Consider the following 53,869-nt stretch of genomic DNA (forward strand, 5'->3'; position numbering starts at 1 on the left):
TGCCCGGCCTGGTGGACGCCAACATCGTGCTGACGCAGCTGCAAAGCCAGATCGGCCGCAGCGAGCCGGGTAAAGTCACCCTTTCCGGCGACGCCAAGGTCAACATCACGTCGATTCTCGGCCCGCAGGCGGCGGACCTGAAGCTGACGCTGAAAGCACAGCCGGTTTACGACCGTGCACAGGGCGCCATTTACCTGAAGGATATGGAGTTGACCGATTACAGCGTGCAGCCGGAAAAAATGCAGACGGTAATGAAAGCGCTGACGCCATACCTGAACCAGTCGCTGAAATCTTACTTCGACCAAAAGCCGGCTTATGTGCTGAATCCTGACAACAGCAAAACCGAAGCGCTGGCGAAAAAACTGGCGAAGGGATTGGAAGTGAAACCGGGTGAGTTGGTGATCCCGTTTAGCGACTGACCGCGTCTTGATGTATCAAGCCCGCCGAGCGGCGGGCTTTTATTGCGGGAAAGTATTACTGCGGCGCGCTGTAGGCAATCTCGCCGGTGTTGCAGTTGAGCGTCACGTTGTAGGTTTTATCCATCTTGGTACCCCGCACCGTCAGCGGCACCTGCCACACCTGATCCTTGCCGGTGATGGCATCCGGGCTGACCCAGGCGATCGGGGTTGCGGTGCCCAGCAGCTTTTTGTCCGCCTCCCAGCGCGTGATGCGGTTCTGCAAGAAATCACGCTTGACCTGAGCGGCAATATCCGCCGGCTGCAGACCGGCACACTGCCCCACCTTGGCGGTGCGTTGCTCTTGATCCTGCGCCCACACCGCAGTCGATGCTCCCATCATGGCCAACAAGGCGATAGCCAAACCCGTTTTTTTCATATGTCCTCCCGTTGTGATTAGCGCTATCCGGGCGCCCATCCCTGGCTCACAACAGGGTTTCGGCAAAGAGTTACCGTTTGACGAACTCGATGACAAACAGCGCATCCAGGCCCGGATAGATTTCCTTGATCACCTGCTTCAGCTCGCTCAGCGACATGTTCTCCTGCTGTGCGTGGCGTTCGGTCAGCGCATCCAGGCGCACCGGCGTTACCGACAGCACTTCGATAAAGCAGAAAAATACGCCGTCTTCATTGCGGCTTACGCGCAATACCTCGCCCGGTTCGAAGTGCGACTCACTGGCATCCCGAATGGTGATGGTTTTGCGCCCGGCCAGAATGTCTTGCTCAAAGCGGCTGAAGAAAGTTATTTCACGGCTCATTTTAGATCCTTTTTCATCACAACACCGCAACATAAGTCATTATGCCGCTTGCTTTTCTGACGCAGATCCCTCTTTTGAGTTAGAGACCGTTTTTTTCGCTTTCGCTTCCGTCGGTTTTTTGCCGGTTTCCGCCGGTGATGCGCCGCGCAGAATCAGACCCAGTGCGTCCTTATTCTCTGCCAGGAAGAAGCTCAGCCCTTCGCGCTGTTCGTCGTCCAGGTTCAGCGGCGCCTGTTGCAGCCACTCTCCGAGGTTATCCGCCAAATCCAGCATTTTGTCGTAGGCGTCGGCTTCTTTCTTGCTCGCGAAAGTCATTTTTTCCTCACCGTTTCTCACCACCACATATTTAACTTCAACCGCCATGCGTGCGTCCTCAAATACTCAAATAACTGTAATTATATACAGTATAAATAGATAGCGGCGGGAAGGCAAACCGCCACCCGCCTTCGGCTTATTTCAGCAGCCGCACCTTGCAGCTCTTGCCTTTGATTTTTCCCTGTTGCAGCTGCTGCAGCGCCTTGCGCGCGCTGGCTTTACGGATCGCGACGTAGGCATGCACCGGGAACATGTCGATCTTGCCCACTTCCGCCGCCGTCAGTCCGGCATCGCCGGTCAGCGCGCCAAGGATATCGCCGGGGCGGATCTTCGCCTTACGGCCGCCATCGATGCACAGCGTCACCATCTCCGCCTCCAGCGAACCGTTGGCGGCCCCGCTCAGCTCGGACACCGGCGCCCAGGCAATGGTCATCTGCAGGTAGTCTTCAATCGCGTGCGCCCGCGCCATTTCCTGCGGCGTGCACAGGCTGATCGCCAGCCCGCTCATGCCGGCGCGGCCGGTACGACCGATACGGTGCACATGCACTTCAGGATCGAACGCCAGTTCGTAGTTAACCACCAGCTCCAGCTCTTTGATATCCAGCCCGCGAGCGGCGACGTCGGTCGCTACCAACACCCGGCAACTGCGGTTGGCAAAACGCACCAACACCTGGTCGCGGTCGCGCTGCTCCAGATCGCCATGCAGCGCCAGTGCGCTGATACCACGGGCCTCCAGGGCCTCAAGCACCGTTTGGCAATCGCGTTTGGTATTGCAGAACACCACGCAGGACGCGGGTTGATGATAACGAATGGCCGACACCAGCAGCGCCGGCCGCTGATCGCGCGTGGTCTCATAGAAACGTTGTTCGATGGCGGTCTGCGCTTCGTCATCGTCCACTTCGACGCTCAGCGGCTGACGCTGAACGCGCTCGCTGATGCGTTCGATACCCGCCGGGTAGGTAGCGGAAAACAGCAGCGTCTGACGCTGCGGCGGCGTGTAGCTGATCACATCGTCGATGTCGTCGGCGAAGCCCATGTCCAGCATACGGTCGGCCTCATCCAGCACCAGCACCTTCAGCTCGTCCAGCAGCAGCGTTTTCTTGCGCAGGTGTTCCTGGATGCGGCCCGGCGTTCCCACCACGATATGCGGCGCGTGCACCAGCGAATCGAGCTGTGGCCCCATCGGTTGGCCGCCGCACAGCGTCAGGATTTTGATGTTCTGCGTGAAGCGCGCCAGGCGGCGCAGTTCTTTGCTCACCTGATCGGCCAGCTCGCGGGTAGGACAGAGCACCAGCGCCTGCGTGGCAACCTGAGCAACGACGATGTTATTCAGCAAACCAATGCCGAACGCCGCCGTTTTACCGCTACCGGTTTTCGCCTTGGCGCGCACGTCTCGCCCTTGCAGGATGGCGGGCAACGCGGCGGCCTGCACCGGCGTCATTTTGGCGTACCCCAGTTCGTTGAGGTTGGCCAACTGTTCGGCTGGCAGCGGCAGGGAAGAAAAAGAAACTGTGCTCACGGCGATAACTCTTATATGACGAATGGAATGGCGGCGCGCCCGCAGGCTGGCGCCGAATCAGCGGTAAATGATAACAGAGATGGGCGGCGTTACGGGCAGCGGGCATAAAAAAACCCGCCGGCGGCGGGTTTCTTGGCGGCTCAGTCGTTAAATAGCAACGACGTTGGCTGCGGCTGGGCCACGTTGGCTGTCCTGGATGGAGAACTCAACCTGCTGGCCTTCAGCCAGGGTCTTGAAACCATCGCTAACGATAGCGGAAAAATGAACGAAAACGTCTTTAGAGCCGTCGGCAGGCGTGATGAAGCCGAAACCTTTGCTTTCGTTGAACCATTTAACGTGACCAGTGATCTTGCTCATTTGTGTTTCCTTTACTTGATAAACCTGCCTTGACGGCACGAGACGCGAAAACCTTGCTATATGTAGGCCTTCTTTCGCCGTCGCTTATTAACGCACAATCGCCCATGCAGGGCAAATATTTCTGCTTGTTATAAAAACAGTCAGTTAGCAACAAACTTGGCGCGGCGGCTGCGCACGCAATCGTTTTCGTATATACTGCCCGCCGATCATCAATCCGCTTACTTTCACCGATCCAGGTACGAAACTATGTTAACGATTGGAACCGCCCTGCGCCCTTCCGCCACCCGCGTTATGTTGCTCGGCTCCGGGGAGCTGGGTAAAGAAGTCGCCATTGAATGCCAGCGCCTCGGTCTGGAAGTGATCGCCGTCGATCGCTATCCCGACGCCCCCGCCATGCATGTGGCGCACCGCAGCCACGTCATCAATATGCTGGACGGTGACGCGCTGAAAGCCGTTATCGAACAAGAGCGGCCGGACTATATCGTTCCCGAAATCGAAGCGATCGCCACCGCCATGCTGGTCGAACTTGAACGCCAGGGCCACCGCGTAGTGCCCTGCGCCGAAGCCACCCGCCTGACGATGAACCGTGAAGGCATCCGCCGCCTGGCGGCGGAAGAGCTTGGCCTGCCCACCTCCAGCTATCGCTTTGCCGACAGCGAGGCGACTTTCCGGCAGGCGGTCGAACACATCGGCTATCCGTGCATCGTCAAACCGGTAATGAGCTCTTCCGGCAAGGGGCAAAGCCTGATCCGCACGCCTGAACAACTGCAAAGCGCCTGGGATTACGCCCAACAGGGCGGCCGCGCCGGCGGCGGCCGGGTGATCGTCGAAGGGCTGGTAAGATTCGATTTTGAAATTACGTTGCTGACCATCAGCGCCGTGGACGGCGTGCACTTCTGCGAGCCGATCGGCCATCGTCAGGAGGATGGGGACTATCGCGAATCCTGGCAGCCGCAACTGATGTCGGCGACGGCGCTGAGCCGGGCCCAGGCTATCGCGGAGAAAGTGGTGAAAGCCTTGGGCGGCTTCGGGCTGTTCGGCGTGGAGCTGTTCGTCTGTGGCGACGAAGTGATCTTCAGCGAGGTGTCACCGCGCCCGCACGATACCGGCATGGTCACGTTGATTTCACAGGATCTGTCCGAGTTCGCCCTGCACGTTCGCGCTTTTCTCGGGTTGCCGATCGGCGCCATCCGCCAGTTCGGCCCTTCCGCTTCGGCAGTGATCCTGCCGCAGCTCACCAGCAGCGATGTGCGTTTCAGCGGATTGGAAAATGCGCTGTGCGGGCACAACCAGCTGCGCCTGTTCGGCAAACCGGAGATCGCCGGGCAACGTCGTCTGGGCGTAGCGCTGGCAACGGCGAGCACGACGGAACAGGCGGTGGAGCTGGCGAAACAAGCCGCCGCCGCCGTGGCGGTCAACGGCTGAAACTGACGGGGCCGCTTGCGCGGCCCCGATAACATCAATAGTCTTCGTCTTCTTCAGCATCGTCATCCCGCGACGCCTCCGGTGCGGCATCATGCTGCTCGTCTTCATCATCGTCATCGAACAGTACCGCAACCTGAGCGCCCTGATGCTTCTCACGAATTTCCTGCGCAACGCGAGCAATGGCTTCACCGCTGCTCATGCCCTGCTCCATCAGTTGATGGATGCGATCCGCCGCTTCCTGCTGCTCCGCGTGACTCAGTAATGGCATACCTGCATGCATGTGTCGTTCTCTCCGGCAAAAGGGAGAAGGAGTATACGCGCTAACGCGACGGATCCCAACGTCTTGTGCCTCAGGCCACTTGCGAGCAGCCGTTATCGCTGCGCCACTGCTTCAGGCGATGCCGCCACAGCATGACATGCCACCCCTGCTTCACGCCGCGCGCGTTGGCGAACATTGCTCTGTCGATGCCGCGCTGATAAAACTCTTCGGTAATCTGATTCTGGGCGACCGGATCCGGCTCACGGCGAATGCTGTGGCAAATGCCCAACGCTTCACGGGTGATTTGCCAATGAAAAGCCGGACGAATGGCAATGCTGCTTGCATAGCGCAGATTGAGCCGCTCCAGCATTTCGACGATTTTCATATAGTGGCGTTGATAATCCACGTTTGCTTTGCCGGTGCGGCGACGATTGCTGATCGACTTGTCGTGTACCCGTTGACGGTACAGCGGCGTACTTAAATATTTGACCCGTTGGGCATTAAACATGACCTCGGTCGTCCAGGGAATATCCTGATGATGTAATCCCGGTTCAAAATAAAGCCGATGCCGGCGGATAAAATCGAGGCGATATATTGCCAACCATACAACGTGAATAAATTTTCTCGATTTCAATGCACGTTCGAACCACTGTACGCCGGTGATAACGTCGGTGGTCTGTAAACGTGCCTCGGGAAAAATCGGCTGTAATTCGTCTTCACTGGCGAAATAGCGCTCGCCATTGCATTGCATCACGTCTAATTGGTGGAGCTCCGCCTGCTCCAGCAGCGTGGAATACATGTTCGGCGCCAGCAGATCGTCGGCATCGGGAAACGCCACGTATTTTCCCCGGGCCACGGCGAGCCCGGCATTACGCGCGTTAGAAACGCCGGCGTTGGCCTGATCGATGACCCGAATATGCGGATGCGCCGCCGCGTAACGGTGCGCGGTCTCTCCTGAACCGTCGGTAGAACCATCGTTGACGATGATCACCTCCAGGCGTTGTTCGCGTTGGGCCAGCAACGAAGCCAGGAAAGGCTCTAATAATTCTCCCGCATTGTGCATCGGGACGATGACGCTCAGCATTAACGACATAGGCGGCTCTTCAATGATAATGTAACAAAATAATAATTTTATTTTTTTAAAAATATCAATCCATTCAGCGCCAGAGGGGATAAATAGGCCTAAGGCGCTCAGATTTCCGCAACAGGCTAAATAAGATTTATCTTGTTTTGTCTTTTCATGCTTTCAGCAAGAAAAACAGTGTCGAATCAGGAATCCATTTCACAGAGTGGCCCGCGCGACAAAACACAGGCAAAACTTTCCCGCATCACCCAGTTAATAACCATGGGTAACAATAAATTAATAAAATTAACGAATCGTTTTTATATTTCTCGGGTCTTGCGCCCTCGATAAAGCAGGATTCCAGTTTATTTGACGTTAAATTTTTAACATACCGAAGTATAATGAATGGCGCAAAAAATGCCTTATTTCAGGTTTATTGAACTGGCGTTTATGTGAACTGTGCTGCATGTCTCGCATGGCAAAACATGCATGCCGTAGCCGTCTATGGCACACTAACGCCCAGACATTGCCGTCTTCACAGCCAGGTTTTTTGACGTTCATGAGCGTAACCGCCCCAAACATAAAGTCTTTGCCCTATAGCCGCAGTGCCCTGATGACGCTTTTCGCCCCGCTTTCAGCACAGCCCTGGGCGATGTTGCTGCATTCGGGCTTTGCCGATCACTCGCATAACCGCTTCGATATTCTGGTCGCACAGCCGCGCGTTACGCTCACCACGCGTGGCCCCGACACGGTAATTGAAAGTGACGGCGTCACTACTCAGTCGAAGGAAGATCCGTTTTCCCTGCTGCAGCAGCAGTTGGCAGAGCAAGGTTGGCAGCCGGCCTTTAACCCGGATCTGCCGTTTCAGGGCGGTGCCCTGGGACTGTTCGGCTACGATCTTGGGCGCCGGGTGGAAACCTTGCCGCAGTTGGCCGAAGCCGACCTCGCGTTGCCGGACATGGCGGTGGGCATTTACGACTGGGCAGCGATCGCCGACCACCAATTGCAAACCCTGACGCTGCTCAGCTATGGCGATGTGGAGCAGCGCTGGCGCTGGCTCACTCGCCAAACCGCGCCGGCGGAGCGCCCTTTCACGCTGCGTAGCGGCTGGCATGCCAATATGACGCGGCGGCAATACGGCGAGAAGTTCCAACGTGTTCAGCACTACCTGCGCAGCGGCGACTGTTACCAGATTAATCTGGCACAGCGATTCTCCGCCGACTACCAGGGGGACGAATGGCAGGCGTTTTGCCGACTGAGCGCCTGCAACCGTGCGCCGTTCTCAGCCTTCCTGCGGCTGCCGCACAACAGCGTGCTGAGCGTCTCTCCCGAGCGCTTCCTCTGGCTGGAGCAGCAGCGTATCCAAACCCGCCCGATCAAGGGCACGCTGCCGCGGCTGGCGGACGCAGAACAAGACGCCGCACAGGCTCGCCGTTTGGCCGATTCGCCCAAGGACCGCGCTGAAAATCTGATGATCGTCGATCTGCTGCGCAACGATATCGGCCGCGTCGCCCAGCCCGGCAGCGTACGGGTGCCGGAACTGTTCGTCGTGGAGCCGTTCCCGGCGGTACATCACCTGGTGAGCACCATTACCGCCACCCTGCCGGAGCAGACCTCGGCCACCGAGCTGCTGCGCGCCTGCTTCCCCGGCGGTTCGATCACCGGCGCGCCCAAGGTGCGAGCGATGGAAATCATCGAAGAGCTGGAGCCGCAGCGTCGCAACGCCTATTGCGGCAGCATCGGTTACCTTAGCGCCTGCGGCACCATGGACACCAACATCACCATCCGCACGCTCGTCACCGAAAACGGCCGCATCCACTGCTCCGCCGGCGGCGGCATCGTGGCAGACAGCCAGGAACAGGCGGAATACCAGGAAACCTTCGACAAGGTTGGTCGTATTCTGCCGCAGCTTGGGGAGTACTCCCTGTCGTGATCCCATCGAATTCACCGGCCTCACTGCACGCCTTTATCAGCCGTTTTCAACTGCAGTTACCGCAGGCGGCGCAGATCTCGCACAATGTGCGCCCGGCGGCGGTGCTGATCCCGATCGTTTGCCGCGCCGAGCCCACCTTGCTGTTGACCCGCCGTGCCGATTCGCTGCGTAAACATGCCGGCCAGGTGGCCTTCCCCGGCGGGAAAACCGATGCCGAAGACGGGTCGGCGATCGTCACGGCGCTGCGGGAAGCGCAGGAAGAAGTGGCGATACCGCCACACGCGGTAACCGTCCTCGGCCAAATGGCGCCGCTCGACAGCAGCACCGGATTTCAGGTCACGCCCATCGTCGGCCTCATCCCGCCGGACGTGCAGTTCCACGCCAACGAGGGCGAAGTGGCGGACGTGTTCGAGATGCCCCTGCGGGAAGCGCTGACCCTGTCGCGTTACTACCCGCTGGATATCCATCGCGCAGGCCACACGCACCGCATTTACCTCTCCTGGTATCACAGCCAGTTTATCTGGGGGCTGACCGCCGCCATTATTCGCCGCCTGGCGCAGCAGGTCAGTATTTGACCCGCATTGCGTGATCTGACTCGCAATCTGGCATGGCCGTCGACGTCCGCTGCAGGTAAAGCGATCGAAATCACTTCATTTGATCGCTTTTTCAACTACCGTTCCGATTGAATGGTTTTAAAAAAACTGTAAACCCTCTCTTAAACCTTACGAAATACCTGTAAAATACCACCGTCCGAGATAAACCACTGTAGAAACAGGGATTAAGCCGGCGGCGTTCAGCACGGAAAGCTGGCGCGATTACCGCTAATGGAGCTTAGGCGAAAGCGGATACCCCGCTTAAGGGTTCGCCCCGGGTAATCAGCAAAAAAAGCGACACCACGGATTATTTAATTTCATGCGAAAAAGGCAGCCGAACCCGCACGGCCCTTTTACAATATCGCTGTTCCCTGCGCGGTTTTTAACCGCCGCAGCCATAACAATACGTCTCTTTAAGGAGTTTTAGCGTGATTAGCGTTTTCGACATGTTTAAGATCGGCATCGGCCCGTCCAGCTCTCATACGGTTGGACCGATGAAAGCCGGCAAACAGTTTGTCGACGATCTGGTAAATAAAGGCCTGATGCCTTCTATCACGCGTGTTGCCGTAGACGTTTACGGCTCACTCTCATTGACCGGTAAAGGTCACCATACCGATATCGCCATCATTCTCGGCCTGGCCGGCAATATGCCGGACACCGTCGATATCGATAGCATTCCGGGTTTTATTCGCGATGTAGAACAACGTCAACGCCTGATGCTGGCCAACGGCCTGCATGAAGTCGATTTCCCGCGCGACGGCGGCATGGTCTTCCGCAGCGACAACCTGCCGCTGCATGAGAACGGCATGCAGATCCACGCCTTCGCCGGCGAGAAAGAAGTGTACAGCAAGACCTACTACTCCATCGGCGGCGGCTTCATCGTCGATGAGGAGAACTTCGGCAAGGCCGGCGAGCAAGAGCTGAAAATGCCTTATCCGTTCAACTCCGCGCGCGAAATGCTCGACCACTGCCGCGAGACCGGCCTGTCGCTGTCCGGCATGGTGATGCAGAACGAGCTGGCGCTGCACAGCAAGCAAGAGATCGACACCTACTTCGGTAACGTCTGGCAAACCATGCGTGCCTGTATCGATCGCGGTCTGAACACCGAAGGCGTGCTGCCGGGGCCGCTGCGCGTGCCGCGCCGTGCCTCCGCGCTGCGCCGCATGCTGGTGGCGTCGGACAAACTGTCCAACGATCCGATGAACGTAATCGACTGGGTCAACATGTTCGCGCTGGCGGTGAACGAAGAAAACGCCGCCGGCGGCCGCGTGGTCACCGCGCCGACCAACGGCGCCTGCGGCATCGTGCCTGCGGTGCTGGCTTACTACGATCACTTCATCGAATCCGTCAGCCCGGATATCTATATCCGCTACTTTATGGCGGCAGGCGCCATCGGCGCGCTGTACAAGATGAACGCTTCCATTTCCGGCGCCGAAGTTGGCTGCCAGGGTGAAGTCGGCGTGGCCTGCTCCATGGCGGCGGCCGGTCTGGCCGAGCTGCTGGGCGGCAGCCCTGAACAGGTGTGCGTGGCGGCGGAGATCGGCATGGAACACAACCTGGGTCTGACCTGCGACCCGGTCGCCGGCCAGGTACAGGTGCCGTGCATCGAGCGCAACGCCATCGCTTCGGTCAAGGCGATCAACGCCGCCCGCATGGCCCTGCGCCGCACCAGCGAGCCACGCGTTTCGCTGGATAAGGTGATCGAGACCATGTACGAAACCGGCAAAGACATGAACGCCAAGTACCGCGAAACGTCACGCGGCGGCCTGGCGATCAAGGTGCAATGCGACTGACAGACAACCCCGCCGCCTGGCGGGGTTTTTTATGGGTAATCAATTCATTGACCGCTTTTAGTGACAATGTCACCAGAAAATATCCTGCATTTTTCTCATCGATCGGGCGGTTAGCCTGCAAATTGGCCTTCTGTTTTACCATACTGAAATAATTTACTGAGTTACCATCAATCTTGTATAACCTCAGGCTAGAATTAGCCGAGCGCAACTTAAGGATCTATGGCCTGACTGTGACTCGGAGCTGGATTACCGAACAAGGATTTACCGGATGTTGATGACCCACCTCGCCGCGTCCCGATATCGTTACTACCGTTGGCTGCTGGCCGGAGCGGTGGGCGTGGCTATTCTGTTGGTATCGCTGTATACCCGTTACTATCAAGAGGTCAAAAGCATCGAGCAGAGCCAGCAGACGTTGGCTACCCGCACCGTCGGCAAGATCAACCAATTGCTGACGCCAGCGCAGATGCAGGCGGAACGCAGTATGGACATGCTGGACCAACCCTGCGAAAACGTTTCATCGACCCTGCGCTTTCGCGCCGCGCAAAATCAGGCGCTACGCGCGATGTTGCTGGTGAAAAACGGTGTTATTTACTGCTCCAGCCTGTTTGGCGCCCGTCATTATCAGCTGGCCGCGGTGATGCCCACCTTCGTCGACAGCAACGCCAGGCTGGCGCTGCGCCCCTCTCTGGCGGTCAGCAAAGGCCTGCCCACGCTGGTGATGTGGACGCCATCCCCCCGTGATAAAACCAGCGGCGTGCTGCACGTATTCAATATCGAGCTGCTGTCCAACTTTTTACTCGAACCGCAAGAGCCTTACGTTCAGCGAGTGGTCCTGAACGTGGACGACAGCAGCCTGGAATATGGCCGCCGCGAAATCCTGAGCCGCGACACCCTGACCAACGACCTGCGCTACACCGCCGGCTCCGCGCTGTACCCGTTCTCGATTTCACTGTTCGGCCCACAGATCGGCATGCTGGCGCTGTCCGCATTGCCGCGCCATATCCCGCTGGCGCTGTTGATCAGCCTGCTGGCGGCCTATGTGGTCTATCTGCTCACCGCCAACCGCATGAGCCTGTCTTACCACATCGGCCATGCCATCACTCATCGGGAGTTCCGCGTCTACTGTCAGCCTATCATCCACAGCGACACCGGGCGCTGCGCCGGCGTCGAGATGCTGCTGCGTTGGAAAAAGAAGCGACAAGGATGGATCTCGCCTGACGTGTTTATTCCGCTGGCCGAGCAGCATGAGCTCATCATTCCGCTCACTCGCTATCTGATGAACACCGTGACGGAAAATCTGCAGCTGTTCCCGCCACGACCGTCCTTCTACATCAGCATCAACGTCGCCGCCGAGCACTTTAAAACGCTCAACATCATCGACGATATCCGCCAGATTTGGCTGCCGGCGCACCCGATGCCCTCATTGATGCTGGAGCTGACCGAACGCACCGCGCTGTCGGCGATCCAGTATGACCAGATCCGCACGCTGAAAGACATGGGGATCATGCTGGCCATCGACGATTTCGGCACCGGCCACAGCTCGCTGAGCTACCTGAAAAACCTCAGTCCGGACGTCTTGAAGATCGATCGCGGGTTTACCGCCGCCATCGGCACCGATGCGGTCAACGCCACGGTGACCGACACCATCATTACGCTGGCGCAGCGCCTGAAGCTGAAACTGGTGGCAGAGGGGGTGGAAACGGAGGAACAGGCCGACTATCTGCGCTCACGCGAGGTCAATGCCCTGCAGGGGTATTATTTCGCCAAGCCGATGCCGATTCATGTTTTCCCGCTGTGGTTGCAGCAGTACGAATCGCGCGTCAGGAAAGCGGAAGAGGAACCGCCGGAGGCCTGAGCCCCCGGCGGGAGGGTTACGCGTGCGCCGGATCGTCCAGGGCGACGCGGGTAACGCGCACCAGTTCGATACGGTATTCGGACACCTCAACGATATCGAAACGCAGGTGGTTCAGCTCGATGGTATCTCCCGCCACCGGCATCTGCCCGTAGTGGGCCAACAGCAGCCCCGCCAGGGTGGCGTAGTCGGCGGTGGGGCTGACCAGATCATCGCAGGCCAGCGCCTGTTCCAGCGAGTGCAGATCGGTTCCGCCCTTCACCAGCCAGCCGTCGCCTTCCGCCACGATGTCCGGCGTTTCGTCCTCGTCCGGGAATTCACCGGCAATCGCTTCCAGCACGTCCAGCGGCGTCACCAGCCCCTGCACGACGCCGAACTCATTGGTGACCACCACCAGACGCCCTTTGGCGCGACGCAGCACCGCCAGCAGCTTGATGACGTCCACGGTTTCCGGCACCACGATCGGCGGCGTGCGGGCGGCGAACTCGGCGATGTCTTCACCCTGCTCCAGCGCCACCAGCAGATCCTTGGCGCGTACCACGCCGACGATCTCATCCACCGAATCACGACACACCGGGAACAGGCTGTGCGGCGTATCCAGCAGCTGTGCGCGTACCTCCTCGCGGGAGCGCTCGCAGTCGACCCAGGAAATGTCGGTGCGCGGCGTCATCACGCTGCGCAATGAACGCGAGGCCAGCGTCAACACGCCGCTGATCATATAGCGCTCTTCCGCCGCAAAGGTTTCATCCCTCGGCAAGGCAACCGCATCGTCCGTCTGCTGTGTACGCTGCTGCCCCATCAGGCGCATGATCGCTTCCGCGGTGCGCTCGCGCATCGGGCGACGCGCTTGATGCTTGATGAAGTTGCGACGCGCGATCTGGTTGAACAATTCAATCAGGATCGAGAAGCCGATAGCCGCATACAGGTAGCCTTTAGGAATGTGCAAGCCGAAGCCTTCGGCGATCAGGCTCAAACCGATCATCAACAGGAAGCTCAGGCACAGCACCACGATGGTCGGGTGCGCGTTGACGAAGTTGGTCAACGGCTTCGACGCCAACAGCATCACCGCCATCGCGATCACCACCGCCGCCATCATCACCGGCAGATCGTTCACCATACCCACGGCGGTAATCACCGCATCGAGCGAAAACACCGCGTCAAGGATCACGATCTGCACCACCACCGCCCAGAACTTGGCGTAACCGCGGTTGGCGCCGTCCTGGTGCGTCTGCCCTTCCAGCCGTTCGTGCAGCTCCATGGTCGCCTTGAACAGCAGGAACACCCCGCCGAACAGCAGGATCAAATCGCGGCCGGAGAAGCTGAAATCGCCGACGCTGAACAGCGGCGTAGTCAGGGTTACCATCCAGGAGATCACCGACAGCAGGCCCAAACGCATCAGCAACGCCAGCGACAGGCCGATGATGCGCGCCTTATCGCGCTGCTTCGGCGGCAGTTTGTCGGCCAAAATGGCGATGAACACCAGGTTGTCGATGCCCAGCACGATTTCCAGCACCACCAACGTAAGCAACCCCGCCCAAATAGAGGGGTCCATTAAAAATTCCATATCAGACTCCAGAGAAAAGTGGGAATGCGCGCACGCCGCTCAGACGTGACGATGCCGCCGCTGCATGGGCGCAGTCGACAATAGCAAAGTGACGGGATGGGGTTACCGGGAGATGGCCGAAGGGCCGAACAGCATATGCAACGCCAGCAGGTGGCGGGTGAAACCTGGAAAAACAGTAACTTCGGTGACAGTCCATAGGGAGGGCTGAGGCCCTTCACTCCTTAGTGATGAAAGAGGAAATTACTGTATCAGGATTTTTCTGGGGGACAAAGCGGCTTTTTCAACGGCGGTTTAGCATGGCGCCGCGCCGTATCATCTGCGACAGCTAAGATTTCTCCGAGCATTCAATAACGGAGCAGCGTCACAAAAAATATTTTTTCACTCACTAAAATAAATGTCGCGTTCGTGAAGTATCACGCACAGGCATTTGAAACTGCGTGAGAAATGTTAGGCGTGCGTTTCTTTTTTTCTACCATAATGTATCTGAACCGCGGAAGTGACTGCCAAGACGGCGCGGAGAAACGACACAAACCGCGCCTGGAGTTCAACGAGGAGGTAGCGAGTGGCAATAGCTATTATCATCGGCACACACGGGGCTGCAGCGGAACAACTGCTGAAAACGGCGGAGATGCTATTGGGCGAGCAGGACAACGTCGCCTTTATAGACTTCGTTCCCGGTGAGAATGCCGAAACGTTAATCGTCAAGTACAACGAAAAAATCAGTGGGTTGGATACCAGCGGCGGCGTGCTGTTCCTGGTGGATACCTGGGGCGGCAGCCCCTTCAACGCCGCCAGCCGCATTGCGGTCGACAAAGAAAACTATGAGGTCGTCACCGGGGTCAACATTCCGATGCTGGTGGAAACCTTCATGGCGCGGGACGACAACCCCGCCTTCGATGAACTGGTGGCGCTGGCGTTGGAAACCGGCCGCGAAGGCGTGAAAGCGCTGAAAAAACCGCAGGAAGAACCCGCAAAACCCGCAGCACCCGTCGCCAAAGCCGCTGCCCCTCAGGCGCCGCTGGGGCCGAACGACCACATGAAAATCGGCCTGGCGCGCATCGATGACCGTTTGATTCACGGCCAGGTCGCCACCCGCTGGACCAAAGAAACCAACGTCAGCCGCATTATCGTCGTCAGCGATGAAGTCGCCGCCGACCATGTGCGCAAAACCCTGCTGACCCAGGTCGCCCCGCCGGGCGTCACCGCTCACGTGGTGGACGTGGCGAAGGCGATCCGCGTTTGGAACAACCCGAAGTACGCCAACGACCGCGTAATGCTGCTGTTTACCAACCCGACCGACGTCTTGCGTCTGGTGGAAGGCGGCGTGGATATTCAATCCGTCAATATCGGCGGCATGGCGTTCCGCCAGGGGAAAACCCAGGTGAACAACGCCGTTTCCGTCGATGAAAAAGATATCGAAGCGTTTAAGAAACTGAACGATCGCGGTATCGAGCTGGAGGTGCGTAAGGTCTCGTCCGACAGCCGGCTAAAAATGATGGACCTGATTAACAAACTCAATTAGTGGCGCCAGCCGCTGATTATTTTACTCAGAGCTTTTTGGTCATAGGAGAAGTGCAATGGAGATCACCACTCTTCAGATTGTGCTGATATTTATCGTTGCCTGTATCGCCGGGATGGGTTCCGTCCTCGACGAGTTTCAGTTCCACCGTCCGCTGGTCGCCTGTACCCTGATCGGCTTCATTCTCGGCGATATGAAAACCGGCATCATTATCGGCGGTACGCTGGAAATGATCGCCCTGGGCTGGATGAACATCGGTGCGGCTGTCGCGCCGGATGCCGCCCTGGCGTCCATCATCTCGACCATTCTGGTCATCGCCGGCGGGCAAAGCGTCGGCGCCGGTATCGCCCTGGCCATTCCGCTGGCGGCGGCCGGCCAGGTGTTGACCATCATCGTACGTACCCTCACCGTGGCCTTCCAGCACGCGGCGGACAGCGCGGCGGAGCGCGGCAGCCTGCGGGCCATCACCTGGATCCACATCGGTGCCCTGCTGCTGCAGGCGATGCGTATCGCCATTCCGGCGGTCATCGTCGCCATCTCGGTTGGCACCGCCGGGGTACACGCCCTGCTCAACTCGATCCCGGAAGTGGTCACCAGCGGCCTGAACATCGCCGGCGGCATGATCGTGGTGGTCGGTTACGCGATGGTGATTAACATGATGCGCGCCGGCTACCTGATGCCATTCTTCTACCTTGGTTTCGTGACCGCCGCCTTCACCAACTTCAACCTGGTGGCGCTCGGCGTCATCGGCGTGGTGATGGCCGTGCTGTATATCCAGCTCAGCCCGAAATACAACAAGTCTCAGGTTGTCCAGGCCGGCCCGGCTAATGCAAACGATCTTGATAACGAACTCGACTAGGAATAGGTGAGAGAAATGGTTGATACAACTGCTCAAAAGAAACTCACGCCGGCCGATATTCGCGGCGTATTCCTGCGCTCCAACCTGTTCCAGGGGTCGTGGAACTTCGAGCGCATGCAGGCGCTGGGTTTTTGCTTCTCGATGGTACCGGTGATCCGTCGCCTGTATCCGGAAAACAATGACGATCGCAAACAGGCGATCAAGCGCCACCTCGAGTTCTTCAACACCCACCCTTACGTGGCGGCGCCGGTGCTCGGCGTGACCATGGCGATGGAAGAGCAACGCGCCAACGGCGCGCCGATCGACGACGGTGCGATCAACGGCATCAAGGTCGGTCTGATGGGGCCATTGGCGGGCGTCGGTGACCCGATTTTCTGGGGCACCGTGCGGCCGGTGTTCGCCGCGCTCGGCGCCGGCATCGCCATGAGTGGCAGCCTGCTCGGGCCGATCCTGTTCTTCGTGCTGTTCAACCTGGTGCGCCTGCTGACCCGCTACTACGGCGTGGCCTACGGTTACCGTAAAGGGGTGGATATCGTCAACGACATGGGCGGCGGCTTCCTGCAAAAACTGACGGAAGGGGCGTCCATTCTCGGCCTGTTTGTTATGGGCGCCTTGGTCAACAAGTGGACGCACGTGAATATCCCGCTGGTGGTGTCCAAGATCACCGACCAGACCGGGCATACCAACGTCACCACGGTGCAGACCATCCTCGACCAGCTGATGCCGGGCCTGGTGCCACTGCTGCTGACCTTCGCCTGTATGTGGTTGCTGCGCAAAAAAGTCAATGCGCTGTGGATCATCATCGGCTTCTTCGTCATCGGTATCTTTGGCTATTGGATTGGCCTGCTGGGCCTGTAATCGTTCGAATCGGCCGGGGGGCAACCCCCGGCTTTTTTATGTGTGGAGCAAGAGATGTCACTGACCGACGCCGTACTGATGCTGTTTATCGCCCTGCTGTTGCTGTATTCGCTGTACGACGAATTCGGCATGGACCTGCTGAAAGGTAAAACGCGGCTGAAAGTGGCGCTCAAACGCCGCCATCGCCTCGACAGCCTGATTTTCGTCGGCCTGATCGCCATTCTGATTTACCGCAACGTCACCACCAACGGTGCGGTATTAACCACCTATTTGCTTATTTCTTTGGCGCTGCTCGCTATCTATGTTTCTTATATTCGCGCTCCCAAGATGGTGTTTAAAGCGCACGGATTTTTCTTCGCGAACGTGTTTGTCGAATATAACCGCATTAAAGCCATGAATTTATCGGAGGATGGCATTCTGGCCGTCGACCTGGAACAGCGCCGGCTGTTGGTTCAGGTGACGCACCTGGATGACCTGGAGAAGATTTACCACTTTTTCATTGATAATCAATAGATAAAGAAAAACTCATTTTACTTTCGCTCAAACCTTGCGCTGCTTGTGGATAATTAATCGGCAGCGCCATTTTCACTCTGACTATTATTTCCGCAACATTGTTACCCACGTCTACATTATATTCCCGCATGAACTTAGATTAATGAAAACGAGTCTCAATTAAGAGCGAACATGACTCTAGAATAAAGTTGTCGATGGCAGAAATAATATGGTATGGTTGCGCCGTCATTGGGGAGTAGCCGGTTTCTGGAGAATAAAACGCCAGAAACGCCCGTATCAACATACTCGTTTCGCCGTATGAAACGTGGTGCGGGCAGCCAGGTAAGGTTGGCGAGACCATAGACACGTAACTCCGTCGTTTGGTTGGGGGTGGGTTACGTGTATATGGAGCCACCCGGCCGAGGCTATTTCACATGAACCTTTCAGCAACACTCATTCTCGCTTTTGGCATGTCCATGGATGCTTTCGCCGCTTCGATCGGCAAAGGTGCCAGCCTGCATCAACCCCGTTTCCGCGAAGCGATCCGCACCGGCCTGATCTTCGGCGTGGTCGAAGCGATCACCCCGCTCATCGGTTGGGCCATCGGTCTGTTCGCCAGCCAATACATCATGGAATGGGACCACTGGGTCGCCTTCTCCCTGCTGTTCATTCTCGGCATGCGCATGATCGTCGAAGGGGTGCGCAACAGGCCCGATGAAGAAGAGAAGGTCAAACGCCACGGCTTCTGGATCTTGGTGGCCACCGCTATCGCCACCAGCCTCGACGCGATGGCTATCGGCGTCGGCCTGGCCTTCCTGCAGGTGAATATCGTGCATACCGCCATGGCCATCGGCTGCGCCACCATGATCATGGCGACGCTGGGCATGATGATTGGCCGCTTTATCGGCCCGCTGCTGGGCAAACGCGCCGAGATCCTCGGCGGCGTGGTGCTGATCGGTATCGGCGTCAACATTCTGCTGGAGCACCTCGGCTACCTGGCCTGAGGCGCTCACTCTGCAAAAAAACCTGCCGCGGCAGGTTTTTTTGTTTCTGGGCTCACTGCGCCTGTTAAGCACGGCGTCGGTACAGCGCCAACGCGAAATCCGTTTCGCACACGAACTCGCCGCCATCCGCCAGCCGCTGCTGCACCTCCGGCGTAGCACGCCAGGCGAACGGTGTCATCTGCAGCAGGTTGGCGGCCTGCGCGCCCGGCAGGGTCATCGTATAGGCCAACGCCTCTTTACGCTCGCACTCGAAACCGTCGAACTGTTCGTCCTGTTCGGCATGCAGCTGCACCTGCTGGTAGACCTGCTCTTTCAACTGGTACAGATGACGCGGGCCCGGCGAGACCGTCACCACCACGCCACCCGGCTTCACCACCCGCGCCAGCTCCTCTGCCTTGCAAGGCGCATAAATGCGCAAGACCGCATCCAGCGCCCCATCGGCGAACGGCAGACGGTGGCTGGAGGCGACGCAGAACGAGACCGCAGGATAACGTTTGGCGGCGTAGCGGATCGCTACCTTGGCGACGTCCAGCCCATAGACCGCCATATTGCGCGCCTGCGCCAGCCGTGCGGCCACGGCGGCGGTGTAATACCCTTCCCCACAGCCTATGTCCAACAACGCGCCAGCATCGGCCGCCAGCGCCAAATCCAGCCACTCGGCCACCTGCTGCTGCAGCGGTTGATAATAACCGCCGTCGAGAAACGCGCGCCGTGCCTGCATCATTTCCGCGCTGTCTCCCGGCTGCTTCGATCGCTTGTGCTGCACCGGCAGCAGATTGACGTAGCCTTCTTTGGCTTGATCGAACTGATGATTGCCGTCGCAACGCCAGTATTGTGATGAAAAATGCAGCGGTTGATGACACAGAGGGCATTGATAAGACATGAATGGGCTTCCAGAAAGACAGGGCGCGGCTAGTCTAAAGAAGGCGTCGGCTCGATGCAAGGCGCATCCCCGCTCGCTTTCGCCGCCAACAACGCCTGGTCAAGCGGGGAAACAACTGGCTACACTGAGAGTCTGTTTTCTCACGCAGGTGAAAATAACTTATGAGCGATCGTTCCGCGCTGCTCGATGCGGTGCCCCACATTCAGCACGGCTTCGGCAGCAAACTCGCGCTGCTGCCCGGGCATCTGCTGCCCTACAGCGCCACGCTACCGGAAAAGAAGCAGGTGCACGGCATCCGTATCGTCGACGTGCTGCAACCGGCGCAGGCGTGCGGCGAGGCCGATGGTTTCTATACCCGCCAGCCCGGCATTCTGCTCAGCGTACTGACGGCGGACTGTCTGCCGGTGCTGTTCAGCCGCCGCGACGGGGGCGCCATCGCTGTGGCTCATGCCGGCTGGCGCGGTTTACTGGACGGCATTCTGGAACAGATGGCAGCGCGCATTCGCCAGGATGGCAACACCGCCGATTGGGTGGCCTCTATCGGCCCTGCCGCCGGCCCGTGCTGCTACGAAGTCGATGAAGCGCTGGTGGAAAATTTTAAACAGCGCCTGCCGCTGCCCGCCACGCTGATCAGCCCACATTACCGGCATCTGGATCTGGCCGCGATTGCCGAATACAAGCTGGCGGCGCTCGGCTTCGCCGCCGTTGACCGCGCAGGCAGCTGCACCATCTGCACGCCGGACGTCGACCCACAGCGGCCACAGCGCTTCAAATACACCAGCTATCGCCGCAACAGCCACCGGCGCGCGCAGGATCCGACGCATCCGGGGATCAAAGGCCGCAACCAGTACGCCGGCATCATCATCGCCGCCGGATGACGGAAACGAAAAAGCCCGCTCGAAGGCGGGCTTTTTGTACAGCTGACGCTGATTAGATAGCAGTAACGTTTACTGCAGATGGGCCTTTCTGGCCATCTTGGATTTCGAACTCAACGTTCTGGCCTTCAGCCAGGGTTTTGAAGCCGTTACCCTGGATTGCAGAGAAGTGTACGAACACGTCTTTGCTGCCGTCAGCCGGGGTGATGAAACCGAAACCTTTAGACTCGTTGAACCACTTAACTTGACCTTTGATCTTTGCCATCTTGAGTATTTCCTTTGGATTGTTTAAACCGCCCGAGGGCGTTACATAGACAAACTAGAGTCGTTACTGCTTGAGGCACTAAGATAAGGATCGGCAGAGAAGCGGTATTCAACGCTAACGTCTTTACTCAGAACTTCTTTACTGAAAATGCCACACATATACAGAACTGTACCTCGTTTTACCCAGATGCGTTATCACATACTCTGTATGCGATGGCAAGCCATTTTTAATCACTGAACGACATGTCGCACATATTTGAAACGGTCGAGAGCCACATTTGCTTAAATAGGCCAAAAGATGTTGAAGCATCGGCTATTTTCTGCTTGCCAAACTGGCTGCGCCAGACCCCGCATTCTGATAGCGTTTTAACAAAACTTTCATCGTTTTGACGCATCTCCTTCTCGACGTTTTCGCTTTTTCGTCGCTTATAGCGTTAAAAAATTTGAATCTTTATGGAATGTCATATGCAACATTTGAATATCGATGAACGGGGGCCAATTTATTCAATGCTCCTCCGACCTTTTACCGTCGGAAAGCGCATTCACCATCGGCCTTCAGCCCTGTCACCGCACGGCATGCGCCAGAGCGTGATGAGAGCCGGCAACCGCGCTGACACGCCGACCAACGGCTGCATAAGCATGCAACGTCCTGATGCCTCCCCCGCTGGCCGGTGGCTTCATCCTAAATAATCCGAAAACCCTAAATCTGAATAACCGGAATAACCTTATGAATAGCGAAAGTGCGGCATTGAATTAAATCCGGAAAATCGGGTGGTTATTTGGATCCCACCCCGCACTTATCAATTTTGCTAATTACTGCCACGCTTTCAAACCGTTGATCTTATTCTTTCCTCTCTACCACCGGGTGGATAGACAACGCTTGCTGCGAGTCCTGCAACGCGATGCGCTCGCCAATCTTCAGCGGATGGAATTGATGCTGTTCCAGCCCCGCCTCGCTCAGCGCCAGGTTCAGTTGCTGCGGCGGTTCGTCCAGCGATTCATCCGCCAGTTCGAATACCCCCCAATGGATGGGAATGGCTCGCGGCTGATTCAGCTCGCGATACAGCGCCACCGACTGCTGCGGATCCATATGTTGCTCCTGCATGAACCAGCGCGGCGCATAGGCGCCAATGGGCAGTGCCGCCACGTCGAACGGGCCCAACCGTTGACCGATTTCCGCCAACCGCGCCGAATAGCCGCTGTCGCCGGAAAAATAGAACCGCAGCGCCGGATGATGGATCACCCAACCGCACCACAGCGAGCGATTGCGATCCCACAACGTGCGCATGCTCCAGTGCCGCGCCGGCGTGGCGTAGACCGTCAGCTCACCTAACGACAGGCTCTGCCACCAGTCCAGCTCATGCACCTTCAGCCGATAACGGCGGAACCAACGCTTCAAGCCGAGCGGCACGATAAACTCGGCCTGTGGGAAGCGCCGCGCCAGCTGCCGCACCGTGCGCCTGTCGAGATGGTCATAATGATTATGGGAGATCAGCACCGCATCCACCGCCGGCAATTGCTCCACCGTCAGCGGCGCCGGCGTTCTGCGCTTCGGCCCGTAGAAGCTCAGCGGCGAGGCGCGTTCGGACAACACCGGATCGATCAAGATATAGCGGCCACCCAGCCGCAATAGCATGGATGCATGCCCCAGCCACCAGATGCTGTCATCGCTGCCGCTGAGATCGGCGGGTTGCCACCAGCGTTCGGTAAATTGCGCGTAGCCCTGCTGCGGCGGCCTGGGCAGCCCCTGCCGCTTGCGCTCATCCTGCCAACGCTGCAGGTCGCCCTCCTGGCGCTGCGAGGGTTCCGGATTGCGAAATCCCTCCGGCGTGTGATGCGCCTTGGCCGCGTCGTAATAACGATTGATTCTCTTCATCCAGCCCCTTCTCCTGACCGCTGCGCCCCCTGCATGGGCGTGACTTTCAGTGTAACAAACCCAACGAGACTCGCACTTCGTCAGCCGTGCGCTGCATTGCGGGACCTTTTGCCGTATGCTGTTGTCTCACTCCGGTGAGACAGCCAGGGCCGCCAAGAGCCCGTTAAGACTCTCTTAAGATCTTTGTGATTGACTTGTAGGGCATACAGAAAAGGAGAAGTTATGAGTCGTTCTACATCCCGCAAATCAGGCATCGGCCTGGGGCGCCGTATTCGCAGCGCGCTGCTGGCGCAGAAGCAATACTGGAAAATGTATTTCGCCATGAAGCTGCGCCGTCTGCGCGTACCGGCGCCACTGGTTCTGCTGGGCGGTTCGCTGCTCGGGTTTTTCATGCTGACCCTGCTGATGCTCAGCGTGGTCGCCATCGACGTGATCAGCACTCTGCTGCTGCTGTGCCGGAAACTGCTGGGGCGGGGTCACGGTGAGGGGCGCGCCTTTATGCCGCGCGGCTGACGTAGAAAAGAAGCGGAGGCGCAGACTACGCCTCCGCCGCATACCGATTAGCGCTTGGCGCCTTTACGGCGCGTCAGCATAAACCCGCACCACAGCACCGCAATCCACACCGGCATCAGCAACACCGAAATGCGGATCCCTTCGCTGAAATACATAATCACCAGAATCAGGCCGAGGAACGCCAGGCACAGGTAGTTGCCGAACGGATACCACAGCGCCTTAAAGCTGGGGATGACGCCCTGGCGATTCTTGGCGGCGCGGAATTTCAGGTGCGCCAGGCAAATCATCACCCAGTTTATCACCAACGTTGACACCACCAGCGCCATCAGCAGCTCAAACGCCTTGCCGGGCATCAGGTAGTTGATCAGCACGCCAATCGAGGTAATCAACGCCGACAGCGCGATGGACAATACCGGCACGCCGCGTTTATTCACGCGCGTCAGCGCCTGCGGCGCATTGCCCTGGCTGGCCAGCCCGAACAGCATGCGGCTGTTGGCGTAAACGCCGCTGTTGTAGACCGACAGCGCGGCGGTCAACACCACCACGTTGAGCACGGTCGCCACCAGATTGCTGTTCAGCGCATGGAAGATCAGTACGAACGGGCTACCGCCCTCCACCACTTGCCCCCATGGATAGAGCGACAGCAGCACGGTCAGCGAGCCGATATAGAAGATCAGAATGCGGTACACCACCTGATTGGTGGCTTTGGGAATGCTGCGGCGCGGATCGGCGGCTTCCGCCGCGGTGATGCCGACCATTTCCAGCCCGCCGAACGAGAACATGATGACCGCCATCGCCATCACCAGCCCGGAGAAGCCATGCGGCATAAAGCCGCCCTGCTGCCACAGGTTGGTGATGCTGGCCTGCGGGCCGCCGTTCCCGCTGACCAACAGCCAGGCGCCGAACACGATCATGCCGACAATCGCCACCACTTTGATGATGGCGAACCAGAACTCGGTTTCGCCGTACAGACGCACGTTCACCAGATTAATCAGGTTGATCAGCACGAAAAACAGCGCGGCAGAGGCCCAGGTGGGGATTTCCGGCCACCAGTACTGAATGTAGATGCCGACGGCGGTCAATTCCGCCATGCCGACCAGAATGAACATTGCCCAGTAGTTCCAGCCGGAAAGGAAGCCGGCGAAGTCGCCCCAATATTTATAGGCAAAGTGGCTGAAAGATCCGGCGACCGGCTCCTCCACCACCATTTCGCCCAGCTGGCGCATGATTAAAAACGCGATAAAACCGCCGATGGCGTAGCCCAACAGCACGGCGGGGCCGGCCATTTTAATGGTTTGCGCAATGCCGAGAAATAAACAGGTACCGATGGCGCCCCCGAGGGCAATAAGCTGTATGTGTCTGTTTTTTAAACCGCGTTTTAGCGGAGTGTCCTGATGCTGACCGCCCATCTTATCCTCATATGGCGTACACCCTTGCCGTTATCGGCCAAGATTTCACCAATCAATAAATGTATCTGCGGGCGGCTTTTTAACACTTAACCCCGTGAGCATCAAGGAGAAGCGCCCCGAGACGGCGGGCCGGAGCGCGATTTTTTTACCGTGAGAAAGCGAATAAGGGCGGCGTTTAGCCGGGCATTCCGCACAGTTTGGTCAGGTTGCGCGCGCCGATCATCAGCGTGGCGACATAAGATTGGCTACGCGTGACCACTTCCACCGCCACGCGATCGTTTTGATATTTTATCAGGTAGGTCGAGGGCAAGCCCTGACGGCGCTGGCCGAAGCTTTCGGCATGACGATCGATCGCCGCATGGGCAATCACCAGATGAGACAAGTTTTTATCACCTTTGATAATGCGCTTCATAAACAGCCTCCGCCAACGACAGCTCTGTTATTAGAAAAAGGAGAAACTCATACCAATCACCGGTATTGTTCGAATCAGTTAGCCTGCCGGCTCATCAGGAAGCAGATCATCGCCGCGCGCAGCGGGCTGACGCTGTCCGCCTGCCATTCACCGCCCTGGGTGCTCATGCGCGCCTGCCATTGCGGGCTGTCGCTTTGGTTATCGGGGTTCAGACTGATTTTGTTGGCGCAAATGATCGGCCAGGCATCGGAGGGATTCTTGCAGTAATCTTTACCTTTCACACCACCGTAGGGATACCACTTGTCCGGGTTCTCCCCGGTCAGCAGCGCGATGCTGCGGTTCACTTCGGCATCGCTTTCTTCGTACCATTTAATCATCGGCTTTATCCATCTTTCGTAAGGTTCGCGCTACATTACGATGTCTGTACGACAGTTTTATGACAGCGCCGCCGGTTTTCACATTATCTCTACTAATGCTTTGCCCCCTTTATCTTTCCTTAGCGCCTGCGTACACTTTTCCCTCTGTTCAGCGCCCAGGAAATGCATGCATGTTGACCGGCCTCAATCACCTGACGCTCGCCGTCAGCGATCTCGATCGCAGCTTCGAATTTTATCGTCATCTGTTGGGGTTTACCCCGCACGCCCGCTGGCAGGGCGGCGCTTATCTCTCGTTGGGGGCGTTGTGGCTGTGTCTGTCGCGGGATGAGGCCCGGGCGCAACAAAGCGCGCGCGATTACACCCATTACGCCTTCAGCGTAGCGCCGGAACACATTGAGCAGGTCAGCGAGCGGCTGCGCCAGAACGGCGTCAAAGAGTGGAAGAGCAATCGCAGCGAAGGCGAATCGCTCTATTTTCTCGATCCTGACGGGCACCAGTTGGAGATCCATGCCGGCGATCTGGCCAGCCGCCTGGCGGCATGCCGGGAAAAACCGTATCAGGGCATGGTGTTTTACTGAGGCGCCCCGGCGGCGCTGCCGCCGGCCGGAGCATCAAGCTTAACGTTCGGGGATAAAACCTTTGAAATCCAGCGCGGGGCTGAGATCGTCGTCGTCAGCAGCATCGCCGCCATCAGCGCGTGCACGGTGCGCCAGGCGTTTCAACAGCGCCGTTTGTTGGCGTTGTTGCTCGGCAATCTCCTGCAGCAGACGAATCTGCTCGTTGGCGCGCACGCTGGCGCGGTTCACCAGAAACCAAACCCACAGCCCAACCAGCAACGCCACGGCGGCGAGGGCCAGCGACAACAGGCCGTTCTGGCCAAAACCTAAATCGTACATGGACAACCCTATCTACTGCGACATTCAGGCCACCATCTTAACACTCGCGGCGGCCGTGCGAACATCCCTGCCAAAAATTGCTTACCAGGGCACGAAGCGCGTTACCGAGCAGATGCCCAGCGAAAAGTTTCCGCCATCGTCGCAATAACTGTCCAGCGCCAACAGGTAGAAAAACAGGCAGGCAGCGACGGCCGTCATTATCACGAGGATTTTTTTTCGCAACAAATTTAGCAGCCTCATTGTTATCTGGGTAATCTATCGCGCATGTTATCACAGCGAAGTTAAACGAAGTTTAACTTGTCGTTTAGATTTCTGGCTATCGCCCGGTTTTCAGACTGTTACCCTTGCCGTCATGCCGTTGTCGTGGCTAGATGGGCCCTCAGGGACAATGAGGAAGCACAATGAGCAGATTGATTAAGTGGGTACTGGTGTTGGCGGTCATTTACGGCGGCTTTTTGATCTCGGGTTACGGCGTGCTGATAGGCAGCAACAAGAACGTTGGCGGGTTGGGATTGCAGTGCAAATACCTGACGGCGCGCAACGTGGCGATCGCCCAGTACGTCAATGGCGACAACGGTTTCATCGGCGTAGCCGACTGCCCGCTGTTCAAGAAAATCGAAACGGTGGTGGATTAACCGCCACCGCCCGACGCCGCCGCCCTGCGGCGGCCCCGCCTCAGCTGCGGGTGAACTTCATCTCGATCAGCGCAATCGCCTTGTCAATCGCGCGGCGAGTCACCGGATCGGCGCCTGCAGGATGCGTGGAGAAATCGATGCTTTTAAGCTGACCCGCCATCTTGTCACGCACTTCGGTAGGCGCAATCACGTCGATAACGTCCAGAATCTGTTTGATGACCAGTTGGCAAGCGACCAGATCGGAAGCCAGTTCCTGCTCGTTGCTCAGCATGTCAGACATAATAATTTTCCTCTTGATTCAAACGCCGCACAGAATAGCACGCCGCCTGCACCATTGCCCGCTCTCCCCGCCTTTTTCCCCCTTCTGCGCACCACCGGGCAAAAGCCCGCGGCGGATTAGCCTATACTTGCAGCATGACGGTGGCAAAAACCACCCGTAAGCCACAACCAACAGGAGAAAGTTATGGCGAATCACAATGTGAAATCCTGGGCGACAGTGCGTGAAACTTCGGTGGAAATCGCCGAAGCTATTTTTGAACTGGCAGGGAACGACGAAGTGTTGGCACAGAAGATCTGGGAAGAAGGCAGCGACGAAGCGTTGGAGAAGGCCTTTGCCAAAACCACCGCCGATCAGCTTTATTGGGGAGAGGAAACCGTCGAGCGGAAAAACGTTTGAGCGGCTACGCAACAAAAAGCCCGGGTTTCTGACCCAGGCTTTCCCGATTCGCGATCGCCCCGCTCAGCGGCGTGCAATGTCTCTTGCTCTCACGGTTCTTCACCTCCCACACCTTCCGCATTTTTCATGCTCATCACCGGCATCGCCATAAAAGCACCGACGCCCACGATTACAACCAGAGTAATAATCACTGTCATTAACATGCGATCACCCCATCAACGTTGAGTTGTTACGGCTGACTCTGTTTTGGCGGTTACTTGCTGTGGCCTTTTCCGCGTAACCCACCGCGGCGGCGACAGTCTCAGATTAGCCGTTTTTCCTTTCTACTGACAAGCTGTGGTTGAACGGTTTTTCCGAATAATTGCCCCCCGTCACCGGCGGCGTTTTTGTCCGCGGCGGCAAGTTGTGTATACTTCACCGCTATGTAGATCTCACACTGACGCACTGATGATACAAGAACACCATCTCTCATTGGTCTGCGCCCTCAGCAAATGGGTCGAAACTCACCTTGGACGAGTGATCCATCTCGAAGAGCTGGCCGAGTACTCCGGCTACTCGCTGTGGCACATGCAGAAGCTGTTCAAAGAAGCGACAGGGATTTCGCTGGGCAAATACATTCGCGAACGCCGTCTGGCCGGCGCGGTTTACCAACTGCGCAGCAGTGAAGCGTCGATCTTCGATATCGCCCTGGACTTTGGCTTCGGCTCACAGTCCCACTTCACCTACATGTTCAGAAAGCGTTTTAATATCACGCCTTATGATTTCCGCCAGGATTTGAGCGTCGATCTGCACATCGACCCGCCGTTGCACGTCATTCACCAAAAATCCGCCTGACGCCCGCCGTAAACCGGCGGGTTAACGCGCCCCCCATACCGCCAGCATCGCGATCAAGGCCGGCAGCGCCTGCACCCACAGGATCTTGCGGCTGGCGGTCAGCCCGCCGAACCCCCCGGCCGCCAACACGCACCCGAGAAAGAACAGCTGCAGCGCCATGTCCTCACGCCAGTAGCCCCATACCAGCCCCAGCGCCAGAAAACCGTTGTACAGCCCCTGATTGGCGGCCAACACCCGCGTGGCCGCGGCAAACTCCGCCGTTGTACCGAAGGCGCGTCTGCCGAGCGGCGCACGCCACAGGAACATTTCCAGCACCAGGATATAAAGATGGAGCACCGCGATGAGCAACAGCAAAATATCGGCAAACAGCTTCATGATTGTCCCTATCGCTTATTGAAGATGTCATTAAGTATAATCGCGTAGCCTCTATCGCCAGACAACGGCGATAAAAAAACCCGCCGAAGCGGGTTTATGCAGGAGTCATTTTTTGAGGTTAGTTTAATACGGCGACCAACAATGCCGCGACAGAGACCCAAAACAGCGCCGTGGCAATCACGACATGGGACAGTCTTGCACGATAGAGTACCTGGCTCATAATGACCTCACTGACATCTGACTAACGGGAGACAACCTGACTTCCTGAGGATTATCCTAAACTTCTTCTCATTGTCATTATATGCGCCAGATCACTGTTCTGCCGATAAACCTTATTCTGTGGTAAAGCTGGAGCCGCGATCACAGTAATTTCGCCTTATTAGAGCGAAATAAGCCGAATAATCGCGGCGATTATATCCTAACGCTATCAAACATCGCCCCAGGGCAGGCGCGGCGCGGTCATCCGCTCGCCGGAATAACCGCTCACCGGCGGAAAACGCGGCGCCGCTTGTTCCCAATCATGCTGGGCCCGAGTAATTTCAGCCTTGGTATGACCAACGAAATTCCACCAGATAAGAATCTCTTCGTTTAACGGCGCGCCACCAATTAATAATCCCCGGCTGCCTTTCCGTGCATTTAACTCGATAGAGTTATTCTTCATGCCCAAATAGGCAAACTCGTCAGGTGAAAAGGTTTCACCATTAAGTTCGAATTCTCCCATCAGCGGCAAGAAGCCGATTTCATAGTCATCGCGCAGCGGCAATTGCACCGTCGCCGCTTCCTGCCATTCCATATCTATGGCGATCAATGGCGAAAGGGTAAATACCGGCGAACGATAAGCGTCAAATTCGCCGACCAGCAAACGGTGATTCACGCCGTTATTCTGCCACTGCGGCAAGTCGGGATAATGATCGAAACGCGGTGCCATGTCGGCATGTTCGGCCGGCAACGCTATCCATAATTGTGCGGCATGCAATCGCCGCGGTTCGCCCACCGACTGTTCAGTATGTGCGATCCCGTGCCCAGCGGTCATCAGATTGACCTGGCCCGGACGGATCACCTGCTCGCTGCCGAGGCTGTCGCGGTGCAGCACTTCGCCTTCGATCATCCAGGTGAACGTTTGCAGACCGATGTGCGGATGCGGCCCCACATCCATGCCGGGCGAGGTACCGTTGAATACCGTCGGCCCGGCGTGATCGAGAAAGCACCAGGCACCGACGGTACGCCTTTCCCGGGTTGGCAGCGCGCGGTTGATCGGAATGCCCCCCACTTCGGCGTTACGCACGGCAATACGCTGGATCTGGCGCACGCCGTCAACGACGGGGCACTCGCGTGAGGGTGAAGAGAGCGTAGGACGGGACTGACTCATCGCAAAGACCTCCTGAATGGCGCCGATTCGCCAAGGGATAACCGTCCCAGCTTAACACAGGACAGCTCACCTCACAGATCGGCGGCGCTCAGGCGCATTCGCGCGGATTAGGACGCTTTGATATAGCAGCTTTTGATGTCAACATCGTCGTGCGCGTGCCTGAGATCGGAGAAATAGGTCACGCCAAAGAGAATTGATACCACCAGCAGCACGGAAACCAACAGGCCGATAATCGCCAGCAGTTTGGTTTCATCATGGAGATTAGGCTCCATTTTATCTCCCCTAGTTAATCGCGTCAGGTCACCCACAGCGTGACCGCCAGCGTAAAGATAATCAGTGAGCAGGACGCCACCGCCAACACGACGATAGCAAATTGCGCATCACCCAAGGTTTCTCGATAGTTTTTATCCGTTGAGGCGTTACGCTGTTGTTTCACTAAATCGGTTTTCACTCGTTCAACTGCTGCATTGCTGTTTGGCGGGGCAAAAGGCCCCTCAGTATAAGGCGTTAACGTTGCCGCCTTGGGCATTCCGGCCTCAACCGGGGCATGACGCTATCAACTTTCCCCATCAGGGTCAACACCGCACCTGCCGGCGAGCGAGCGGGTACACAGGGTAGATGTAACCGACATTGATCTAGCAGGGGAATAAGAGACGGCGATTACAGAGGACAAAAAAAAGCCCGGTACGCAACCGGGCTCTGGCAGAGCGACAGATTATTGCGGGATACGCAATACCTGCCCCGGATAGATCTTGTCCGGGCTCGACAGCATCGGCTTGTTGGCTTCGAAAATCTTGTTGTACAGATTGGCGTTGCCGTACATCTCTTTGGAGATCGCGCTCAGCGTATCGCCCTTCTTCACGGTGTAGAAACGGCTCTCGGCGTCGGATTGCGCCACCGCCACCTTGTCTTCCACGCCGCTGATGCCGGCCACGTTGCCGATCGCCACCAGGATCTTCTCTTTCAGCTCCTGGCTGACGGCATCGCCGGTCACTACGGCTTTACCATCGACCACCTGCACATCGACTTTGTCGGTGCCTGGCAGGCCGCTCTTATCGAGATGCTCCTTGAGTTTGGCGCTTTGATCTTCGGCGGAGGCATTGCCGGTGACTGTGTCCCACAGTTTTTCGCCCGCTTCTTTGACGAAGTTAAACAAGCCCATATTCACTCCTTTTGATGGTTGCACTGATGCATTGAAGTAAGGCTTGTTAAGCTTAGCATCGTCAAAAGGATATGCCATCCGCTCCCGGCGTCAGAAATGGTTAGAGAATTCCGAAAGTGCCGTCAGCGGCGTCTCGATGGCGATTTATCACGCAATGATGCTGAAAAATCGCGCTTTTTTACCTACACTGTTGCCTACAGGGCGGTTCGACGAAGGAGGCATGCAACGATGTACGCATTGGTGATGTTTGTCTGTTATCTGGATGGCGGCTGCAGTGAAATGGTGGTCGATATATTGCGCGACGAACCGCAATGCTTGATCGCGATGAAGGAACAGAACCTGCGCCACGCCGGTTGTTATCCCATGGAAGAGTTTATCGACGGCTTTTGGTTACCGGCCAGCGAATATTCGGATTTTTAACGCCTTCCCCGTCCGGTGCTGAGGAATTTCTGATTTCATCGGAAACTTCGTCTGCCTCCGAGGCTTTAGGCCGCTGTTTTGCTAAATTGCGGCTCCCGAAGAAGAGAGACAGAGAAAGGTCATGTCAGCATCAGCTCATTCCAACGAGCATTATGAAATTCTGCTGCGCAACGTCAGCCTGGCGTTGGGCGATGCGGTGTTGCAGTTAATCAAAAACCATAAAAAGGTCTCCGGCAGCAATATTCTTTCACAGTTGGTCACGGAGATAGAACGCGAGCAGGATCAGCAACGTTTCGCCGCGCTGCGTTCTGCCATCGAACTGGTGGGATTGGCGCCAAAAGGCTGAGCACCTGAAAAAACGAAGGCAGGGCTTGCGCCCTGCCTGATTACCGATCCCGACACAGGATGAAGGTAATGATGGAAACTTAGAAGCGGTAGGTCAGGTTGACGGCAACAATGTCGTCGGTGCTCAGCTTCAGTTTGTTGTCGTCGTTCAACTGGTTGATCTTGTAGTCGACGTAGGTGTACATGTTTTTGTTGAAGTAGTAAGTCGCGCCCACTTCCACGTATTTCACCAGATCGACATCGCCAATCCCTTCAATGTCCTTGCCTTTGGACTGTACGTAGGCCACGGACGGACGCAGGCCGTTTTCGAACTGGTACTGAGCCACAACTTCGAAGTTTTGCGTTTTATTGGCGAAGCCTGAAACGCCGTTGCCGCTGATCGGCGTCATGTTGCGCGTATCGGCATACATGGCCGCCAGGTACACCTGGTTGGCGTCGTATTTGACCGCGGTGGTCCAGGCGGTGGCCTTGTCGCCTTTACCGTACTGCAGCGCTTTCTGAGCGCTGGTGCGGTTGGAGTCGGAGAACGCCGCCGCTACGCCGATGCCGCTGCCGCCGATGTCCTGATAGTCCAGAGACATGCCGTAGCCGTCGCCGTTTTGCTTGCTGACGCTGCGGCCGTCACCGTCGTTTTTACCCTGGTACTGCAACGCCAGGTTCAGGCCTTCCACCAAACCGAAGAAGTCACGGTTGCGGTAGGTTGCCAGGCCGTTGGAGCGCGCGGTCATGTAGTTGTCGGTGTAGCTGTAGGAGTCGCCGCCAAATTCCGGCAGCATGTCGGTGTAGGCTTCGGCATCGTACACCACGCCGTAGTTACGGCCGTAGTCGAACGAGCCATAGTTGGCGAACTTCAGGCCGGCGAAGCCCAGACGCGTTTTGGTGCCGGTGGTGCCCTGCGCTTCGTCGTGGTTGGAAGCAACCTGGTATTCCCACTGGCCGTAACCGGTCAACTGATCGTTGATTTGGGTTTCGCCTTTAAAGCCCAGACGAACGTAAGTTTTGTCGCCGTCTTCACCCTTGTCTTTACTGAAAACGTGTTTGGCAGCAACGCGGCCGTACAGGTCGAGTTTATTGCCATCCTTATTATAGATTTCAGCCGCGTTGGCGAAGGAGGTGACCGCCCCGAGGGCGACAGCTAAGGCTAATACACTGCGTTTCATCATTTATTTTCCTAGATATTATAATTAGAACCCTGCCCGTCACGCCCAATTTATATTTTGGGCTGTGATTTTATCTTTTGGTATTTTATGAGCTCCCCTAATGCGGGGGTGATGTGACATTAGCATCATGAATCAAAACTTAAAATCAAAAAGTTCATGAAACAACGAGGAGAAAGCATGTTTATTTGTAACCAAATATTACAACAAAGGAATTGCACAACTCATTGAATATAAGAATATTTTATCACATAAGTTATAACCAAAATGGTGCAATGCACCAATGTAGTGCATTTTGGTTTCGTTTTGTGTGCTTTCTGCACGATCCCAAAGTAACAACAAAATTAGCATGGTTATTAAAAACGTTACTTATTTCACATTTTTATCTTAACAAATTCACCAGGCAATTAAGACTTTCAGCTAATCATCTGACACCGCCTTTTATTCATTCACATAAGGGAATCTCTTCGGAACGAATAAAATTCGCCTTACGCCAATTAAAATAGCGGGAAATAGCAGAATAAAATAATCAAGGGAATAACGGCGGCGCGCTGACGGCGCCGCCGTGGATAAATCAATACAGCGTAGAGCGGGGCACTTCGTTCAACAACATACCGGCGCGCAGGCCCAACGCCACATTGGGGTTAGGGAACAGTATCCACGCGCCCTCCTGGCCCACGCGATAGTCCTCCTGCGGCTGCTCGCACAGCAACATGCCCGGTTTCAGTTCGGTGAAGTTGGCCGTGTCATCGCCCAGGTGCAGCTTGAAATCTTCGCTGTGCTTGATCAACGAGTGCATCACGCGGAAAACCCGAATCTCATCGGCCGCACGCACCGGCAGGGGCCCTTCACTGACCGCCGCCCGCAGAGCGAGATCGATGGCGGCGAACTGCTGCAGATCGTTGCTGCCGAACGGCCGCGCCTTGCCCAACTCGAGCGTACAGCTCGCCGCATTGAGATGTTCGCTGGAATAATGGCTAAACGTGCCGCCCGGCGCGCTGTGTACCACCAGCGCATCCAGATCGGCCGCATCCAGCAGCTTCAACATCGGCTCGCTGTACGGGCGTTTCTGGAAAGGCAGAATGCCAAAGCGCGGCAAACGCGATTCACGGATGGCGGTGTGCAAATCGTAATGGAAACGCGCCGCCTGTTCCCCATCGAAAAAGGCGGCGAGCGCACGCTCCAGCTGCTGCGCACGCACGGTTTCGCCGCTGGCGGCGAAGTTGCGGTAGCGGCCGCCGAACATGCGGTTCATATCGCTGTGCAGATAACGCTTGCCGGCCCGCATCGCCGCCGGGTTACCCAACACCACCAACAGCCGCACCCTCAGCGGCAACCGGCCGGCCAGCAGGTCGCCGACCAGCTGATTGAGCAGTTCGATCGGCGCAGTTTCGTTGCCGTGCACCCCCGCCGACATCACCATCGCCTGGCGGTAGGGCTGCCGCGGCGTGAGCTCCAGCACCCCTTCCCCCTGCCAGCGCCAGCGCAGCTGCGGTGTTTCACCTTGCCATTCGACGGGTTCGTTCCCTTCCAGCGTCAGGGGCAGTAGATCGATCATGCCGCCTCCCTTAGCGTTGGAATGGATAGATAGAGCCGAGACCGAGGATCGACGTCAGCGAATCCAGCGCCTCGCGCCCTTCGCGCAGCAGCAGCGGGTCGGCCAGGTCATCCTGCGTCAGGCGATCGCGATAATGGCGGTCGACCCATTCGTTCAGCGTCGCGAACAGCCGCTCGTTCATCATCACGCGCGGGTTAACCGCCCGCAGCTCCTGCTCGTTAAGCGCTACCCGCAGCCGCAGGCAGGCCGGGCCGCCGCCGTTGCGCATGCTTTCACGCAGGTCGAACACGCGAATTTCCTCGATCGGGCCGCCGCTGCCGACCATGTCGTTGAGATAACGCCACACGCCAGCGTGCTGACGCGACTCCTCCGGCACGACGATCATCATCTTGCCGTTCGGCTTGGTAAGAATTTGGCTGTTGAACAGGTAGGTCGCCACCGCGTCCGCCACCGAGACGCGCTCCGTCGGCACTTCGATCGCCACCAGCTCGCTGTCCAGCGTCGCCATCTTGCGGCGCACTTCATCCAGCGCCTGCTGCTGGCGGTAAAACGCCTGCTGGTGGTGGAACAGCACGTTCTGGTTGCTGACCGCAATCACGTCGTTATGGAACACGCCCTGATCGATCACCGCCGGGTTTTGCTGCACGAAGACCGTATGCTGTTCGTCCAGTTGGTGCAGGCGAGCGATCGCCTCGCCGGCTTCGCGCGTCTGGCGCGCCGGATAACGCGCCGGCGCCGTTTCGCCGCCGAACTCCTGCCGACCGTAGACGAACACCTGCACGCTGCGTTTGGCATAGTCGCCGCCCAAACGGTTGTGGTTGGCCGCCCCTTCGTCACCGAACAACGCCACCTGCGGCAGCGCTTCATGGTGGGCGAAATGCCGATCGTCGCTGAACATCGCCCGCAATACGGCGGTGGTGGTTTCCGCTTCGATGGCGCGGTGGAATTTGTTATTCAGGTTGGCAGCGGTGAAATGCACCTTGCCATCGGCGCTGTCCGCCGAGGGCGACACGGTGGCCGCATTGGCGGTCCACATGCACGACGCCGAACTGAGCGCCGACAGCAGGCGCGGCGACTGACGCATCGCCTGCGCCAGCACCGCCTCATCGCTGCCGCTGAAGCCCAGGCGACGCAGCATCGGCAAATGCGGGCGTTCCTGCGGCGGCAGTACCCCTTGCTGGAAACCGAGATCGGCCAACGCCTTCATTTTCAGCAAGCCTTGTTTCGCCGCCAGCTTCGGGTTCGATACGCTGTTTTGATGCTGCGTCGACGCCTCGTTGCCGAACGACAACCCGGCATAGTGGTGCGTCGGCCCCACCAAACCGTCGAAATTGACTTCATATCCTGACATGTTCATCCCCTGGGGATAGCGTGCGGCGACGCCGGCGCGCCGCCGCAGACGATTAACGGAACGCCAAGCCCGGCGAGAGCGTCGCCGGCAGCGACAGGCTTTCACTTTCCAGCGAAGCCATCGGCCAGGCGCAATAGTCCGCCGCATAGAAGGCGCTTGGGCGATGGTTGCCGGAGGCCCCCACGCCACCGAACGGCGCCGCGCTGGACGCCCCGGTCAGCGGCTTGTTCCAGTTGACGATGCCGGCGCGCGCTTCCAGCAGCAATCGCTCGAACAGCTCGCGCTGCGGCGATACCAGCCCCACCGACAGGCCGTAGCGCGTCCGGTTGGCCAGCTGCAGCGCCTCGTCGAAATCGCGGTAACGCACGATGGTGGTCAACGGCCCGAAATACTCTTCGTCCGGTACGCCGGCCACGCCGGTCAGATAGACGATGCCCGGGCTGAGCAGCGAGCTGCCCGGCTCCAGCAGGCGCATGGTCAGCAGCGATTTGCCGCCCAGCGTCAGCAAGTGCTGCTGCGCTTTCAGCATGTTTTCCGCCGCGGCTGCCGACACCACCCCGCCCATGAACGGCTGCGGTTCGGCATCCCAGCGGCCGACCCGCAGTTCGCCCGCCACCTGGACCAGACGCGCGATAAAGGCATCGCCTTCGGCACCCTGCTTCACCAGAATACGGCGTGAACAGGTGCAGCGTTGGCCGGCGGAGATAAATGCCGATTGGATAGCCAGGTTGACCGCCGCATCGCGATCGTCGAAACCGTCGACGATCAGCGCGTTGTTGCCGCCCATCTCCAGCGCCAGGATCTTCTCCGGCTGCCCCGCCAGTTGGCGATGCAGGTGATAGCCGGTGCCGGCGCTGCCGGTGAACAGCAGGCCGTCGATATCCGCGCTGGCCGCCAGCGCTTCGCCGGTCTCGCGGCCGCCTTGCACCAGGTTGATCACTCCGTCCGGTAGACCGGCCTGCAGCCACAGCTTGAGAGTCTCCTCGGCGGTCAGGGGCGTCAGCTCGCTCGGTTTGAATACCACGCAGTTACCGGCCAACAGCGCCGGCACGATATGGCCGTTCGGCAGATGGCCGGGGAAGTTGTAAGGCCCGAACACCGCCAGCACGCCGTGCGGACGATGGCGCAGCACCGAAGCGCCGTCGGCCATCGCCGTCTGGCTAAAGCCGGTGCGCGTCTGATAGGCCTGCAGCGAAATGCCCACCTTGCCGATCATCGCCTGAATTTCGGTCAGCGTTTCCCAGCGCGGTTTGCCGGTCTCGCGGCTGATGGTTTCCGCCAGCGACTGCTTGTGTTCTTCCAGCAAGGCGGCGAAGCGTTTTACCAGCTGTTCACGCTGCTCGAACGGCGTACGTGCCCAGGCCGGGAACGCGGCACGCGCGGCTTCGCAGGCGGCGGCAACGTCACCGGCATCGGCGGCGTTGGCTCGCCACAGCGGCTGGTTGCCGACCGGATCGGCTTTGCCGAACTCGGCGCCGCGGCCCTGCCGCCAGACGCCGTTAATCAACAGTGCTGGATGGGACATCATGCTTTCTCCTGTGCAATAAGGGGGAGCACCCGCACCGGGCTGCCCTGCTCGACGCCCAGCGCCGCGGCGGTGGCGGCGTTGATATGCAGGCGGTCGTCATACAGATCGGCATTGACCAACAGTGCGCGGTAGTTCTGATAGTTGTCGTTGGCCACCAGATGCACCGGCGCATCGGCGCGCATCGGCGTGTCATCCAGCACCACTTTCACCAGGCGGCTCTGCTTCACCGCGCGGATGTGATCGATCTCGGCTTCCAGCGTCGGGCCACCGTCGAAGATATCGACGTAGCCCTGATAGCTCAGGCCTTCCGCCTCCAGCAAGCGGCGCGCCGGCAGGGTTTGCGGGTGCACCTCGCCGATCACCTTCTGCGCATCTTCGGCCAGGAAATCGACATATAACGGGTGTTTCGGCATCAGCTCGGCGATATACGCCTTCTGCCCGGTGCCGCTCAGGTAGTCCGCCTTGGCGAACTCGATGGAGAAGAAATGGTGGCCGACGCTCTCCCAGAACGGCGAACGGCCGTTTTCATCGGAGAAACCGCGCATCTCGGCGATCAGGCGCCGTGAGAAACGCTCGCGGAACGCGGCAATAAACAGGAAACGTACCTTCGACAGCAGCTTGCCGTTCTCGCCGTGACGATAATCCGGATCGAGGAACAGCGTGCACAGCTCCGAATGGCCGGTATGGTCGTTGCTGAGGAACAGCGTCGGCACCGATTTATAGACGTTCAGCTGTTTGGAAGCATGCACCTGCGTGCCGACGCGGAAGCTGTACCAGGGTTCCGCCAGGCCGACGGCCACTTCGATCGCACAGACACCCACCGCCTGCCGGCGCTCACTGTCCTCCAACACGAACAAATAACACTGGTCACTTTGCGGAAGTTCGCCTTGCCAGGTTTTTAACGCCCGCTCAATGCGTGCCGACAGGGTATCTTCATTTTGCGGCAGTGAAGTGAGACCAATGCCGGATTTACCGGCAAGCGTCAGTAAATCCGCCAGATCGCGACGCTCTATAGGGCGAATAATCATCATAATGCGAACCTCTTCTGAATCAGGCTGCGCCGGTGAAGGCGCAGCCCGCTGATTAGCTGCAAATGCGCGCCACGGCGCGCGCGAATCGCGCCAGCCCCTCTTTCACATCCTGCTCAGGGATGATCAGCGACGGCGTGAAACGCACCACGTCCGGGCCGGCGATCAGCGCGATAACGCCTTCTTCATTGGCCAGCTGGGTGATCTGCTTCGCTTTGCCGGCATAGTCTTTCGTCAATTGGCAGCCGATCAGCAAACCGCCGCCGCGAATCTCGGCGAAAATCGGATACTGGCGGTTGATGTCGTTCAACCCGTCGATAAACCACTGGTGACGCTGTTTGACGCCTTCCAGCACTTCCGGGGTGTTGATGATGGAAAACACCGCCCCCGCCACCGCCGTCGCCAGCGGGTTGCCGCCGTAGGTCGTGCCGTGGGTGCCGACGCCCAGCGTTTTCGCCAGCGCATCGGTGGTCAGCATGGCGCCGATCGGGAAGCCGCCGCCCAGCGCTTTGGCCGTGGTCAGCACATCAGGCACCACGCCGTACTGCATGTAGGCATACAGGTGGCCGGTGCGGCCGACGCCGGTCTGCACTTCGTCGAAAATCAGCAGCGCATTATGGCGATCGCACAGTTCACGCAGCCCCTGCAGGAAACTGGCTTCCGCCGGCAGCACGCCGCCTTCGCCCTGGATAGGCTCGACGATCACCGCACAGGTGCGATCGTTGATAAGCTCGGCCGCCGCAGCCAGATCGTTATAAGGCGTATGGGTGATGCCGCCTGGCAGCGGTGCAAAGTCCTGCGAATATTTTGGCTGGCCACCGGCGGACACCGTAAACAGCGTACGGCCGTGGAACGCGTTGTTGAACGCCACAATCTGATCTTTACCGGCGCCGTGCTGGTCGTGCGCATGCTTGCGCGCCAGTTTCAGCGCCGCTTCGTTGGCTTCAGCGCCCGAGTTACAGAAGAACACCTTGTCGGCGAAGGTGGCGTCGATCAGCTTTTTGGCCAGGCGCAGCACCGGTTCGTTGGTATAGCCATTGCCCAGATGCCACAGTTTGCCCGCCTGCTCCACCAGCGCCGCCTTGACCGCCGGGTGCGCATGCCCCAACGCGTTAACCGCAATGCCGCCGGCGAAATCGATGTAAGACTTACCCTGCTGATCCCACACCTGCGATCCTTCTCCCCGCACCAGAATAAAATCGGCAGGGGCATAAACCGGGACCATCCAGTCATCGAAAGACTGGCGGGTAACTGCGATTGGCTGTTCCATAGTGACCTCATAATCTCAGCAAAGGCTGAATTTTGACTGTAAGGACCGCTCAAGCCCGGCTAGGCCGCCACAATGCAAATAAACCGTTGTTCAAAACCGACTTTCCCGGCGGAGAAAATGCTGTCCCTTACCGCTGATTTAGAAACAAATCTGTTACATAAAATCGGTTTTTCACTATTTATGGCGTATATCCGGTCCCTGAGCGGGGAGTAAATGTTAACGAGCAGTTAAAATACATGTCGTTTGATAAAGAGTGTAGAGCAGCTATCGTGCCAAAACGGGATTTTTGCCGTATTTTGCTATTTTTTACGTTAAAACAACGGCTTATAATGAATATTTATTCATTTTCTATGCATTGGTAATGCATAAATTAAAAAATAAGGCCTAAAATCATCATTGCGCGCGAAATCCTATTCAATTACGAAAAACTTCAGGATTTCTGATCGGGCTCGCAAAAATAATTTCCCCCCCTTTGCTCGCTATCACGCTTTTTGCCCCCATCGGGTGCAGCGGTGCGCCAAAATTGTGCAACGCGGCAGCGACGCAGAGATCTCCCCCGCCATGCTCCCGAAACAGGGCCGCGCTGACCGTGGCTCCTGCTTTGTGCGCCAGCGTCTACACTGTGATCCTGACCGCCCCTTCTCTTCTGCGCACAAGGAGTCACCATGCCCAAGAAAACCGTCGATCTCAGCCAGCCGCACGCCCAGCACGACATCCGCGCGTTTCTCGACGCGCTGAATGCCGGCGGCGGTAAACCCATGGAACAGATGAAGCCCAAAGAGGCGCGCAGAGTCTTGGAGGACGCGCAGCGCAGCGTCGAGGTGCCGCTGCGCGAGGTCGAGATCAGCGAGAAAACCATTCACGTAGAAGGTCAGGATATTCTGTTGCAGCTGGTGCGGCCGGCCAGGGTCAAAGAGGCGTTGCCGGTATTCATGTTCTTTCACGGCGGTGGCTGGGTGCTGGGCGATTTCCCCACCCATGAACGGCTGGTGCGCGATCTGGTGCACAGCTCAGGCGCGGCGGCGGTGTTCGTCAACTATCCCCGTTCACCGGAGGTGCGCTACCCTGAGGCGATCAACCTGGCTTACGCCGCCACCGAATGGGTGGCCGAGTACGGCGAGAAGATCAACGTCGACGGTTCGCGGCTGGCGGTGGTCGGCAACAGCGCCGGCGGCAATATGGCGACGGTGGTCAGCCTGATGGCCAAAGAGAAAGGCATACCGGCGCTGCGTTGCCAGATCCTGCTGTGGCCCGTCACCCGCGCCCAGTTTGATACCGACTCCTATCATCAGTTCGCCGAAGGCCATTTCCTGACTCGCAACATGATGAAGTGGTTTTGGGACAGTTACGCGCCCGATAAGGCGCAGCGCAAAGACATCTACGCCTCGCCGCTCAACGCTACGCCGGAACAGCTGCGGGGTTTGCCGCCGGCGCTGGTGCAAACCGCCGAGCTGGACGTGCTGCGCGATGAGGGCGAAGCCTACGCGCGTCTGCTCGATGCCGCCGGCGTCGAGGTCACCTCCACCCGCTATAACGGGCTGATCCACGACTACGGCCTGTTGAATCCGCTCGCCCACGTCCCGGCGGTGCATTCGGCGATCCATCAGGCCGGGCGCGCGTTGAAGCACTACCTGTCCTGACGCTAGCCGACCACATGGCACGCCACCTGATGACCGGGCGCCACGCTGCGCAGGCGCGGCGCCTGTTCACGGCACTGCGCCGTGGCCTGCGGGCAGCGCGGGTGGAAACGGCAGCCGTGCGGCGGGTTGGCGGGATTGGGCGGCTCGCCGCTTGCTGCCCGCGGCAGCGAGCGATGCACATCCAGCGTCGGCACCGCCGCCAGCAAGGCCTGCGTGTAGGGATGCAGCGGCCGGCGAAATAACGCATCGCGGTCGGCACTCTCGACGATCTGCCCCAGGTACATCACCGCCACGTCCTGACACAGGTGCTCTACCACGCCGAGATCGTGCGAAATAAACAGCAGCGTCACCCCCTGCCGTTCCTGCAAATCGGAAAACAGATTGATGATCTGCGCCTGAATCGACACGTCGAGCGCCGATATCGGTTCGTCGGCGACGATAAACTCCGGCTGCAGGATCAGCGCGCGCGCGATGCCGATGCGCTGGCGCTGGCCGCCGGAAAACTCATGCGGAAACCGCCCGTAATGCTGTGGAGACAGCCCGCAGATCGACAGGGTATCGAGCACTCGCTCGCGCAGTTCCGCCTTGCTCGCCAGGCCGTGCTGCAACAGCGCTTCGCCGATGGCGTCGCCCACGCGCAGGCGCGGATTCAGCGAGCTGTACGGATCCTGAAACACCAGCTGCATTTTCGGCCGCAGGGCGCGCAACGCCTCTTTGCTCAGGCTATCCAACGCCTGCCCTTTGAACATCACCTCGCCGGCGGTTTTGTCGTGCAGGCCGAGCAGCGTGCGGCCAACGGTGGTTTTGCCGCTGCCGGACTCGCCCACCAGCCCAAAAATGCGGCCCTTGCGAATGCTGAAGCTGACGTCGTCCACCGCCTTCAGCTGGCCGGTGGTTCGCCCGAACAGCCCGTCGCGCAGCGGGAAATATTTCTTTAATCCTTTCACTTCCACCAGAGGTTCAATCGACATGCGGGCGCCCTCCCGCGTTGAGGAAACAGGCGGACTGGCGCTGCGGTGTGCCGTACAGCGGCGGAATGCCATCGCGGCAGCGAGCGGAGGCCTGCGCACAGCGCTCGGCAAACGCACAGTGTTCAGGCAAGCGCGCCAGATCCGGCACCTGGCCGGGAATGGAATACAGACGGCGGAGCCGCTGGCCCGGCACCGGCCGCGAGGCGATCAGCCCCTGAGTATAAGGATGCCGCGGCTCGGCCAACACTTCCCGGGTCGTGCCCTGCTCGACGACGCGCCCGGCGTACATCACCGCCAGCCGGTCCGTCATCTGGGCGATCACCCCGAGATCGTGGGTGATCAAGATCATCGCCATGTTGTGTCGCCGGCTCTGCTCGCGCAGCAACGCCAGGATCTGCGCCTGTACCGTGACGTCGAGCGCCGTGGTCGGCTCATCGGCGATCAGCAGCGCCGGGCGGCATCCGATCGCCATGGCGATCATCACGCGCTGCAGCATGCCACCGGACAGTTGATGCGGGTAGCAGCGCATCAGCGCCTCCGCGCGCGCCAACCCCACTTCCGTCAAGAGTTGAATCGCCTGACCCCAGGCCGCTTTCGGCGACAGGGCCAGGTGGCGAATCAGCGGCTCCACCAGCTGTTCGCCGAGGGTCAACACCGGATTGAGCGCACTCATCGGCTCCTGAAAGATCATCGCCAGCCGGTTGCCGCGCAGATCGGCCATCTTTGATGCCCGTAGCGACAGCAGGTTCTGCCCTTCAAAGCGAATTTCACCGCCGTCTACCTGCGCCAACGGCTGCGGCAGCAGCCCCATCAGCGCCATGGCGGTCACGCTTTTGCCGCAGCCCGACTCGCCGACGATCCCCAGCGTTTGCCCGGCCTGCAGCTCAAGGCTGACCTGCTGCACCGCCCGCACCGGCCCTTGCTCTCCCTGAAACGACACCGACAGTCGATCGAACGCCACCAGCGGTTGGCTCATCGTGTTACCCCGTTCATTTTCGGATCGAGCGCGTCCCGCAGACCGTCGCCCAAGATATTGATCGCCACCACGGTGACGAAGATCGCCAGCCCCGGCGGCATCCACAGCCAGGGGCGGCGCTGAAAGTCGATCAGGCTGTTGGCGGCATCCATCATGTTGCCCCACGATGGCGTCGGCGGCACCACGCCCAGCCCGAGGTAGCTCAACGCCGATTCGCTGAGAATGGCGTTAGCCACCGCCATGGTGGCCACCACCACCAAAATCGGCACGGTGTTGGGCAGCAGATGGCCGAACAGACGCCGCCGGGTGGAGAGCCCCAGCACCTCGGTGGCCAGCATGAAATCCCGCTCGCGCAGCGACAGGATCTGGCCGCGCACCAGCCGCGCCAGCGACGGCCAGCCCAGCAGGCTCAGCATGATCATCACCATGTAGATGCGGTAGTCCGGCGAGACGTCGAGCTCGGTCAGCATCGCCCCCATGATGATCAGCAGCGGCAGGCCGGGAATGGTCATCAGCAGATCGGCGAAGCGCATGATCAGCCTGTCCGCCACGCCGCCCAAATAACCGGCGAGCGCCCCCAGCACATAGCCCAGCGTCACCGACAGCAGCATCGACACCAGGCCGATGGTCAGCGATATCCGCCCCGCCAGCAGCAGCCGGGTGCAGATATCGCGGCCGAGAAAGTCGGTGCCCAACCAGTGCGCGCCGCTCGGCGCCTGATTGATATTCAGCACATCGCCTGCGTCGTCGCGCCACGGCGACAGCGACGGCCCAATCAGGCACAGCAACGCCAACAGCACCAGCAACGCCAGCGAGATCATCGCCGGCCGGTGGCGACGCAGTCGTCGCCAGGCCTGCGCGGCGGGCGGCGGCGACAGTTGCGCCAGCGCGGGCAGTTGGGCCTGACGCCAGCGGCGGCGGCGGCCGAAAAACAACGTAGCCAACATAGCGTTACCTCAAACGAATGCGCGGATCGGCATAGGCGTACAGAATGTCCGCCAGCAGATTGCCGAGAATGGTCAAGGCTGCCAGAAACAGCGTGAATCCCATCAGTACCGGGTAATCACGCGCCGCCAGCGAATCGATATGGATATGCCCGGCGCCCGGCCAGTTGAAGATTTTTTCGGTGATCAGCGCGCCGGAGAACAATCCCGGCAGCTCGAACCCCAGCAGGGTGACGATCGGCAACAGCGCATTGCGCAGCGCGTGTTTGAGGATCACCGTTTTCTCCCTGAGCCCCTTGGCGCGCGCGGTGCGGATATAGTCCATGCGGATCACGTCCAGCATGCTGGCGCGGAAATAGCGCGTCAGGCTGCCGGCCTGCAGCATCACCAGCGCCAGCACCGGCAGCAGCAGGTGCGCCGCCACTTCCAGCGCCCACGCCAGCCCGCTCGCTTCGCTTCCGGTGCGCAGCATGCCGCCCGCCGGTAGCCAGTGCAGATCGACGGCGAACCATTTGATCAGCAGCAGACACAGGAAGAACGTCGGAAACGACATGGCGGCGAACACCGCCACGGTGATCAGATGATCGAACAGCGAATAGGGTTTCATCGCCGAGATCACCCCCACCGCCAGCGCGATGCCCCAATACAGCACCATCGCCACCGCCGCCAGCAGGAACGAGTTCCAGATGTATTGGTTCAGCAGCGTGCTGACCGGGATCTGATACTGCAGCGAAAAACCGAGATCGCCCTGCAGCAGCCGGCCGAGCCAGTGCAGGTAGCGGCTGAACAACGGCTGATCCAACCCGTACAGCGCCCGCAGCTCGGCGGCGCGTTGCGCGGTCAGGTTGATGTTGCCGTCGATAAAGTCACCGGGCGCCAGGGCGAAGATGCAAAAAATCAGCAAGGAAGCCAACAGCAGCATCGGGATCGTCTGCAACAGACGGCGCAGGATAAAATGTCTCATCGCGAATTCCATCGCCGCCGCCCGGAGTGGCGCGGCGGCGTCAGGGCGTTACGGCGCCGGTTTGACGTTCGGCAGGCTGCCGACCAAGCCGTTGTAGATATCCGGTTTAAAGCCGGTGACGCGCGCGCTGCTGGCGCTCAAAATCTCGCGGTTGCCGAGCAGGATCACCGGTGGATCGTCCGCCAGCGCCTGATACAGCTGATGGTAAAGCGGCTTGCGCTGCGCGATATCCAGCGTGGCATTGGCCCTGGCGATCAGCGCGTCTACCTGCGGATTGTGATAACCGGTCTCGCTCTCGCGACTGATGAAATCGCGCACGCCATCGTGCGGATCGTTCAACGTGCTGGTGCTGAGCGACACCAGGTCGTAATTGCCCGCCTTGCGCTGCGCCAGCAGCGCGTTGAAGTCCAATACCTGCGGTTTCAGCACCACGCCGAGCCGGCGGTAGTTGTCCTTGGCGATCGGCACCAGCGCATCGTTGATCAGCTTTTTGGTCACCAGCAGCGTCAGCTCCAGCTTCTTACCGTCTTTTTGCCGAATGCCGTCCGCGCCCACTCGCCAGCCGGCCTCGTCCAACAGCTTCCCGGCCTTGTCGAGATCGTAAGCGTAGGGATTGATGCCGTTCGCGTCATAGGCCCAGGAGATCGGCGAGATCGGCTGGTTGGCGACCTTGCCATACCCCTGGTACACCACGGCGATCAGCCTTTGCCGATCCAGGCCGTAGATCAGCGCCTGACGCACCCGTTTGTCCTGCAGCGCCGGGCGCTTGAGATTGAAGTCGATGCGGCTGTAATCGCTTGAGCTGTAGAGGTTGATATTGGCGAAGCCGAGCAGCTTGAGCTGTTCGATATCGTCCGGCTTGGCGGTAAAGGCGTCGTAGTCGGTCTCACCGGTCTGGAACAGCTGGAAGTTGGTGGCCGGGTTGGTGACGCGGTAGATAAAGCGCGCCATCGGCGGCGCACCGAGATAGAAGTTCGGGTTGGCGTGGAAGCGGATCTCCTGCCCCGGCACGTACTTGTCGTAAATATAGGGGCCGTTGCCGAGCGGCTTGCCGTTGAAGGCGCGCACGCCGTCGAGCTTGCCGCGCTGATAGTCTTTGCCGTAGTAAGCCCGCGACAGCACCGGCCCGCCAATCAGTTGCAGCGTAGTCGCGCCCGGTTGGGTGGTGACGATCTGAATGGTGCGATCGTCGATCACCTTCAGGCCGCTGATGCCGGCGGCGGTGCCGTTTTTATACTCGGCGCCACCCTGGATGTGCGCCGGCGTGATGTCGGTGTCGCCGTCATAGGCCGGATCGTGCAGCAGCGTCAGGGTAAAGGCGATATCGTCGGCCTTCAGCGGCGAGCCATCGCTGTAGACCAGATTCGGCCGCAGCTTGATGGTGTAGGTCAGATTATCGGGGCTGACCTGCCAGGACTCCGCCAATCGCCCTTCCGGCTTGCCCTGGCTGTCCAGGCCGATCAGGCGGCTGAAGATCACGTCGGTCACGTTCTCGTCCCAGCCGTTGGTGAACAGATACGGGTTGAAAATCCCCTGCGGCTCCGAGATGCCCGCCACCACGGTGTCTTTACGCAGCTTGGCGGCGGCCGGTACCCGAGCAGCGTCGCTGGCCGGCGTGATGCCTTCGGCCAGCGTTTCCGCCTGCACGCCGGCGCTCAGCCCCAGCGCACAGACCAGCGCCAGCGCCAGCGGCGTCAGCCGATAGCGCAACAGTTTGTTTAGCCTATTTTTTATTCCACTCACCCACTGCCCCTCGTCTTCCCGTTGATATAAATGTGACAAAATTTATCGCAGAGTAATGGGCGGCTGGAGGGCTGTCTAACAACGAAACCGGCATTCCATTGCCGAAAAAAGCATTATGAATTTTTCTGGGGCGAAGCGCCGTGCAAAATGCGATTCAGCCTGCCGCCGCCAGCCCCCGAATAAGTTTGGCTAAGGTTTTGATCGCCTCTTCAAACCGATCGTTCCATTCAAAAGAGGCGTTGAGGCGGAAGCAGTGGTTGAAATGGTCGCCGGTCGTAAACATGCGCCCTGGCGCGATGCTGATCCCCCGGGAAAGGGCCTGCCGGTACAGTTCCATCGACGACAGCGCCGGATCCAGCTCCAGCCACAGGAAGTATCCGCCGTCGGGCTGGCTGACCTTCACCGTCGGCGGGAAATGGTGGGCGATCGCCTGACGCATCGCGCTTTGGCGCTGGGCCAGCAGCCGCCGCAGCCGCCGCAGATGGGTATCGTAGCCGCCGTGCAGCAGATAATCCGCCAGCGCCATTTGGGTCGGCACGCTGGTGGAAACGGTGCTCATCAGCTGCAAACGCTGGATCTGCTGCGCATAACGCCCCGCCGCCACCCAGCCGACGCGAAAGCCCGGCGCCAGGCATTTGGAAAACGACGAGCAATGCAGGATCTGGCCGCCGCTGTCGAGCGCCTTGGCCGGCAGCGGCCGTTCCGCGCTGAAGTACAGCTCACCGTAAACGTCATCTTCAATCAGCGAAATCTGTCGGTCGCGCAACAGCGCCACCAGACGCTGCTTGTTGGCCTCCGGCAGGGTGGCGCCCTGCGGGTTCTGGAAGTGGGTCATCAGCCAGCAGGCTTTGATCGGATACTGTTCCACCGCCTGCTGCAGCGCGTCCAGATCGATACCGTCCTGCGGATGCGTGGCGATCGCCACCGCCTTTAACCGCAGCCGTTCCAGCGCCTGCAGCGCGCCGTAAAACGCCGGCGACTCGATCGCCACATAGTCGCCCGGCTGGGTCACCGCCTGCAGGCTGAGGCTGAGCGACTCCATCGCCCCGGCGGTGATGACGATTTCGTCCGGCGCGACCTGCATGCCGCTCAGCGCATAGCGTTGGGCGATGTGCCGCCGCAACGCGTCGTTGCCCGGCGGCAGGTTGGCCAGCGAACTGTGCGGCGTGAACTTGCGCGCTACGCTGCTCAGCGCCCGCGCCAGCTTCGGCTGGGCGAACAGCGTGGCGTCGGGAAAGGCCGAACCGAAAGGCACGATATCCGGATCCTTGCAGGCCTGCAGCACGTCGAAAATAAAGGCGTTGATGTCCACCTGCTCGCTCAGCAACAGCTTCTCGCCGCGCGAAGGCTGAGGCAGCGGCTGCGGACGCGCCGCCACGTAGTAGCCCGACTGCGGCCGGGCGACGATCCACCCCTGGCTCTCCAGCAGTTGGTAAGACTGCACCACCGTCATCAGGCTCAATCCGGCGCGTTTGTCGCTCTCGCGCAGCGAAGGCAGCTTGTCGCCCGCCCGCCACACCCGGTTCTGGATCTGTTCTCTAATCTGCTGCGCAAGCTGCTCGTATCGGGTCATAACCATTAACTGTTATATGAAAAAGTAAAATAACTGTCACTATTATAGTCACTGTACTCCGTGCTTAACTTGACGCCAAGTATTTCACATAAAAATGACAGCTATACTCAAGAGGTTAATTTATGTTCAACCCTAGGAGGCGCCATGCTGGGTCTTGATGCACTGGAACTCGCCAGAATACAGTTCGCCTTCACCGTGTCTTTCCATATCATCTTCCCCGCCATCACCATCGGTTTAGCCAGCTATCTGGCGGTGCTGGAAGGGTTATGGTTGAAAACGCACAATGAAGCCTACCGCGAGCTTTACCATTTCTGGTCAAAGATTTTCGCCGTTAACTTCGGCATGGGCGTGGTGTCCGGGCTGGTGATGGCCTATCAGTTCGGCACCAACTGGAGCTTCTTCTCCGAGTTCGCCGGCAGCATTACCGGGCCGCTGCTGACCTATGAAGTGCTGACCGCCTTCTTCCTCGAAGCCGGTTTCCTCGGCGTGATGCTGTTCGGCTGGAACCGCGTCGGCCCCGGCCTGCACTTCTTCGCCACCTGTATGGTGGCGCTCGGCACGCTGATCTCCACCTTCTGGATCCTGGCCTCCAACAGCTGGATGCAGACGCCGCAGGGGCATGAAATCATCAACGGCCAGGTGGTGCCGGTCGACTGGCTGAAGGTGATCTTCAACCCGTCCTTCCCGTACCGCCTGCTGCACATGTCCACCGCCGCCTTCCTCTCCTCGGCGTTCTTCGTCGGCGCCTCCGCCGCCTGGCACCTGCTGCGCGGCCGCGATACCCCGGCGATGCGCAAGATGCTGTCAATGGCGATGTGGATGGCGCTGATCGTCGCGCCGGTGCAGGCGCTGATCGGCGATGCGCACGGCCTGAATACGCTGAAACACCAGCCGGCGAAGATCGCCGCCATTGAAGGCCACTGGGAAAACCCGCCGGGCGAAGCCACGCCGCTGATCCTGGTCGGTTGGCCGGACATGCAGCGCGAAGAGACCCGCTTCAAGCTGGAAGTGCCGTACCTCGGCAGCCTGATCCTGACCCACAGCCTGACCGAACAGGTGCCGGCGCTCAAATCCTTCCCGCCGGAAGATCGCCCCAACTCCACCGTGGTGTTCTGGTCGTTCCGCATCATGGTCGGGCTGGGCATGCTGATGATTCTGGCCGGGGTGTGGAGCCTGTGGCTGCGCTGGCGCGGCGGGCTGTATCAGTCGCGTCCGTTCCTGTACTTCATTCTGTGGATGGGCCCTTCCGGATTGCTGGCGCTGCTGGCGGGCTGGTTCACCACCGAGATCGGCCGCCAGCCGTGGGTGGTGTACGGCCTGCTGCGCACCAAGGACGCGGTCTCCGCGCACGGCGACCTGCACATGAGCATCAGCCTGCTGGCGTTCATCATCGTCTACTGCTCGGTGTTCGGCGTGGGGTATTCCTACATGATGCGCCTGATCCGCAAAGGGCCGCAGCCGCATGAACACCAAGAAGACAATACCGAGGGCCGCCCGACACGTCCGCTGTCCGCGGTCAACGACACTCTGGACGACAGGAGCTGAACATGGGCATCGATCTTCCGCTGATTTGGTTTGTGATCATCGTGTTCAGCACCATGATGTACGTGGTGATGGACGGTTTTGACTTGGGCATCGGCATCCTGTTTCCGTGGGTGAAAGAGAGCGGCGACCGCGATCTGATGATGAACACCGTCGCCCCGGTGTGGGACGGCAATGAAACCTGGCTGGTGCTGGGCGGCGCGGCGCTGTTCGGCGCCTTCCCGCTGGCCTACTCGGTGATCCTCGACGCGCTGGCGATCCCGCTGACGCTGATGCTGATCGGGCTGATTTTCCGCGGCGTGGCCTTCGAGTTTCGCTTCAAGGCGAAGCCGGAGAAACGCCATATCTGGGACAAGGCGTTCATCTGGGGCTCAATCTTCGCCACCTTCAGCCAGGGTGTGGTGGTAGGCGCCGTGATCAACGGCTTCCCGGTCGAAGGCCGCACCTACGCCGGCGGCGCGCTGGACTGGCTGACGCCGTTTGCGCTGTTCTGCGGGCTGGGGCTGGTGGTGACCTACGCCCTGCTCGGCTGTACCTGGCTGGTGATGAAAACCGCCGGTGACCTGCAGGCGCGCATGTATCACCTGACGACGCCGCTGCTGGCGATCCTGTTGCTGGTGCTGGCCGCGGTCAGTATTTGGACGCCGATCGCGCATCCGGAAATCGCCGCCCGCTGGTTTACGCTGCCGAACCTGTTCTGGCTGCTGCCGGTGCCGGTGCTGGTGCTGCTCAGCGCCTGGGGGATTCAACGCGGGGTGAAACGCGGCGCGCACTACTCGCCGTTCATGCTGACGCTGCTGCTGGTATTTCTCGGCCTGAGCGGGCTTGGCATCAGCATCTGGCCGCACCTGATCCCGCCGGCCATCAGCCTGTGGGACGCCGCCGCCCCGCCGCAGAGCCTCGGCTTTATGCTGGTAGGCGCGCTGTTCATCATCCCGATCATTCTGGTCTACACCTTCTGGAGCTACTACGTGTTCCGCGGCAAGATCAGCCATGAACACGGCTATCACTGAGAAGGGAGGACGCTATGCAAGATAAAACGGCAACCGCCGCGCCGGCGCCCTGGTGGAAACGCATCGGTTGGCTGGTGATCATCTGGAGCGCCAGCGTGCTGGGGCTGTTCGTGGTCGCCTCGCTGTTCCGCCTGCTGATGACCGCGGCGGGCATGAAGTCGCATTGACGCGGCGCCTTATCTGGCCGCGCTGTTGGGAAAGTAGAAGGATACCACCAGCGTGACCAGCGGCAAGGCGCCGATCTTCACCAGTTCGAACGCTTGCCTCAGTGCTTCATTTTTGTCCCAATACGCGTGGGCGGCGAATACGCCCACGCTGACCGCAAATATCCCGCACAGCACCTGGCGCGCCAGGCGCAGCCGCTCCATTTCGTCGAAGACCAAGACCTGCTCCAGATAAACCTGGCTGGCCTCATCGTGCAAATTACGGCTTTCGATGTTCATGGGAAGATCTCCACGACCCGCCCCACCGCTTCAAGCTGTTCACCCTTCTCCCGTACAATGCCAAGAGAAGTACCATCCTGTTTCATCCAGTACTTATCGGCAAGGGTAATCAGTGCAAACGCCATTTTGATTACCTCGGTTTTTTCCATCCCGTGACGCCGGGCAATATCGTTCAGATCATCATCAATTTTGTTCGATAACCGAATCGGCAAGCTGCGCATAGTCCACCTCCTGTGGCCGTTGATTCACAGGGGGAAAGTCTACTGGAAGGGCAAATATCGTTCAATTAGTGAACTGCGTAACGCCTCGCACAATCCACATGCAACGCTAATGCGGTTTGCGCCCCATCGCGCTGAGGAAGCGCTGCTGCAGGCGCAACAGCTCCTCCAGCTCCAGCAGGCGGTAATCGATGCCGAAACGCGGCGCCACCTCGCCGATGATGCGGCTCAGCGCCGGGTAATGGCGGTGGCTCCAGTGCGGGAACAGATGATGCGTCAAATGCAGGTTCGCCCCGCCGAGCCAGTATCCCAGCCAGCGCGGCCGGGTCAGCCAGTCGAAGGTCGTGGCGAACACATGGTGATACCAGCCGTGCGGCATCGCACCCTGCGCCGGCGCCTGATAAAAATTGGCTTTGGCCCAGTGGGTGCCGATGATCAACATTACGAACAGCAATGAAGAAAGCATCTGGCTCAGCAAATAGACCAGCAGAATTTGCCCGATGCCGATGGCCGGCGGCAGCAGCCAGCACGGGATCGCCAGCGCCAGCAGCAGGTGCGCCGCCTTGCCCGCCAGAAATCCGCACCAGCCGCGCACGCCCTGCTGCGCCATGCGCGCCGCCACGCGGGTGCGGCCCGCCCGGTCCAGCCAGTCGAACAGCCAGATGTAGTACGGGAACGTCAGCGCCGCCACCAGCGGCCAATAGTAACGCTGGGCGCGCATAAAGGGCCGCCAGCGCTGGAACGGCGTTTGCCGCAGCACGCCATTGGCGTCGATGTCAGGGTCGTAATGTTCGATATTGTTATGGGCATGGTGAAACAACACGTGGCGCACGCGCCAGCAGTCGGGATCCAGCCCCAGCGGGACGCTCACCAGAGCGTTCAGCCAGCGGTTGGCCCAGGGCCGACGGAAAAACGCGTTATGCGAGGCGTCGTGCACCACGTTCACCGTCAGGAACATGCCAATAAAGATAAAGCCGAAATAACAGGCGAAAAACGCCCAGCCGTTTTGCTGCTGCAGGCTCAACCCGTAACACAGGCCGCACAGCGCCAACAGCAGCGCCACCTTCGCCAGCATGCCGCCGTCGGCGAAGCGGTGATCGCCGTTGGCCGCCAAATAATGCTGGGCGGCCTGCATCAGCGCGCGATGTAGCCCGCCGTCATCGCGCCGATAGGCTAACGGGCGCAGCGGTTTCATGGCTGCCCCATAAGGCGCAAGAAGCGCTGTTGCTGCGCCAGCAGTTCGCGATAGCCGATGCAGCGATATGCCATGCCGTGCCGCTGAGCCACTTCCGCCACCGCGGCGGCCAGTGCCGGATAGTGGCGGTGATTCCAGCCGGGAAACAGGTGGTGGGTGAGGTGATAGTTCAGCCCGCCGGTCAGGTGTTCCAGCCAGCGCGGCTCAGGCTGCCAATCGCAGGCGGTGGCGAAATTGTGCCGGTACCAACCGTGCGGCATGCTGTCGCCCGCCGGCGCCGGGTAAAACTCGGCCTGCGCCCAGTGGGTGCCCAGCAGCAGGAACACCACCAGCAGCGAGGCAAACATCTGGCTGAGCGCGTAAGCCAACAGCACCCAGCCCCAACCGATGCCGTGCAGATGGCACAGGATCAGCGGCACCACCAGCACCAGCGCCACATGGAGCAATTTGCACAGCACGAACAGCGCCCAACCGCCGCGCCCCGCCAGCACGCGTTTTTCCCGCAGCGGCGTTTTATTGAGCCGATCGGACCAATCGAAAATCCACGCGATGTAGGGTAGCGAGAGCGCGGCGATCAGCGGCCAGTACAGATGCTGATAGCGCATATGCGGCCGCCAGCGCTGGAACGGCGTCTGGCGGAAAAAGCCGTTCTCTTCGGTGTCCAGATCGTAGTGTTCGACGTTGGCGTAAACGTGGTGGTAATCCACGTGCCGCGTGCGCCAATAGTCCGGATCGACGCCCAGCGGCAGCGTCACCAACCGCCCCACCAGGCGATTGGCCCAGGGCGCGCGCAAGAAGGCGTTATGCGAAGCATCG

The 53,869-nt window shown here is 59.1% G+C and carries 63 protein-coding genes and 1 riboswitch (2 of these 64 cut by a window edge); of the genes, 23 read left to right on the forward strand and 40 right to left on the reverse strand.

Annotated features, from left to right (window positions below; translation table 11 throughout):
- Window positions 1–419, forward strand: partial view of a lipoprotein gene (locus tag AC4PR2_RS00290; RefSeq protein ID WP_004927555.1) — the 3' portion only. 145 nt of this gene lie to the left of the window's left edge; 419 of the gene's 564 nt are visible here — the last part of the coding sequence; its start codon lies beyond the left edge, outside the window; its stop codon occupies window positions 417–419.
- A gap of 55 nt (window positions 420–474) precedes the next feature.
- On the opposite strand, the gene yebF is transcribed toward AC4PR2_RS00290, so the two are convergent.
- The 5 genes from yebF to cspE (AC4PR2_RS00315) all read right to left on the reverse strand — a co-directional run bounded on the left by yebF (window position 475) and on the right by cspE (AC4PR2_RS00315) (window position 3,404).
- Window positions 475–834, reverse strand: coding sequence for a protein YebF (gene yebF / locus AC4PR2_RS00295; protein WP_060423958.1), 360 nt, complete (start codon window positions 832–834; stop codon window positions 475–477).
- A 70-nt stretch (window positions 835–904) separates the two neighbouring features.
- The gene (gene yqfB / locus AC4PR2_RS00300; protein ID WP_060423960.1) at window positions 905–1,213 is read right to left on the reverse strand and encodes a N(4)-acetylcytidine aminohydrolase; all 309 of its coding nucleotides are present in this window, start codon (window positions 1,211–1,213) and stop codon (window positions 905–907) included.
- Window positions 1,214–1,252: 39 nt separating this feature from the next.
- Complete coding sequence (locus tag AC4PR2_RS00305) at window positions 1,253–1,576, reverse strand: YebG family protein (protein WP_060423963.1); 324 nt, start codon at window positions 1,574–1,576, stop codon at window positions 1,253–1,255.
- Window positions 1,577–1,664: 88 nt separating this feature from the next.
- Window positions 1,665–3,047, reverse strand: a complete 1,383-nt coding sequence (dbpA, locus tag AC4PR2_RS00310; protein ID WP_060423966.1) for an ATP-dependent RNA helicase DbpA — start codon at window positions 3,045–3,047, stop codon at window positions 1,665–1,667.
- A gap of 147 nt (window positions 3,048–3,194) precedes the next feature.
- A complete protein-coding gene (gene cspE / locus AC4PR2_RS00315; protein ID WP_004927572.1) occupies window positions 3,195–3,404 on the reverse strand; it encodes a transcription antiterminator/RNA stability regulator CspE in 210 nt (69 codons plus the stop codon).
- Window positions 3,405–3,650: 246 nt separating this feature from the next.
- Between cspE (AC4PR2_RS00315) and purT the strand changes: the two genes are divergently transcribed.
- Window positions 3,651–4,829: a formate-dependent phosphoribosylglycinamide formyltransferase gene (purT, locus tag AC4PR2_RS00320; protein ID WP_089186073.1), complete on the forward strand. Its 1,179-nt coding sequence runs from the start codon at window positions 3,651–3,653 to the stop codon at window positions 4,827–4,829.
- Window positions 4,830–4,863: 34 nt separating this feature from the next.
- Here the strand turns inward: purT and AC4PR2_RS00325 are convergent, their stop codons facing one another.
- Window positions 4,864–5,109, reverse strand: a complete 246-nt coding sequence (locus AC4PR2_RS00325) for a YoaH family protein (protein ID WP_049202444.1) — start codon at window positions 5,107–5,109, stop codon at window positions 4,864–4,866.
- Between the two features lie 70 nt (window positions 5,110–5,179).
- Window positions 5,180–6,181: a glycosyltransferase gene (locus AC4PR2_RS00330; RefSeq protein ID WP_060439767.1), complete on the reverse strand. Its 1,002-nt coding sequence runs from the start codon at window positions 6,179–6,181 to the stop codon at window positions 5,180–5,182.
- 529 nt (window positions 6,182–6,710) lie between these two features.
- On the opposite strand from AC4PR2_RS00330, the gene pabB reads away from it, so the two are divergent.
- From pabB to AC4PR2_RS00350, 4 genes are all read left to right on the forward strand, one after another.
- The gene (pabB, locus tag AC4PR2_RS00335; protein ID WP_159318112.1) at window positions 6,711–8,084 is read left to right on the forward strand and encodes an aminodeoxychorismate synthase component 1; all 1,374 of its coding nucleotides are present in this window, start codon (window positions 6,711–6,713) and stop codon (window positions 8,082–8,084) included.
- Window positions 8,081–8,659, forward strand: a complete 579-nt coding sequence (locus AC4PR2_RS00340) for a CoA pyrophosphatase (protein WP_060439766.1) — start codon at window positions 8,081–8,083, stop codon at window positions 8,657–8,659. The genes pabB and AC4PR2_RS00340 overlap by 4 nt, the downstream gene beginning before the upstream one ends.
- Window positions 8,660–9,105: 446 nt before the next feature.
- Window positions 9,106–10,470: an L-serine ammonia-lyase gene (gene sdaA, locus AC4PR2_RS00345; RefSeq protein WP_060423975.1), complete on the forward strand. Its 1,365-nt coding sequence runs from the start codon at window positions 9,106–9,108 to the stop codon at window positions 10,468–10,470.
- 268 nt (window positions 10,471–10,738) lie between these two features.
- Window positions 10,739–12,325: an EAL domain-containing protein gene (locus tag AC4PR2_RS00350; protein ID WP_060439765.1), complete on the forward strand. Its 1,587-nt coding sequence runs from the start codon at window positions 10,739–10,741 to the stop codon at window positions 12,323–12,325.
- A 16-nt stretch (window positions 12,326–12,341) separates the two neighbouring features.
- On the opposite strand, the gene AC4PR2_RS00355 is transcribed toward AC4PR2_RS00350, so the two are convergent.
- Window positions 12,342–13,886 (reverse strand): TerC family protein, encoded by a 1,545-nt coding sequence (locus AC4PR2_RS00355; protein WP_492174795.1) that lies wholly within the window; start codon window positions 13,884–13,886, stop codon window positions 12,342–12,344.
- A gap of 562 nt (window positions 13,887–14,448) precedes the next feature.
- Here AC4PR2_RS00355 and manX point away from each other — a divergent pair.
- The 5 genes from manX to mntP all read left to right on the forward strand — a co-directional run bounded on the left by manX (window position 14,449) and on the right by mntP (window position 18,618).
- A complete protein-coding gene (manX, locus tag AC4PR2_RS00360) occupies window positions 14,449–15,408 on the forward strand; it encodes a PTS mannose transporter subunit IIAB (protein ID WP_033654424.1) in 960 nt (319 codons plus the stop codon).
- A gap of 55 nt (window positions 15,409–15,463) precedes the next feature.
- Window positions 15,464–16,264 (forward strand): PTS mannose/fructose/sorbose transporter subunit IIC, encoded by an 801-nt coding sequence (locus tag AC4PR2_RS00365; RefSeq protein ID WP_033634888.1) that lies wholly within the window; start codon window positions 15,464–15,466, stop codon window positions 16,262–16,264.
- A gap of 15 nt (window positions 16,265–16,279) precedes the next feature.
- Window positions 16,280–17,122: a PTS mannose transporter subunit IID gene (locus tag AC4PR2_RS00370; RefSeq protein WP_033634889.1), complete on the forward strand. Its 843-nt coding sequence runs from the start codon at window positions 16,280–16,282 to the stop codon at window positions 17,120–17,122.
- Window positions 17,123–17,176: 54 nt separating this feature from the next.
- Window positions 17,177–17,635 carry a DUF986 family protein gene (locus tag AC4PR2_RS00375; protein WP_070914699.1) on the forward strand — a complete coding sequence of 153 codons (459 nt, stop codon included), beginning with the start codon at window positions 17,177–17,179 and terminating at the stop codon, window positions 17,633–17,635.
- A gap of 218 nt (window positions 17,636–17,853) precedes the next feature.
- A riboswitch (yybP-ykoY riboswitch) is annotated at window positions 17,854–18,037 on the forward strand.
- An 11-nt stretch (window positions 18,038–18,048) separates the two neighbouring features.
- Window positions 18,049–18,618 carry a manganese efflux pump MntP gene (gene mntP / locus AC4PR2_RS00380; protein ID WP_004927615.1) on the forward strand — a complete coding sequence of 190 codons (570 nt, stop codon included), beginning with the start codon at window positions 18,049–18,051 and terminating at the stop codon, window positions 18,616–18,618.
- A 64-nt stretch (window positions 18,619–18,682) separates the two neighbouring features.
- Here mntP and rlmA read toward each other — a convergent pair whose 3' ends face one another.
- Complete coding sequence (gene rlmA, locus AC4PR2_RS00385; protein WP_330112839.1) at window positions 18,683–19,501, reverse strand: 23S rRNA (guanine(745)-N(1))-methyltransferase; 819 nt, start codon at window positions 19,499–19,501, stop codon at window positions 18,683–18,685.
- A gap of 161 nt (window positions 19,502–19,662) precedes the next feature.
- Between rlmA and AC4PR2_RS00390 the strand changes: the two genes are divergently transcribed.
- Window positions 19,663–20,379, forward strand: a complete 717-nt coding sequence (locus tag AC4PR2_RS00390; protein WP_330112840.1) for a purine nucleoside phosphorylase YfiH/LACC1 family protein — start codon at window positions 19,663–19,665, stop codon at window positions 20,377–20,379.
- A gap of 52 nt (window positions 20,380–20,431) precedes the next feature.
- Here AC4PR2_RS00390 and cspE (AC4PR2_RS00395) read toward each other — a convergent pair whose 3' ends face one another.
- The 4 genes from cspE (AC4PR2_RS00395) to AC4PR2_RS00410 form a co-directional block, all read right to left on the reverse strand.
- Window positions 20,432–20,641: a transcription antiterminator/RNA stability regulator CspE gene (gene cspE / locus AC4PR2_RS00395; protein WP_002221949.1), complete on the reverse strand. Its 210-nt coding sequence runs from the start codon at window positions 20,639–20,641 to the stop codon at window positions 20,432–20,434.
- Window positions 20,642–20,682: 41 nt separating this feature from the next.
- Window positions 20,683–20,799, reverse strand: coding sequence for a DUF2627 domain-containing protein (locus AC4PR2_RS00400; RefSeq protein ID WP_002211058.1), 117 nt, complete (start codon window positions 20,797–20,799; stop codon window positions 20,683–20,685).
- Between the two features lie 68 nt (window positions 20,800–20,867).
- The gene (locus AC4PR2_RS00405) at window positions 20,868–21,035 is read right to left on the reverse strand and encodes a hypothetical protein (RefSeq protein ID WP_154618193.1); all 168 of its coding nucleotides are present in this window, start codon (window positions 21,033–21,035) and stop codon (window positions 20,868–20,870) included.
- Between the two features lie 446 nt (window positions 21,036–21,481).
- Window positions 21,482–22,516, reverse strand: coding sequence for an MBL fold metallo-hydrolase (locus AC4PR2_RS00410; protein WP_197778677.1), 1,035 nt, complete (start codon window positions 22,514–22,516; stop codon window positions 21,482–21,484).
- A gap of 222 nt (window positions 22,517–22,738) precedes the next feature.
- Here AC4PR2_RS00410 and AC4PR2_RS00415 point away from each other — a divergent pair, with 222 nt between their 5' ends.
- On the forward strand, window positions 22,739–23,029 hold the full coding sequence (locus AC4PR2_RS00415; protein ID WP_044031054.1) for a hypothetical protein: 291 nt from the start codon (window positions 22,739–22,741) through the stop codon (window positions 23,027–23,029).
- A 47-nt stretch (window positions 23,030–23,076) separates the two neighbouring features.
- Here the strand turns inward: AC4PR2_RS00415 and AC4PR2_RS00420 are convergent, their stop codons facing one another.
- The 3 genes from AC4PR2_RS00420 to AC4PR2_RS00430 all read right to left on the reverse strand — a co-directional run bounded on the left by AC4PR2_RS00420 (window position 23,077) and on the right by AC4PR2_RS00430 (window position 25,227).
- The gene (locus AC4PR2_RS00420) at window positions 23,077–24,438 is read right to left on the reverse strand and encodes an amino acid permease (protein WP_492174802.1); all 1,362 of its coding nucleotides are present in this window, start codon (window positions 24,436–24,438) and stop codon (window positions 23,077–23,079) included.
- Between the two features lie 175 nt (window positions 24,439–24,613).
- Window positions 24,614–24,850: a DUF4060 family protein gene (locus AC4PR2_RS00425; protein WP_492174804.1), complete on the reverse strand. Its 237-nt coding sequence runs from the start codon at window positions 24,848–24,850 to the stop codon at window positions 24,614–24,616.
- Window positions 24,851–24,924: 74 nt separating this feature from the next.
- A complete protein-coding gene (locus AC4PR2_RS00430) occupies window positions 24,925–25,227 on the reverse strand; it encodes a phage protein NinX family protein (protein WP_038877055.1) in 303 nt (100 codons plus the stop codon).
- 170 nt (window positions 25,228–25,397) lie between these two features.
- Here AC4PR2_RS00430 and fos point away from each other — a divergent pair, with 170 nt between their 5' ends.
- The gene (gene fos, locus AC4PR2_RS00435; protein WP_038877053.1) at window positions 25,398–25,805 is read left to right on the forward strand and encodes a fosfomycin resistance glutathione transferase; all 408 of its coding nucleotides are present in this window, start codon (window positions 25,398–25,400) and stop codon (window positions 25,803–25,805) included.
- A 39-nt stretch (window positions 25,806–25,844) separates the two neighbouring features.
- Here the strand turns inward: fos and AC4PR2_RS00440 are convergent, their stop codons facing one another.
- Entirely contained in the window at window positions 25,845–26,123 is a 279-nt protein-coding gene (locus AC4PR2_RS00440; protein WP_060423990.1) for a YebO family protein, read from the reverse strand.
- An 81-nt stretch (window positions 26,124–26,204) separates the two neighbouring features.
- Window positions 26,205–26,348, reverse strand: a complete 144-nt coding sequence (gene mgrB, locus AC4PR2_RS00445) for a PhoP/PhoQ regulatory lipoprotein MgrB (protein ID WP_473829178.1) — start codon at window positions 26,346–26,348, stop codon at window positions 26,205–26,207.
- Between the two features lie 176 nt (window positions 26,349–26,524).
- Here mgrB and AC4PR2_RS00450 point away from each other — a divergent pair, with 176 nt between their 5' ends.
- Window positions 26,525–26,758, forward strand: a complete 234-nt coding sequence (locus AC4PR2_RS00450; protein WP_038877047.1) for a YobH family protein — start codon at window positions 26,525–26,527, stop codon at window positions 26,756–26,758.
- A gap of 40 nt (window positions 26,759–26,798) precedes the next feature.
- Here AC4PR2_RS00450 and AC4PR2_RS00455 read toward each other — a convergent pair whose 3' ends face one another.
- Window positions 26,799–27,038, reverse strand: coding sequence for a DUF2766 family protein (locus AC4PR2_RS00455; RefSeq protein WP_025303170.1), 240 nt, complete (start codon window positions 27,036–27,038; stop codon window positions 26,799–26,801).
- A gap of 183 nt (window positions 27,039–27,221) precedes the next feature.
- On the opposite strand from AC4PR2_RS00455, the gene AC4PR2_RS00460 reads away from it, so the two are divergent.
- Together AC4PR2_RS00460 and AC4PR2_RS00465 are read left to right on the forward strand one after the other, a co-directional pair.
- Window positions 27,222–27,434, forward strand: coding sequence for a YccJ family protein (locus tag AC4PR2_RS00460; RefSeq protein WP_004927694.1), 213 nt, complete (start codon window positions 27,222–27,224; stop codon window positions 27,432–27,434).
- Window positions 27,435–27,881: 447 nt separating this feature from the next.
- Window positions 27,882–28,268, forward strand: a complete 387-nt coding sequence (locus AC4PR2_RS00465; protein ID WP_004927697.1) for a helix-turn-helix domain-containing protein — start codon at window positions 27,882–27,884, stop codon at window positions 28,266–28,268.
- 21 nt (window positions 28,269–28,289) lie between these two features.
- On the opposite strand, the gene AC4PR2_RS00470 is transcribed toward AC4PR2_RS00465, so the two are convergent.
- The 5 genes from AC4PR2_RS00470 to lysM form a co-directional block, all read right to left on the reverse strand.
- Window positions 28,290–28,637 (reverse strand): DUF1304 domain-containing protein, encoded by a 348-nt coding sequence (locus AC4PR2_RS00470; protein ID WP_337046662.1) that lies wholly within the window; start codon window positions 28,635–28,637, stop codon window positions 28,290–28,292.
- 433 nt (window positions 28,638–29,070) lie between these two features.
- The gene (locus AC4PR2_RS00475) at window positions 29,071–30,012 is read right to left on the reverse strand and encodes a pirin family protein (RefSeq protein WP_492174808.1); all 942 of its coding nucleotides are present in this window, start codon (window positions 30,010–30,012) and stop codon (window positions 29,071–29,073) included.
- Between the two features lie 107 nt (window positions 30,013–30,119).
- Window positions 30,120–30,284 carry a hypothetical protein gene (locus AC4PR2_RS00480; protein WP_164491940.1) on the reverse strand — a complete coding sequence of 55 codons (165 nt, stop codon included), beginning with the start codon at window positions 30,282–30,284 and terminating at the stop codon, window positions 30,120–30,122.
- A gap of 23 nt (window positions 30,285–30,307) precedes the next feature.
- The gene (locus AC4PR2_RS00485) at window positions 30,308–30,541 is read right to left on the reverse strand and encodes a hypothetical protein (protein ID WP_148045862.1); all 234 of its coding nucleotides are present in this window, start codon (window positions 30,539–30,541) and stop codon (window positions 30,308–30,310) included.
- Window positions 30,542–30,727: 186 nt separating this feature from the next.
- Window positions 30,728–31,174, reverse strand: coding sequence for a peptidoglycan-binding protein LysM (gene lysM / locus AC4PR2_RS00490; protein ID WP_016927389.1), 447 nt, complete (start codon window positions 31,172–31,174; stop codon window positions 30,728–30,730).
- Between the two features lie 228 nt (window positions 31,175–31,402).
- Between lysM and AC4PR2_RS00495 the strand changes: the two genes are divergently transcribed.
- Window positions 31,403–31,594, forward strand: a complete 192-nt coding sequence (locus tag AC4PR2_RS00495) for a YdfD/YebW family protein (RefSeq protein ID WP_038877040.1) — start codon at window positions 31,403–31,405, stop codon at window positions 31,592–31,594.
- Window positions 31,595–31,715: 121 nt separating this feature from the next.
- The gene (locus tag AC4PR2_RS00500; protein ID WP_060423997.1) at window positions 31,716–31,940 is read left to right on the forward strand and encodes a biofilm development regulator YmgB/AriR family protein; all 225 of its coding nucleotides are present in this window, start codon (window positions 31,716–31,718) and stop codon (window positions 31,938–31,940) included.
- Between the two features lie 79 nt (window positions 31,941–32,019).
- Here the strand turns inward: AC4PR2_RS00500 and ompC are convergent, their stop codons facing one another.
- From ompC to AC4PR2_RS00530, 6 genes are all read right to left on the reverse strand, one after another.
- A complete protein-coding gene (ompC, locus tag AC4PR2_RS00505) occupies window positions 32,020–33,102 on the reverse strand; it encodes a porin OmpC (RefSeq protein WP_084827681.1) in 1,083 nt (360 codons plus the stop codon).
- A gap of 568 nt (window positions 33,103–33,670) precedes the next feature.
- Window positions 33,671–34,654, reverse strand: a complete 984-nt coding sequence (astE, locus tag AC4PR2_RS00510; protein ID WP_060424002.1) for a succinylglutamate desuccinylase — start codon at window positions 34,652–34,654, stop codon at window positions 33,671–33,673.
- Between the two features lie 10 nt (window positions 34,655–34,664).
- The gene (gene astB, locus AC4PR2_RS00515; RefSeq protein ID WP_070914722.1) at window positions 34,665–36,005 is read right to left on the reverse strand and encodes an N-succinylarginine dihydrolase; all 1,341 of its coding nucleotides are present in this window, start codon (window positions 36,003–36,005) and stop codon (window positions 34,665–34,667) included.
- Between the two features lie 52 nt (window positions 36,006–36,057).
- Window positions 36,058–37,530 carry a succinylglutamate-semialdehyde dehydrogenase gene (gene astD, locus AC4PR2_RS00520; RefSeq protein ID WP_492174853.1) on the reverse strand — a complete coding sequence of 491 codons (1,473 nt, stop codon included), beginning with the start codon at window positions 37,528–37,530 and terminating at the stop codon, window positions 36,058–36,060.
- Window positions 37,530–38,564, reverse strand: a complete 1,035-nt coding sequence (astA, locus tag AC4PR2_RS00525; protein WP_492174812.1) for an arginine N-succinyltransferase — start codon at window positions 38,562–38,564, stop codon at window positions 37,530–37,532. The genes astD and astA overlap by 1 nt, the downstream gene beginning before the upstream one ends.
- Window positions 38,565–38,616: 52 nt before the next feature.
- Entirely contained in the window at window positions 38,617–39,831 is a 1,215-nt protein-coding gene (locus AC4PR2_RS00530; RefSeq protein ID WP_070914693.1) for an aspartate aminotransferase family protein, read from the reverse strand.
- A 665-nt stretch (window positions 39,832–40,496) separates the two neighbouring features.
- On the opposite strand from AC4PR2_RS00530, the gene AC4PR2_RS00535 reads away from it, so the two are divergent.
- A complete protein-coding gene (locus AC4PR2_RS00535) occupies window positions 40,497–41,471 on the forward strand; it encodes an alpha/beta hydrolase (protein ID WP_060439755.1) in 975 nt (324 codons plus the stop codon).
- A gap of 2 nt (window positions 41,472–41,473) precedes the next feature.
- On the opposite strand, the gene AC4PR2_RS00540 is transcribed toward AC4PR2_RS00535, so the two are convergent.
- The 6 genes from AC4PR2_RS00540 to AC4PR2_RS00565 form a co-directional block, all read right to left on the reverse strand.
- Complete coding sequence (locus tag AC4PR2_RS00540) at window positions 41,474–42,442, reverse strand: ABC transporter ATP-binding protein (RefSeq protein WP_060424011.1); 969 nt, start codon at window positions 42,440–42,442, stop codon at window positions 41,474–41,476.
- Entirely contained in the window at window positions 42,432–43,418 is a 987-nt protein-coding gene (locus AC4PR2_RS00545; protein ID WP_060424013.1) for an ABC transporter ATP-binding protein, read from the reverse strand. The genes AC4PR2_RS00540 and AC4PR2_RS00545 overlap by 11 nt, the downstream gene beginning before the upstream one ends.
- Window positions 43,415–44,365 (reverse strand): oligopeptide ABC transporter permease, encoded by a 951-nt coding sequence (opp4C, locus tag AC4PR2_RS00550; RefSeq protein ID WP_060424016.1) that lies wholly within the window; start codon window positions 44,363–44,365, stop codon window positions 43,415–43,417. Before opp4C ends, AC4PR2_RS00545 begins: the two co-directional genes overlap by 4 nt.
- Before the next feature lie 4 nt (window positions 44,366–44,369).
- A complete protein-coding gene (locus AC4PR2_RS00555; protein WP_319856676.1) occupies window positions 44,370–45,326 on the reverse strand; it encodes an ABC transporter permease in 957 nt (318 codons plus the stop codon).
- 48 nt (window positions 45,327–45,374) lie between these two features.
- Entirely contained in the window at window positions 45,375–47,036 is a 1,662-nt protein-coding gene (locus AC4PR2_RS00560; protein WP_376788276.1) for an ABC transporter substrate-binding protein, read from the reverse strand.
- Window positions 47,037–47,223: 187 nt separating this feature from the next.
- On the reverse strand, window positions 47,224–48,642 hold the full coding sequence (locus AC4PR2_RS00565; RefSeq protein ID WP_492174816.1) for an aminotransferase-like domain-containing protein: 1,419 nt from the start codon (window positions 48,640–48,642) through the stop codon (window positions 47,224–47,226).
- 144 nt (window positions 48,643–48,786) lie between these two features.
- Here AC4PR2_RS00565 and AC4PR2_RS00570 point away from each other — a divergent pair, with 144 nt between their 5' ends.
- The 3 genes from AC4PR2_RS00570 to AC4PR2_RS00580 are packed head-to-tail and all read left to right on the forward strand — an operon-like array spanning window position 48,787 to window position 51,364.
- A complete protein-coding gene (locus AC4PR2_RS00570) occupies window positions 48,787–50,187 on the forward strand; it encodes a cytochrome ubiquinol oxidase subunit I (protein ID WP_443014384.1) in 1,401 nt (466 codons plus the stop codon).
- A gap of 2 nt (window positions 50,188–50,189) precedes the next feature.
- Window positions 50,190–51,197 (forward strand): cytochrome d ubiquinol oxidase subunit II, encoded by a 1,008-nt coding sequence (gene cydB / locus AC4PR2_RS00575; protein WP_336850340.1) that lies wholly within the window; start codon window positions 50,190–50,192, stop codon window positions 51,195–51,197.
- A gap of 14 nt (window positions 51,198–51,211) precedes the next feature.
- Window positions 51,212–51,364 carry a DUF2474 domain-containing protein gene (locus AC4PR2_RS00580; RefSeq protein ID WP_071605360.1) on the forward strand — a complete coding sequence of 51 codons (153 nt, stop codon included), beginning with the start codon at window positions 51,212–51,214 and terminating at the stop codon, window positions 51,362–51,364.
- A gap of 9 nt (window positions 51,365–51,373) precedes the next feature.
- Here AC4PR2_RS00580 and AC4PR2_RS00585 read toward each other — a convergent pair whose 3' ends face one another.
- The 4 genes from AC4PR2_RS00585 to AC4PR2_RS00600 form a co-directional block, all read right to left on the reverse strand.
- Window positions 51,374–51,640, reverse strand: a complete 267-nt coding sequence (locus AC4PR2_RS00585; protein WP_147839850.1) for a hypothetical protein — start codon at window positions 51,638–51,640, stop codon at window positions 51,374–51,376.
- Complete coding sequence (locus AC4PR2_RS00590) at window positions 51,637–51,861, reverse strand: hypothetical protein (protein ID WP_025303190.1); 225 nt, start codon at window positions 51,859–51,861, stop codon at window positions 51,637–51,639. Before AC4PR2_RS00590 ends, AC4PR2_RS00585 begins: the two co-directional genes overlap by 4 nt.
- Before the next feature lie 106 nt (window positions 51,862–51,967).
- Complete coding sequence (locus AC4PR2_RS00595; protein WP_060424024.1) at window positions 51,968–53,053, reverse strand: acyl-CoA desaturase; 1,086 nt, start codon at window positions 53,051–53,053, stop codon at window positions 51,968–51,970.
- Window positions 53,050–53,869, reverse strand: the 3' portion of a protein-coding gene (locus AC4PR2_RS00600) for a fatty acid desaturase family protein (RefSeq protein ID WP_089186082.1). Its footprint extends 263 nt past the window's final position; the window shows 820 of its 1,083 coding nt (coding positions 264–1,083); its start codon lies off the right edge, out of view; it ends in the stop codon at window positions 53,050–53,052. The genes AC4PR2_RS00595 and AC4PR2_RS00600 overlap by 4 nt, the downstream gene beginning before the upstream one ends.

It is taken from the genome of Serratia sp. A07 (assembly GCF_058725505.1).

What these genes read in the sequence shown, in the direction of transcription:
- yebF (WP_060423958.1), bottom strand. Translation starts at nt 834, where the DNA reads ATGAAAAAAACGGGTTTGGCTATCGCCTTGTTGGCCATGATGGGAGCA.
- yqfB (WP_060423960.1), bottom strand. Translation starts at nt 1,213, where the DNA reads ATGAGCCGTGAAATAACTTTCTTCAGCCGCTTTGAGCAAGACATTCTG.
- AC4PR2_RS00305 (WP_060423963.1), bottom strand. Translation starts at nt 1,576, where the DNA reads ATGGCGGTTGAAGTTAAATATGTGGTGGTGAGAAACGGTGAGGAAAAA.
- cspE (WP_004927572.1), bottom strand. Translation starts at nt 3,404, where the DNA reads ATGAGCAAGATCACTGGTCACGTTAAATGGTTCAACGAAAGCAAAGGT.
- purT (WP_089186073.1), top strand. Translation starts at nt 3,651, where the DNA reads ATGTTAACGATTGGAACCGCCCTGCGCCCTTCCGCCACCCGCGTTATG.
- AC4PR2_RS00325 (WP_049202444.1), bottom strand. Translation starts at nt 5,109, where the DNA reads ATGCATGCAGGTATGCCATTACTGAGTCACGCGGAGCAGCAGGAAGCG.
- AC4PR2_RS00330 (WP_060439767.1), bottom strand. Translation starts at nt 6,181, where the DNA reads ATGTCGTTAATGCTGAGCGTCATCGTCCCGATGCACAATGCGGGAGAA.
- pabB (WP_159318112.1), top strand. Translation starts at nt 6,711, where the DNA reads ATGAGCGTAACCGCCCCAAACATAAAGTCTTTGCCCTATAGCCGCAGT.
- AC4PR2_RS00350 (WP_060439765.1), top strand. Translation starts at nt 10,739, where the DNA reads ATGTTGATGACCCACCTCGCCGCGTCCCGATATCGTTACTACCGTTGG.
- AC4PR2_RS00355 (WP_492174795.1), bottom strand. Translation starts at nt 13,886, where the DNA reads ATGGAATTTTTAATGGACCCCTCTATTTGGGCGGGGTTGCTTACGTTG.
- AC4PR2_RS00365 (WP_033634888.1), top strand. Translation starts at nt 15,464, where the DNA reads ATGGAGATCACCACTCTTCAGATTGTGCTGATATTTATCGTTGCCTGT.
- AC4PR2_RS00370 (WP_033634889.1), top strand. Translation starts at nt 16,280, where the DNA reads ATGGTTGATACAACTGCTCAAAAGAAACTCACGCCGGCCGATATTCGC.
- AC4PR2_RS00375 (WP_070914699.1), top strand. Translation starts at nt 17,177, where the DNA reads ATGTCACTGACCGACGCCGTACTGATGCTGTTTATCGCCCTGCTGTTG.
- mntP (WP_004927615.1), top strand. Translation starts at nt 18,049, where the DNA reads ATGAACCTTTCAGCAACACTCATTCTCGCTTTTGGCATGTCCATGGAT.
- rlmA (WP_330112839.1), bottom strand. Translation starts at nt 19,501, where the DNA reads ATGTCTTATCAATGCCCTCTGTGTCATCAACCGCTGCATTTTTCATCA.
- AC4PR2_RS00390 (WP_330112840.1), top strand. Translation starts at nt 19,663, where the DNA reads ATGAGCGATCGTTCCGCGCTGCTCGATGCGGTGCCCCACATTCAGCAC.
- cspE (WP_002221949.1), bottom strand. Translation starts at nt 20,641, where the DNA reads ATGGCAAAGATCAAAGGTCAAGTTAAGTGGTTCAACGAGTCTAAAGGT.
- AC4PR2_RS00400 (WP_002211058.1), bottom strand. Translation starts at nt 20,799, where the DNA reads ATGTGTGGCATTTTCAGTAAAGAAGTTCTGAGTAAAGACGTTAGCGTT.
- AC4PR2_RS00405 (WP_154618193.1), bottom strand. Translation starts at nt 21,035, where the DNA reads ATGCGTCAAAACGATGAAAGTTTTGTTAAAACGCTATCAGAATGCGGG.
- AC4PR2_RS00410 (WP_197778677.1), bottom strand. Translation starts at nt 22,516, where the DNA reads ATGAAGAGAATCAATCGTTATTACGACGCGGCCAAGGCGCATCACACG.
- AC4PR2_RS00415 (WP_044031054.1), top strand. Translation starts at nt 22,739, where the DNA reads ATGAGTCGTTCTACATCCCGCAAATCAGGCATCGGCCTGGGGCGCCGT.
- AC4PR2_RS00420 (WP_492174802.1), bottom strand. Translation starts at nt 24,438, where the DNA reads ATGGGCGGTCAGCATCAGGACACTCCGCTAAAACGCGGTTTAAAAAAC.
- AC4PR2_RS00425 (WP_492174804.1), bottom strand. Translation starts at nt 24,850, where the DNA reads ATGAAGCGCATTATCAAAGGTGATAAAAACTTGTCTCATCTGGTGATT.
- AC4PR2_RS00430 (WP_038877055.1), bottom strand. Translation starts at nt 25,227, where the DNA reads ATGATTAAATGGTACGAAGAAAGCGATGCCGAAGTGAACCGCAGCATC.
- fos (WP_038877053.1), top strand. Translation starts at nt 25,398, where the DNA reads ATGTTGACCGGCCTCAATCACCTGACGCTCGCCGTCAGCGATCTCGAT.
- AC4PR2_RS00440 (WP_060423990.1), bottom strand. Translation starts at nt 26,123, where the DNA reads ATGTACGATTTAGGTTTTGGCCAGAACGGCCTGTTGTCGCTGGCCCTC.
- AC4PR2_RS00450 (WP_038877047.1), top strand. Translation starts at nt 26,525, where the DNA reads ATGAGCAGATTGATTAAGTGGGTACTGGTGTTGGCGGTCATTTACGGC.
- AC4PR2_RS00455 (WP_025303170.1), bottom strand. Translation starts at nt 27,038, where the DNA reads ATGTCTGACATGCTGAGCAACGAGCAGGAACTGGCTTCCGATCTGGTC.
- AC4PR2_RS00460 (WP_004927694.1), top strand. Translation starts at nt 27,222, where the DNA reads ATGGCGAATCACAATGTGAAATCCTGGGCGACAGTGCGTGAAACTTCG.
- AC4PR2_RS00465 (WP_004927697.1), top strand. Translation starts at nt 27,882, where the DNA reads ATGATACAAGAACACCATCTCTCATTGGTCTGCGCCCTCAGCAAATGG.
- AC4PR2_RS00475 (WP_492174808.1), bottom strand. Translation starts at nt 30,012, where the DNA reads ATGAGTCAGTCCCGTCCTACGCTCTCTTCACCCTCACGCGAGTGCCCC.
- AC4PR2_RS00480 (WP_164491940.1), bottom strand. Translation starts at nt 30,284, where the DNA reads ATGGAGCCTAATCTCCATGATGAAACCAAACTGCTGGCGATTATCGGC.
- AC4PR2_RS00485 (WP_148045862.1), bottom strand. Translation starts at nt 30,541, where the DNA reads ATGCCCAAGGCGGCAACGTTAACGCCTTATACTGAGGGGCCTTTTGCC.
- lysM (WP_016927389.1), bottom strand. Translation starts at nt 31,174, where the DNA reads ATGGGCTTGTTTAACTTCGTCAAAGAAGCGGGCGAAAAACTGTGGGAC.
- AC4PR2_RS00495 (WP_038877040.1), top strand. Translation starts at nt 31,403, where the DNA reads ATGTACGCATTGGTGATGTTTGTCTGTTATCTGGATGGCGGCTGCAGT.
- AC4PR2_RS00500 (WP_060423997.1), top strand. Translation starts at nt 31,716, where the DNA reads ATGTCAGCATCAGCTCATTCCAACGAGCATTATGAAATTCTGCTGCGC.
- ompC (WP_084827681.1), bottom strand. Translation starts at nt 33,102, where the DNA reads ATGATGAAACGCAGTGTATTAGCCTTAGCTGTCGCCCTCGGGGCGGTC.
- astE (WP_060424002.1), bottom strand. Translation starts at nt 34,654, where the DNA reads ATGATCGATCTACTGCCCCTGACGCTGGAAGGGAACGAACCCGTCGAA.
- astB (WP_070914722.1), bottom strand. Translation starts at nt 36,005, where the DNA reads ATGTCAGGATATGAAGTCAATTTCGACGGTTTGGTGGGGCCGACGCAC.
- astD (WP_492174853.1), bottom strand. Translation starts at nt 37,530, where the DNA reads ATGTCCCATCCAGCACTGTTGATTAACGGCGTCTGGCGGCAGGGCCGC.
- astA (WP_492174812.1), bottom strand. Translation starts at nt 38,564, where the DNA reads ATGATGATTATTCGCCCTATAGAGCGTCGCGATCTGGCGGATTTACTG.
- AC4PR2_RS00530 (WP_070914693.1), bottom strand. Translation starts at nt 39,831, where the DNA reads ATGGAACAGCCAATCGCAGTTACCCGCCAGTCTTTCGATGACTGGATG.
- AC4PR2_RS00535 (WP_060439755.1), top strand. Translation starts at nt 40,497, where the DNA reads ATGCCCAAGAAAACCGTCGATCTCAGCCAGCCGCACGCCCAGCACGAC.
- AC4PR2_RS00540 (WP_060424011.1), bottom strand. Translation starts at nt 42,442, where the DNA reads ATGTCGATTGAACCTCTGGTGGAAGTGAAAGGATTAAAGAAATATTTC.
- AC4PR2_RS00545 (WP_060424013.1), bottom strand. Translation starts at nt 43,418, where the DNA reads ATGAGCCAACCGCTGGTGGCGTTCGATCGACTGTCGGTGTCGTTTCAG.
- opp4C (WP_060424016.1), bottom strand. Translation starts at nt 44,365, where the DNA reads ATGTTGGCTACGTTGTTTTTCGGCCGCCGCCGCCGCTGGCGTCAGGCC.
- AC4PR2_RS00555 (WP_319856676.1), bottom strand. Translation starts at nt 45,326, where the DNA reads ATGAGACATTTTATCCTGCGCCGTCTGTTGCAGACGATCCCGATGCTG.
- AC4PR2_RS00565 (WP_492174816.1), bottom strand. Translation starts at nt 48,642, where the DNA reads ATGACCCGATACGAGCAGCTTGCGCAGCAGATTAGAGAACAGATCCAG.
- AC4PR2_RS00570 (WP_443014384.1), top strand. Translation starts at nt 48,787, where the DNA reads ATGCTGGGTCTTGATGCACTGGAACTCGCCAGAATACAGTTCGCCTTC.
- cydB (WP_336850340.1), top strand. Translation starts at nt 50,190, where the DNA reads ATGGGCATCGATCTTCCGCTGATTTGGTTTGTGATCATCGTGTTCAGC.
- AC4PR2_RS00580 (WP_071605360.1), top strand. Translation starts at nt 51,212, where the DNA reads ATGCAAGATAAAACGGCAACCGCCGCGCCGGCGCCCTGGTGGAAACGC.
- AC4PR2_RS00585 (WP_147839850.1), bottom strand. Translation starts at nt 51,640, where the DNA reads ATGAACATCGAAAGCCGTAATTTGCACGATGAGGCCAGCCAGGTTTAT.
- AC4PR2_RS00590 (WP_025303190.1), bottom strand. Translation starts at nt 51,861, where the DNA reads ATGCGCAGCTTGCCGATTCGGTTATCGAACAAAATTGATGATGATCTG.
- AC4PR2_RS00595 (WP_060424024.1), bottom strand. Translation starts at nt 53,053, where the DNA reads ATGAAACCGCTGCGCCCGTTAGCCTATCGGCGCGATGACGGCGGGCTA.